This window comes from Psychromonas sp., assembly GCF_047632955.1.
In the GTDB taxonomy this organism is placed as follows: Bacteria; Pseudomonadota; Gammaproteobacteria; order Enterobacterales; family Psychromonadaceae; genus Psychromonas.
This window is the reverse complement of sequence record NZ_JBLIED010000013.1, coordinates 1-57,671: the sequence shown is the minus strand read 5'-3', so window position 1 is coordinate 57,671 and position 57,671 is coordinate 1. Positions and strand designations below refer to the sequence as shown.

56 protein-coding genes and 5 tRNA genes are annotated in these 57,671 nt (G+C 40.9%); 46 read left to right on the top strand and 15 right to left on the bottom strand.

Going from position 1 to position 57,671, the window contains the following annotated elements; translation table 11 throughout:
- Positions 1 to 177: 177 nt before the first annotated feature.
- From cynS to sfsA, 10 genes are all read left to right on the top strand, one after another.
- Positions 178 to 618 (top strand): cyanase, encoded by a 441-nt coding sequence (gene cynS / locus ACJAZP_RS10065; protein ID WP_415230607.1) that lies wholly within the window; start codon positions 178 to 180, stop codon positions 616 to 618.
- 131 nt (positions 619 to 749) lie between these two features.
- Positions 750 to 1,562, top strand: coding sequence for a formate/nitrite transporter family protein (locus ACJAZP_RS10060; RefSeq protein WP_415230606.1), 813 nt, complete (start codon positions 750 to 752; stop codon positions 1,560 to 1,562).
- Between the two features lie 151 nt (positions 1,563 to 1,713).
- Positions 1,714 to 3,423 (top strand): protein kinase domain-containing protein, encoded by a 1,710-nt coding sequence (locus ACJAZP_RS10055; protein ID WP_415230605.1) that lies wholly within the window; start codon positions 1,714 to 1,716, stop codon positions 3,421 to 3,423.
- An 87-nt stretch (positions 3,424 to 3,510) separates the two neighbouring features.
- Positions 3,511 to 3,810: a 4a-hydroxytetrahydrobiopterin dehydratase gene (locus ACJAZP_RS10050; protein ID WP_415230604.1), complete on the top strand. Its 300-nt coding sequence runs from the start codon at positions 3,511 to 3,513 to the stop codon at positions 3,808 to 3,810.
- 340 nt (positions 3,811 to 4,150) lie between these two features.
- On the top strand, positions 4,151 to 4,708 hold the full coding sequence (locus ACJAZP_RS10045) for an outer membrane beta-barrel protein (RefSeq protein ID WP_415230603.1): 558 nt from the start codon (positions 4,151 to 4,153) through the stop codon (positions 4,706 to 4,708).
- Positions 4,709 to 5,582: 874 nt separating this feature from the next.
- Positions 5,583 to 7,538, top strand: coding sequence for a cation:proton antiporter (locus ACJAZP_RS10040; protein ID WP_415230602.1), 1,956 nt, complete (start codon positions 5,583 to 5,585; stop codon positions 7,536 to 7,538).
- 436 nt (positions 7,539 to 7,974) lie between these two features.
- Positions 7,975 to 8,973 (top strand): DctP family TRAP transporter solute-binding subunit, encoded by a 999-nt coding sequence (locus ACJAZP_RS10035; RefSeq protein WP_415230601.1) that lies wholly within the window; start codon positions 7,975 to 7,977, stop codon positions 8,971 to 8,973.
- A 124-nt stretch (positions 8,974 to 9,097) separates the two neighbouring features.
- A complete protein-coding gene (locus tag ACJAZP_RS10030) occupies positions 9,098 to 9,721 on the top strand; it encodes a TRAP transporter small permease (RefSeq protein WP_415230600.1) in 624 nt (207 codons plus the stop codon).
- A gap of 2 nt (positions 9,722 to 9,723) precedes the next feature.
- Positions 9,724 to 11,097: a TRAP transporter large permease gene (locus ACJAZP_RS10025; RefSeq protein ID WP_415230599.1), complete on the top strand. Its 1,374-nt coding sequence runs from the start codon at positions 9,724 to 9,726 to the stop codon at positions 11,095 to 11,097.
- Positions 11,098 to 11,268: 171 nt separating this feature from the next.
- Positions 11,269 to 11,943 (top strand): DNA/RNA nuclease SfsA, encoded by a 675-nt coding sequence (sfsA, locus tag ACJAZP_RS10020; protein WP_415230598.1) that lies wholly within the window; start codon positions 11,269 to 11,271, stop codon positions 11,941 to 11,943.
- Positions 11,944 to 12,014: 71 nt separating this feature from the next.
- Here sfsA and ACJAZP_RS10015 read toward each other — a convergent pair whose 3' ends face one another.
- From ACJAZP_RS10015 to ACJAZP_RS09995, 5 genes are all read right to left on the bottom strand, one after another.
- Complete coding sequence (locus ACJAZP_RS10015) at positions 12,015 to 13,355, bottom strand: sigma-54-dependent transcriptional regulator (RefSeq protein ID WP_415230597.1); 1,341 nt, start codon at positions 13,353 to 13,355, stop codon at positions 12,015 to 12,017.
- 9 nt (positions 13,356 to 13,364) lie between these two features.
- A complete protein-coding gene (locus tag ACJAZP_RS10010; RefSeq protein WP_415230596.1) occupies positions 13,365 to 15,140 on the bottom strand; it encodes a sensor histidine kinase in 1,776 nt (591 codons plus the stop codon).
- A gap of 150 nt (positions 15,141 to 15,290) precedes the next feature.
- Positions 15,291 to 15,500, bottom strand: coding sequence for a GDCCVxC domain-containing (seleno)protein (locus ACJAZP_RS10005; protein ID WP_415230595.1), 210 nt, complete (start codon positions 15,498 to 15,500; stop codon positions 15,291 to 15,293).
- Between the two features lie 117 nt (positions 15,501 to 15,617).
- On the bottom strand, positions 15,618 to 15,986 hold the full coding sequence (locus ACJAZP_RS10000; RefSeq protein ID WP_415230594.1) for a DOPA 4,5-dioxygenase family protein: 369 nt from the start codon (positions 15,984 to 15,986) through the stop codon (positions 15,618 to 15,620).
- A 245-nt stretch (positions 15,987 to 16,231) separates the two neighbouring features.
- A complete protein-coding gene (locus ACJAZP_RS09995) occupies positions 16,232 to 17,140 on the bottom strand; it encodes a dienelactone hydrolase family protein (RefSeq protein WP_415230593.1) in 909 nt (302 codons plus the stop codon).
- A 507-nt stretch (positions 17,141 to 17,647) separates the two neighbouring features.
- On the opposite strand from ACJAZP_RS09995, the gene ACJAZP_RS09990 reads away from it, so the two are divergent.
- The 6 genes from ACJAZP_RS09990 to ACJAZP_RS09965 all read left to right on the top strand — a co-directional run bounded on the left by ACJAZP_RS09990 (position 17,648) and on the right by ACJAZP_RS09965 (position 23,081).
- Positions 17,648 to 18,025 (top strand): DUF3461 family protein, encoded by a 378-nt coding sequence (locus tag ACJAZP_RS09990; RefSeq protein WP_415230592.1) that lies wholly within the window; start codon positions 17,648 to 17,650, stop codon positions 18,023 to 18,025.
- Positions 18,026 to 18,486: 461 nt separating this feature from the next.
- A complete protein-coding gene (locus tag ACJAZP_RS09985) occupies positions 18,487 to 19,875 on the top strand; it encodes a PTS sugar transporter subunit IIC (RefSeq protein WP_415230591.1) in 1,389 nt (462 codons plus the stop codon).
- Between the two features lie 41 nt (positions 19,876 to 19,916).
- Positions 19,917 to 20,225 (top strand): PTS sugar transporter subunit IIB, encoded by a 309-nt coding sequence (locus tag ACJAZP_RS09980; protein WP_415230590.1) that lies wholly within the window; start codon positions 19,917 to 19,919, stop codon positions 20,223 to 20,225.
- 88 nt (positions 20,226 to 20,313) lie between these two features.
- A complete protein-coding gene (locus tag ACJAZP_RS09975) occupies positions 20,314 to 21,726 on the top strand; it encodes a GH1 family beta-glucosidase (RefSeq protein WP_415230589.1) in 1,413 nt (470 codons plus the stop codon).
- A gap of 39 nt (positions 21,727 to 21,765) precedes the next feature.
- Entirely contained in the window at positions 21,766 to 22,728 is a 963-nt protein-coding gene (locus tag ACJAZP_RS09970; RefSeq protein WP_415230588.1) for an ROK family protein, read from the top strand.
- A gap of 29 nt (positions 22,729 to 22,757) precedes the next feature.
- Entirely contained in the window at positions 22,758 to 23,081 is a 324-nt protein-coding gene (locus ACJAZP_RS09965) for a PTS lactose/cellobiose transporter subunit IIA (RefSeq protein ID WP_415230587.1), read from the top strand.
- A 121-nt stretch (positions 23,082 to 23,202) separates the two neighbouring features.
- Here ACJAZP_RS09965 and ACJAZP_RS09960 read toward each other — a convergent pair whose 3' ends face one another.
- Positions 23,203 to 24,204, bottom strand: a complete 1,002-nt coding sequence (locus ACJAZP_RS09960) for a LacI family DNA-binding transcriptional regulator (protein WP_415230586.1) — start codon at positions 24,202 to 24,204, stop codon at positions 23,203 to 23,205.
- Positions 24,205 to 24,557: 353 nt separating this feature from the next.
- Here ACJAZP_RS09960 and ruvC point away from each other — a divergent pair, with 353 nt between their 5' ends.
- The 23 genes from ruvC to ACJAZP_RS09845 all read left to right on the top strand — a co-directional run bounded on the left by ruvC (position 24,558) and on the right by ACJAZP_RS09845 (position 40,195).
- Positions 24,558 to 25,079: a crossover junction endodeoxyribonuclease RuvC gene (gene ruvC / locus ACJAZP_RS09955; RefSeq protein ID WP_415230585.1), complete on the top strand. Its 522-nt coding sequence runs from the start codon at positions 24,558 to 24,560 to the stop codon at positions 25,077 to 25,079.
- Between the two features lie 48 nt (positions 25,080 to 25,127).
- Positions 25,128 to 26,012, top strand: coding sequence for an EamA family transporter RarD (gene rarD / locus ACJAZP_RS09950; RefSeq protein WP_415230584.1), 885 nt, complete (start codon positions 25,128 to 25,130; stop codon positions 26,010 to 26,012).
- 97 nt (positions 26,013 to 26,109) lie between these two features.
- Positions 26,110 to 26,733 carry a Holliday junction branch migration protein RuvA gene (gene ruvA, locus ACJAZP_RS09945; RefSeq protein ID WP_415230583.1) on the top strand — a complete coding sequence of 208 codons (624 nt, stop codon included), beginning with the start codon at positions 26,110 to 26,112 and terminating at the stop codon, positions 26,731 to 26,733.
- A 25-nt stretch (positions 26,734 to 26,758) separates the two neighbouring features.
- A complete protein-coding gene (gene ruvB, locus ACJAZP_RS09940) occupies positions 26,759 to 27,763 on the top strand; it encodes a Holliday junction branch migration DNA helicase RuvB (protein WP_415230582.1) in 1,005 nt (334 codons plus the stop codon).
- A gap of 431 nt (positions 27,764 to 28,194) precedes the next feature.
- Complete coding sequence (gene cydP / locus ACJAZP_RS09935) at positions 28,195 to 28,362, top strand: cytochrome oxidase putative small subunit CydP (protein WP_415230581.1); 168 nt, start codon at positions 28,195 to 28,197, stop codon at positions 28,360 to 28,362.
- A gap of 75 nt (positions 28,363 to 28,437) precedes the next feature.
- Complete coding sequence (locus ACJAZP_RS09930) at positions 28,438 to 30,012, top strand: cytochrome ubiquinol oxidase subunit I (RefSeq protein WP_415230580.1); 1,575 nt, start codon at positions 28,438 to 28,440, stop codon at positions 30,010 to 30,012.
- Between the two features lie 9 nt (positions 30,013 to 30,021).
- Entirely contained in the window at positions 30,022 to 31,161 is a 1,140-nt protein-coding gene (cydB, locus tag ACJAZP_RS09925; protein WP_415230579.1) for a cytochrome d ubiquinol oxidase subunit II, read from the top strand.
- A gap of 21 nt (positions 31,162 to 31,182) precedes the next feature.
- A complete protein-coding gene (gene cydX / locus ACJAZP_RS09920) occupies positions 31,183 to 31,311 on the top strand; it encodes a cytochrome bd-I oxidase subunit CydX (RefSeq protein WP_415230578.1) in 129 nt (42 codons plus the stop codon).
- 280 nt (positions 31,312 to 31,591) lie between these two features.
- Positions 31,592 to 31,801: a cyd operon YbgE family protein gene (locus tag ACJAZP_RS09915; RefSeq protein ID WP_415230642.1), complete on the top strand. Its 210-nt coding sequence runs from the start codon at positions 31,592 to 31,594 to the stop codon at positions 31,799 to 31,801.
- A 183-nt stretch (positions 31,802 to 31,984) separates the two neighbouring features.
- Positions 31,985 to 32,383: a tol-pal system-associated acyl-CoA thioesterase gene (gene ybgC / locus ACJAZP_RS09910; RefSeq protein ID WP_415230577.1), complete on the top strand. Its 399-nt coding sequence runs from the start codon at positions 31,985 to 31,987 to the stop codon at positions 32,381 to 32,383.
- Positions 32,373 to 33,056: a protein TolQ gene (gene tolQ / locus ACJAZP_RS09905; RefSeq protein ID WP_415230576.1), complete on the top strand. Its 684-nt coding sequence runs from the start codon at positions 32,373 to 32,375 to the stop codon at positions 33,054 to 33,056. The genes ybgC and tolQ overlap by 11 nt, the downstream gene beginning before the upstream one ends.
- A gap of 8 nt (positions 33,057 to 33,064) precedes the next feature.
- On the top strand, positions 33,065 to 33,502 hold the full coding sequence (tolR, locus tag ACJAZP_RS09900; RefSeq protein WP_415230575.1) for a protein TolR: 438 nt from the start codon (positions 33,065 to 33,067) through the stop codon (positions 33,500 to 33,502).
- The gene (gene tolA / locus ACJAZP_RS09895) at positions 33,499 to 34,440 is read left to right on the top strand and encodes a cell envelope integrity protein TolA (RefSeq protein ID WP_415230574.1); all 942 of its coding nucleotides are present in this window, start codon (positions 33,499 to 33,501) and stop codon (positions 34,438 to 34,440) included. The genes tolR and tolA overlap by 4 nt, the downstream gene beginning before the upstream one ends.
- Positions 34,441 to 34,454: 14 nt before the next feature.
- Positions 34,455 to 35,768 carry a Tol-Pal system beta propeller repeat protein TolB gene (gene tolB / locus ACJAZP_RS09890; protein ID WP_415230573.1) on the top strand — a complete coding sequence of 438 codons (1,314 nt, stop codon included), beginning with the start codon at positions 34,455 to 34,457 and terminating at the stop codon, positions 35,766 to 35,768.
- Positions 35,769 to 35,796: 28 nt separating this feature from the next.
- Entirely contained in the window at positions 35,797 to 36,354 is a 558-nt protein-coding gene (gene pal / locus ACJAZP_RS09885; protein WP_415230572.1) for a peptidoglycan-associated lipoprotein Pal, read from the top strand.
- A 6-nt stretch (positions 36,355 to 36,360) separates the two neighbouring features.
- Positions 36,361 to 37,089, top strand: coding sequence for a tol-pal system protein YbgF (ybgF, locus tag ACJAZP_RS09880; protein ID WP_415230571.1), 729 nt, complete (start codon positions 36,361 to 36,363; stop codon positions 37,087 to 37,089).
- Between the two features lie 277 nt (positions 37,090 to 37,366).
- Positions 37,367 to 37,442: transfer RNA gene (locus ACJAZP_RS09875), tRNA-Lys, on the top strand.
- Between the two features lie 131 nt (positions 37,443 to 37,573).
- A tRNA-Lys gene (locus ACJAZP_RS09870) sits at positions 37,574 to 37,649 on the top strand.
- A gap of 130 nt (positions 37,650 to 37,779) precedes the next feature.
- A tRNA-Lys gene (locus ACJAZP_RS09865) sits at positions 37,780 to 37,855 on the top strand.
- 57 nt (positions 37,856 to 37,912) lie between these two features.
- Positions 37,913 to 37,988: transfer RNA gene (locus ACJAZP_RS09860), tRNA-Lys, on the top strand.
- A 159-nt stretch (positions 37,989 to 38,147) separates the two neighbouring features.
- A tRNA-Lys gene (locus tag ACJAZP_RS09855) sits at positions 38,148 to 38,223 on the top strand.
- A gap of 299 nt (positions 38,224 to 38,522) precedes the next feature.
- Positions 38,523 to 39,581 (top strand): quinolinate synthase NadA, encoded by a 1,059-nt coding sequence (nadA, locus tag ACJAZP_RS09850; RefSeq protein ID WP_415230570.1) that lies wholly within the window; start codon positions 38,523 to 38,525, stop codon positions 39,579 to 39,581.
- A 131-nt stretch (positions 39,582 to 39,712) separates the two neighbouring features.
- Positions 39,713 to 40,195: a DUF1456 family protein gene (locus ACJAZP_RS09845; RefSeq protein WP_415230569.1), complete on the top strand. Its 483-nt coding sequence runs from the start codon at positions 39,713 to 39,715 to the stop codon at positions 40,193 to 40,195.
- A gap of 151 nt (positions 40,196 to 40,346) precedes the next feature.
- Here ACJAZP_RS09845 and nth read toward each other — a convergent pair whose 3' ends face one another.
- From nth to rsxA, 7 genes are all read right to left on the bottom strand, one after another.
- On the bottom strand, positions 40,347 to 40,982 hold the full coding sequence (gene nth / locus ACJAZP_RS09840; RefSeq protein WP_415230568.1) for an endonuclease III: 636 nt from the start codon (positions 40,980 to 40,982) through the stop codon (positions 40,347 to 40,349).
- Entirely contained in the window at positions 40,982 to 41,599 is a 618-nt protein-coding gene (locus ACJAZP_RS09835) for an electron transport complex subunit E (RefSeq protein WP_415230641.1), read from the bottom strand. Before ACJAZP_RS09835 ends, nth begins: the two co-directional genes overlap by 1 nt.
- 71 nt (positions 41,600 to 41,670) lie before the next feature.
- Entirely contained in the window at positions 41,671 to 42,306 is a 636-nt protein-coding gene (rsxG, locus tag ACJAZP_RS09830; protein ID WP_415230567.1) for an electron transport complex subunit RsxG, read from the bottom strand.
- 89 nt (positions 42,307 to 42,395) lie between these two features.
- Positions 42,396 to 43,448, bottom strand: coding sequence for an electron transport complex subunit RsxD (gene rsxD / locus ACJAZP_RS09825; protein ID WP_415230566.1), 1,053 nt, complete (start codon positions 43,446 to 43,448; stop codon positions 42,396 to 42,398).
- Between the two features lie 5 nt (positions 43,449 to 43,453).
- Positions 43,454 to 46,021 (bottom strand): electron transport complex subunit RsxC, encoded by a 2,568-nt coding sequence (rsxC, locus tag ACJAZP_RS09820; protein WP_415230565.1) that lies wholly within the window; start codon positions 46,019 to 46,021, stop codon positions 43,454 to 43,456.
- A 4-nt stretch (positions 46,022 to 46,025) separates the two neighbouring features.
- Positions 46,026 to 46,583, bottom strand: a complete 558-nt coding sequence (gene rsxB, locus ACJAZP_RS09815; RefSeq protein WP_415230564.1) for an electron transport complex subunit RsxB — start codon at positions 46,581 to 46,583, stop codon at positions 46,026 to 46,028.
- 15 nt (positions 46,584 to 46,598) lie between these two features.
- Positions 46,599 to 47,177 (bottom strand): electron transport complex subunit RsxA, encoded by a 579-nt coding sequence (gene rsxA / locus ACJAZP_RS09810; RefSeq protein WP_415230563.1) that lies wholly within the window; start codon positions 47,175 to 47,177, stop codon positions 46,599 to 46,601.
- A 334-nt stretch (positions 47,178 to 47,511) separates the two neighbouring features.
- Between rsxA and nrdD the strand changes: the two genes are divergently transcribed.
- The 4 genes from nrdD to clpA all read left to right on the top strand — a co-directional run bounded on the left by nrdD (position 47,512) and on the right by clpA (position 53,217).
- Positions 47,512 to 49,629: an anaerobic ribonucleoside-triphosphate reductase gene (nrdD, locus tag ACJAZP_RS09805; protein ID WP_415230562.1), complete on the top strand. Its 2,118-nt coding sequence runs from the start codon at positions 47,512 to 47,514 to the stop codon at positions 49,627 to 49,629.
- Between the two features lie 76 nt (positions 49,630 to 49,705).
- A complete protein-coding gene (gene nrdG, locus ACJAZP_RS09800) occupies positions 49,706 to 50,167 on the top strand; it encodes an anaerobic ribonucleoside-triphosphate reductase-activating protein (RefSeq protein ID WP_415230561.1) in 462 nt (153 codons plus the stop codon).
- Between the two features lie 388 nt (positions 50,168 to 50,555).
- Positions 50,556 to 50,882: an ATP-dependent Clp protease adapter ClpS gene (gene clpS, locus ACJAZP_RS09795; protein WP_415230560.1), complete on the top strand. Its 327-nt coding sequence runs from the start codon at positions 50,556 to 50,558 to the stop codon at positions 50,880 to 50,882.
- 76 nt (positions 50,883 to 50,958) lie between these two features.
- Positions 50,959 to 53,217 (top strand): ATP-dependent Clp protease ATP-binding subunit ClpA, encoded by a 2,259-nt coding sequence (gene clpA, locus ACJAZP_RS09790; RefSeq protein ID WP_415230559.1) that lies wholly within the window; start codon positions 50,959 to 50,961, stop codon positions 53,215 to 53,217.
- A 90-nt stretch (positions 53,218 to 53,307) separates the two neighbouring features.
- On the opposite strand, the gene infA is transcribed toward clpA, so the two are convergent.
- Together infA and ACJAZP_RS09780 are read right to left on the bottom strand one after the other, a co-directional pair.
- Positions 53,308 to 53,526: a translation initiation factor IF-1 gene (gene infA / locus ACJAZP_RS09785; RefSeq protein ID WP_011769155.1), complete on the bottom strand. Its 219-nt coding sequence runs from the start codon at positions 53,524 to 53,526 to the stop codon at positions 53,308 to 53,310.
- A 201-nt stretch (positions 53,527 to 53,727) separates the two neighbouring features.
- A complete protein-coding gene (locus tag ACJAZP_RS09780) occupies positions 53,728 to 54,447 on the bottom strand; it encodes an arginyltransferase (protein WP_415230558.1) in 720 nt (239 codons plus the stop codon).
- Positions 54,448 to 54,587: 140 nt separating this feature from the next.
- Between ACJAZP_RS09780 and ACJAZP_RS09775 the strand changes: the two genes are divergently transcribed.
- From ACJAZP_RS09775 to ACJAZP_RS09765, 3 genes are all read left to right on the top strand, one after another.
- Complete coding sequence (locus tag ACJAZP_RS09775; RefSeq protein WP_415230557.1) at positions 54,588 to 54,899, top strand: BolA family protein; 312 nt, start codon at positions 54,588 to 54,590, stop codon at positions 54,897 to 54,899.
- Positions 54,900 to 55,174: 275 nt separating this feature from the next.
- Positions 55,175 to 56,515, top strand: coding sequence for a Na(+)-translocating NADH-quinone reductase subunit A (locus ACJAZP_RS09770; protein WP_415230556.1), 1,341 nt, complete (start codon positions 55,175 to 55,177; stop codon positions 56,513 to 56,515).
- 2 nt (positions 56,516 to 56,517) lie between these two features.
- Positions 56,518 to 57,671: NADH:ubiquinone reductase (Na(+)-transporting) subunit B (locus tag ACJAZP_RS09765; protein WP_415230555.1), on the top strand; the 1,154-nt coding region annotated here is incomplete at its 3' end.

The window sequence follows — 57,671 nt, the reverse complement described above, 5'->3', positions numbered from 1 at the left end:
ATCTTGGTGCTAACCTAAATCCCCCCAAAAAAAATAAAAAACCTAATGTGTTGATAATAAATAAATTAAAAGTATGGCATCATTTTTGCTTAGTACTTGATGTGTTAATTAATTGTTAGCTATATGTTGATTTTGTTGCATGCATATTCACTATTAATCATTATTAGGGATGCTTTTATGAAGAAAATAGACGTAACTGAACTTATTTTTGCCAGCAAAAAAGACAATGAGTTATCTTGGCAGACAATTGCAGATGCAGCTGGAATGTCAGTGGTCTGGACAACCTCAGCCTGCTTAGGGATGAACAGTTGTCCCTTAGAAGTAGCCGATAAACTTGTTGAATTTTTAGGCTTACCGGCAGAAGCCAAATCAGTACTAATGGAATATCCCACTAAAGAGTGGGATAAATCAGTACCGCAAGATCCATTAGTTTATCGATTATACGAAGTGGTTGGTGTCTACGGCGATACTCTAAAAGAAGTGATTCAAGAAAAATTCGGTGACGGTATTATGAGTGCTATCGATTTTTCCATGGACGTTGCGAAGGAAGAAAACCCCAAAGGTGACCGCGTTATTTTAACCCTGAATGGTAAGTTTTTACCCTATAAAGCCTGGTAAGTTTTTACTGTTAATCGCCTTTTTAACAGATTGGTATTTAACAATTTTGTAAACAAGTAAAAGTCAGCTGTTGCCTGTGTTATTGAAATACACATTATTAAATAATTTAATATTAAAAAGTGAGAACTTAAATGTCTTATATTGAACCAAGTGAATTTGTTACCAAAATGGTTGATTCTGGAGAGCAAAAAATATACATGTCTACTAAAGACACCCTTATTCGCGGATTTATGGCGGGCGCTATTTTAGGTTTAGCCGCCATTTTTGCAATAACGGTGGCAACAAAAACAGGCAGCCCAATATTAGGAGCCTGTCTTTTCCCCGTTGGTTTTATTATGTTGTATTTAATGAAGTTTGACTTACTAACCGGTGTGTTTACGCTTGCGCCACTGGCGTTATTTGATAAACGCCCGGGGGTTACCTTTGGTGGTGTGATGCGCAATTGGGGTTTAGTCTTTATCGGTAACTTTGCCGGCGCATTAACAACTGCTTTTTTAATGTCTTTTATTTTAACCTACGGTTATTCAACCGACGGTGGTGCTATCGCTACTAAAGTGAGCAGTATTGGTGAATCAAGAACCTTGGGTTATCAAGCACATGGTATCGGTGGTTGGGTAACTATCTTTATTCGCGGTATGTTGTGTAACTGGATGGTTTCAATGGGTGTGGTCGGTGCAATGATTTCAACCTCAGCGGGGGCTAAAATGGCTGCAATGTGGATGCCCGTTATGTTGTTCTTCTTCATGGGATTTGAGCATTCAATTGTAAATATGTTTTTATTCCCGTTTTCTATGATTATGGGCGGCGACTTTACCGTGACTGATTACCTGTTATGGAACGAAGTACCTACTGTTCTTGGTAACTTGGCAGGTGGTTTATTACTTGTTGGTTTACCCTTGTATTACACTCATGTTAAAACATCCCCAGAACGTAAACTTGTTTAATTGAAACCTTTAATTAACACCTTTAAAACGCCAAAGTGATAATACTTTGGCGTTTTTTATAAATATTGGTGGTGAAATTATCCACACAAAGAGGATCAAAATATTTACCATCAGACTCACAAAAAAATGCCCCATCGATAGGATGTGAATAATGAGCCAAGCGTTAAGCGTTAGTATTGGGCAAGCCACTGACAAAGGTGTGAAAGAAATTAACCAGGACGCTATTGGTCATTTAATTCCTCAGGAGCCATTATTAAGCACCAAGGGCATTGTTTTAGCAATGGCAGATGGTATTAGCTCAAGTAGAGTGAGCCAAATAGCCAGCACTACGGCCGTTGCCAGTTTTCTCGAAGATTATTATTGCACTTCTGATGCCTGGGCAGTTAAAACCTCAGCCCAAAAAGTAATTAAGTCGATTAATTATTGGTTGTATGCGCAAACCCGCAACAGCCCCTACCGTTTTGAAAGAGATAAAGGCTATGTGGCTACTTTTAGCGCATTAGTTTTAAAATCTAATACTGCCCATTTATTTCATTCCGGTGATACCCGCATTTTCCGAGTTTTAGGTAATCAATTAGAGCAATTAACTAAAGATCACCGCCGGGTTGTTTCCTCGGAGGTAAATTATTTAACGCGCGCCTTAGGCATTGATCCAATATTAGAGATTGACTACCACAGTGAACCCATTGAAAAAAATGATGTATTTCTTATTGCGACCGACGGTGTGTATGAATTTATTAGTCACAAGCAGATATTAGGCTGTATTGCTGACTCAGAAACCTTAGATATTGCGGCTCAACAGATCATCACACAAGCAATTTCCGCAGGAAGTGATGACAACCTCAGTATTCAAATTGTGCGTATTGAAAATCTACCAAACTATCAACTAAGTGAAGTACAGCAGCATCTTACTCTGCTACCTCTCCCTCCTAGATTAATGCCGAGAATGCAATTTGATGGTTATGAAATACTGCGTGAAATATATATCAGCAGCCGTAGCCATGTTTTTTTAGCGCTGGACAGTGAAAGCCGGCAAACCGTGGTGATTAAAACGCCTTCAACGGAATTACGTAATAATAGGCAATACCTTGAAAACTTTATGCTGGAAGAGTGGATAGCTAAACGCCTTAATAATGCCCATGTCGCTAAAGCGTTAGAGCCACCACGCAAGCGCCATTTTTTATATTTGGTGAGCGAATATATTGACGGTATTACACTAAATCAATGGATGATTGATAACCCGAAACCGACCATTAACCAAGTTAGAGCTATTGTCGAACAAACGGCAAAAGGATTGCAGGCATTTCACCGACAAGAGATGGTCCATCAAGACTTACGACCCAATAATATTATGATTGATAGCAACAACATTGTTAAAATTATTGATTTTGGATCAACCTTTATTGCCGGTGTAACTGACATCAAAAATGAACAAGCGGTGCGTGGCACTATGCGCTACTCAGCGCCGGAATATTTTTTAGGAGAAGTTGGCAGTCCGCGTTCGGATATATACGCATTAGCCGTTGTTACCTACCAAATGTTATCGGGGCGTTTTCCATATCATGCTGAAATAGCACAGGTTAGAAGCCTTTCTGCGCAGCGTCGTTTAGTTTATAAAAGTTTAATTAATGATGATATCGAATTTCCAATTTGGATTGATGACACACTCCGTAAAGCATTAAACGTTGAACCGCTAAAACGTTACGCAGAGTTGTCAGAATTTGTACATGATCTACACCATCCCAATAAAGCTTTTATATCTCGTACCAGCCGGCCGTTAATAGAGCGTGATCCGGTTATGTTCTGGCAGGGGGTTAGTTTTATTTTACTGTTAATCATTGTTATTCAATTGGTCCTATAATCTTTTAAGCGATTATAAATGGTTGTGTCGCAGGTTAATGGTCGCAGCCCTGAAATTATTAACCGAGTTTTGCAAAGGAGAAGGTAAATGATTGTTGAAAAATTGAGCGCTAGTGAGTTGTTGATTGAGCTTGAAAAACTCAATCGTGATTTAGACGTGGCTTGGAAAATTGAGGATCAAAAATTAAGTAAAACCTTTAAGTTTAAAAACTTTATGCAGGCATTTGCGTTTATGACCCAAAGTGCACTTTATGCTGAAAAGAAAAATCATCATCCCGAATGGTTTAATATCTATAATAAAGTTGTTATTCAGTTAACCACTCATGATGTCGCGGGAATAAGCTTTAAAGATTTTGATTTGGCAAAAAAAATGGAATCATTTATCTAGCATTTTTTAACAAAATATTACTAAGGTCGGCTGTTATCAGGCGCTGCTGATTTATAGCCACTCAACCTTCTCCTGCTGTAAACAAAGTTTAGTTGTACAGCTTTTTGCCCAGCCTTTTGCTATCTCGACATGCTAATTATACAAGCACACCCAACTCGATCATAACGTTTATGCTGACTTAATCTGGCCTTGCTTGATGATAAGTATATCTATAACGGCACTTTTTTATTTCCTTGATATTTAAATATTTACTTCGTTTTTGATGCACATTCATTGTGTTTTTCAAAGTCGTAATGTATTGTTTAAACAATTTTTTGACATTATACAAAAGGGATTTTTAATGAAAAAAGTAATACTTGGAATGTCGTTACTGATTGCTTTAGCGCCTATGACTTCTATTGCTGCAACGACAGCGGCTTTCTCTGAAAATGATTTTGCCGGAGCTCGAATTGGGCTTGGATATTCACAAACATCACTAAAAGTTAAATCTGATGGCGGGATGACGGCTGATTCTGATGGCCAGGGCATAAAAATAGAATTAGGTTATGATTTTAACCGTGTTATTGGGCTCGAGACTTCATATGAAACGGTTAATAATAGTTTTGAAAATCTAATTAGTGATCATGATATTGGAGGCTCAACAATTAAAGTTGGTACGGATATTGGTTATGCTTTTTTTAGTGAAAACGTTTTTTTTAAACCTTATGGCAAGCTTGGATTTGTATCAGTTTCAGATGATGAATTTGACGAAAGTTCTGTATTTGCTGGCTTAGGGCTTCGTTATCAATATAAACATATATATGCAAATATAAGCGTGGACTCTTTTTTTCTGGATCGCGACGGTTATGACTATAACCGGTTTATACAAACTGGAGTGATCGTTGGTTATAAATTTTAACCATAGGAATTATGATCCAAGCAGTGTGTTGACTTTGTAAGTATGAATGGTACTTCATAAAGCTATATCTGCATGATTAAATTGACTTAATACATTAAAATTTAGAAAAAGCAGCCAGAAAAAATTGTATATTAGACTCACCATAAACCAATACGATAGACCCTGACTGCATCATTTTTTAATAGCCAACCTCTGCAGATACATTAAAAGATACCCCTCATTTTTATGCTTCGGATTTTCTGTATATATTAAAATCTGATCATACAGTATCAATTATTGAACATAATATTTGTGCCTATAAAAGTCGGATTTTTACACCAATGGTCACTCGTATAGTGATTATTAAACAGACGCTAAATTTTGACCATTAATGGAATTAGAGTAAGCTTTAACGATTTTAATTTGGCAAAATGGAATCATTTAGATAGCATTTTTTAACCGAATATTACAATGTCGAGGGTTATCAGGAGTTGCTGCTTTATAACCATTCAACCTTCACCTGCCGGCGAGTATTCCATTATTATTCGATTTTTTCACTGCGGCATGATATTAATAATTAATTTATATTTTTATTTATATCTTAAGTAATCTGCGCTTGCTATCTCTTTTTACATCCTCTATAACTTATCAATCATCAATTAATTATCAATAAATTAGACGTGTTTTGCTGGGCTCTGCAGTGCTATTTTACGACCTTAGATAAAGGTTAAAAAGCATTGTTATCTTGTTGGTAAAATGTGATCGATGTTTAACTTTAGTGTTTTTTGTTTTTTTTAGAGATATAGTGAGTGCTCAGAAAACAAGCTAAATAATGTAGTTGCGTGTCAACTTAGGAAGTTACCTTTTTATATTTAAAGGATGTTAGGGGAAATTTATGGTTGACAAAATTACAGCGATGCTCGGCTTGGTGGGCGTTTTATCTCTACTTTGTCAGTGGATTGGTTGGAAAACCCGATTACCAGCCATACTGCCTCTGCTGATCTGCGGTTTGCTCATTGGACCGGGATTAGGGATTCTCAACCCCGATCAAATATTTGGCGAACTGCTCTTCCCTATTATTTCTTTAGGAGTGGCTATTATTCTTTTTGAAGGGGCTTTAACGCTTAATTTTAAAGAGATTAAAAATCACGGTCGAATGGTGACGAACCTGGTGTCGATCGGTACCGTTATCACCTGGGGATGTATTGCCAGCGCAACACATTTTCTTCTCGAATTTGAATGGTCGATGGCGATTCTGTTTGGCGCATTGGTGGTGGTCACCGGCCCGACCGTGATAGTCCCTATGTTACGCAGTATTAAACCGAAAACGGAATTAGCCAGCATTTTACGTTGGGAGGGCATTATCATTGATCCCATTGGCGCACTGCTTGCTGTTTTGGTTTTTGAATATATTTCATTCTCCTCTGATCCGACGGTGCATATACTGTCAGCCTTGGGCACAACCTTAGTCATTGGCCTGGGTTTGGGTCTGAGCAGTGGTTATTATGTGGGACACCTTTTAAGAAACAATTTGTTGCCTCATTATTTAAAAAATGCCGCTGTTATAACCATTATGCTGGGTGTGTTTGTCAGTGCTAATCTGCTTCAGGAAGAGTCTGGCTTACTGACCGTCACTGTAATGGGCATTTTACTGGCAAATATGCGCGGTGTTGGCGTTTCCGATATTCTGGAATTCAAAGAAACATTAACGGTATTAGTAATTTCTGTCTTATTCATTCTACTCGCCGCACGTGTAGATTCTCAGGCGCTACTGAGTTTAGGCTGGCAGGGCATTGCCCTTTTATTGGTGGTGATGTTTATTGCCCGTCCCTTAAGTGTCTGGTGCTGCGGAATAGGTACATCATTAACTAAGCAGGATAAATGGTTTTTAAGTTGGATGGCGCCGCGCGGCATTGTCGCTGCAGCGGTATCATCCTTGTTTGCCATCAAACTGGAAAAACTCGGTGTCGAAGGATCCGAGTTAATTGTCCCTTTGGTGTTTCTCATTATTATCGGCACCGTTGTCATTCAAAGTTTGACTGCTGCGCCCTGGGCAAAATTTTTACGCGTCACCAAGGGAAAATCACAGGGATTGCTTATTTTTGGCGCCTCCCGTTTTTCGAGAGAATTAGCCACGGTTTTAATATCAAATAATGTCAGAGTGCTGCTCGCTGATAATAACTGGGATAATATCAGACTCGCCCGAATGGAGAATATTCCTGTCTATTACGGTAACCCGGCCTCGGGACACGCGCTTAATTTTCTAGATATGACCGGAATAGGGCGCTTATTAGTATTATCTCCCTACACTCAGCTTAATCCCCTGGTGACTTTCCATTATCAGGATTTATTGGGTAAAGAAAAAGTATATGGGTTACATAATGGCGATGAAAAGAAACCCAGGCACCAATTGTCAGAAACATATCAACAAAGGTTATGTTTATTTAGTGAAACCGTTTCCTACGCTAAATTGGCAAGTTTGATATCCCAGGGTGCTGTGATTAAAAGTACCAATCTGACCGATAATTTCAATTTTACCGATTTCCGCAGCTGTTATGGTGATTCTGCACTGCCACTGGTGTACATACAAAATAAAAAAGTGTTCATTTATACAGGATTAGAGTCAATACCGAGCAGTAGCATCCAATTGATTAGTTTGTTGCCCGTAGCAGCTCAAGAGCTTGCTAAACAACTTCCTGAAAAACTGAAGCTGGCGTTACAAAAACCGCGAGAGCAGGAATCTTTAACCGATCAAAACCTTAATAGTGATAAAAATCCGAATAATTATCAAAAAATAAAAACCTTGATAAAAAATACCATTAGTCACAAGGACAATACAAAAAAAACTTAATCTCTGATTTGCAGTGCCTATGATCATTGCGCAAAATAAATGATCATAGGCAAATAGCTGGCGACTGCGAATGAAAACAACCCCGTTTTTTATCTTAACAACTCAGGCGAAGAAACTGTTCACAGTAGATAACCCTTTTAAACCCCCATTCCAGATTTAATTCCCCGATTAAAAATAAATTGGCATTAGTCCACCCATAAGATGATCTTAACTGGGTGGATTCCCACCCAATTTTACTCCCCGCAAACAGATTTAAAGTTAATGACTTGTAAGCAGGTTGTTTGGTTGTACGCCTCCTGTAACATTAAATTAACATTGGCACGTTAGTTGCTACATATAAAATGTAAAATGTAAAATGTAGTTCAACCGACGCCTTGTGTAATTAATAGACAAGGCGACAGATAAAACAACTAAAACTGCCGTACAGGAGTACAACATGTTAAATAAATTAATGACCCTTTCCCTTGGCACCGTTGCCGTACTTGCAAGCTTTAATGCAACAGCAAGTTGCGAGCCTGGTGAAATAGTGATCAAATTCAGCCATGTAACCAATGCGACCAGCCACCCGAAGGGGATCGCCGCCTCTTTATTAGCCGACCGAGTGAATAAAGAGATGGATGGCAAAGCCTGTATGGAAGTTTTTCCTAATACCACCCTTTATAATGATGACCAGGCGCTGGAAGCACTTTTGAACGGTGACCTGCAGCTTGCTGCTCCTTCTTTATCCAAGTTTGAAAAAATAACTAAAAAATTCCGTCTCTTTGATCTGCCGTTTTTATTTGATGATGTGGCCGCCGTAGACCGCTTTCAAAATTCCGCGTCCGGTGACGCTTTAAAAGATTCGATGGTCCGCCGAGGCATAAAAGGATTGGCATTTTGGCACAATGGCATGAAACAGATGTCAGCGAGTAAACCGCTGCTACTGCCGAGTGATGCCGAGGGCCTTAAGTTCCGAGTACAAGCTTCCGATGTGCTTGTTGCTCAATTTGAACAACTTGGCGCTAACCCTCAAAAAATGTCTTTTAGTGAAGTTTATGGCGGTCTGCAAACAAAAGTTATCGATGGTCAGGAAAATACTTGGTCAAATACCTACGGTAAAAAATTCTTCGAAGTACAAGACGGCGTCACTGAAACCAATCACGGTATTCTCGATTACCTAGTGGTGACCTCTGATAAATGGTGGAAATCTTTACCAACAGAAGTCAGTGCTCAGTTAAGCACCATACTTTCTGAAGTGACTCAAACCAGAAATGGTGAATCCATGAGAGTTAATGAAGAAAACAAACAAAAAATCATTGATGCGGGCGGCGTGGTACGCACTTTAACCGCGGAGCAACGTCAAGCCTGGGTTGTTGCACTTAAACCGGTGTGGAAAAAATTCGAAAAAGATATCGGTAGCGATCTGCTTGATGCTGCAATAGCGTCAAATAAATAACACTATCACCCATCCATTTGCCTATACGCAGGTCCGTATTTGCAAATGGAGTGGGCGAGTTAAGCAGTACTTTCTAACACCTAACACCTAATACCTACTAACTAATAAGTTCGGAGCGTGGCAAATGAAAAGTGGATTTTTTACTCGATTAGGGGAAATAACTGACTATCTGGAAGAGACCTTAATTGCGCTCTTTTTAGGTTTGATGACTTTATTAACCTTTGCCAACGTCGTTTTCCGATATGTATTAAACGATAATATTTTATGGGCATTGGAGCTGACCGTGTTTATGTTTGCCTGGATGGTGCTGGTCGGTGCCTCTTACCTGGTGAAAAAACATTTTCATATCGGCGTTGATGTGGTCATTAATCTTGCGCCTGCAGGGCTTAAAAAAGTCTTTGCATTAATCGCCGTCTGTTCATGCCTGGCGTTTTCAATTTTATTATTCATTGGTTCTTGGGACTACTGGCTTCCCTTTATAACGGACCAAGCCTGGTATGAAACCCAGGACATTCCGATGCCGGACTTCTTACAATTTTTGGCTATCTGGTTCAATGAAGGAGAGCAATATGAAAAGTTACCGCGTTTTATTCCCTATTTTGCGCTGCCGCTGGGTATGGCAATGATGACCTATCGATTTCTGCAGATTGCCTGGCTGGTTGCCACCAATAAAATAGATAAGATGATTGCAAGTCATGAAGCCGAAGAAGATTTAGATTCGTTACATCATTCGAAGAAGGGAGAATAATTATGGCTATGTTATACCTTTTTCTAATGGTTATTGTGTTTATGACGGTCGGTGTGCCTATTGCGGTGTCTCTGGGTCTGTCGAGCATTATCTTTTTATTAATACATTCTGATGCGTCGCTTGCATCGGTCGCGCAAACACTGTTTAACGCTTTTGCCGGACATTATACTTTATTAGCTATTCCTTTCTTTATATTAGCGTCCAGTTTTATGGCCACGGGTGGCGTCGCTAAGCGGATTATCCGTTTTGCCATCGCCATAGTGGGATCACTTCGCGGTGGTCTGGCAATGGCCTCGGTGGTTGCCTGCATGATGTTTGCGGCACTGTCCGGATCGTCTCCGGCAACTGTCGTGGCGATTGGCGGCATCGTGATTGCCGGCATGGTCAAAAATGGTTACAGCAAAGATTTTGCGGCGGGTGTTATCTGTAATGCCGGCACCCTGGGGATTCTTATTCCGCCTTCCATCGTGATGGTTGTCTATGCGGCGGCGACCGATGTTTCAGTCGGCAGAATGTTTCTAGGTGGCGTAATACCGGGTTTACTGGCCGGCTTGATGCTGATGGTTGCTATCTATATTTATGCGCGGGTTAAGAATATTCCGGCGCAACCTTTTGTCGGCTGGAAAGAGGTTTTTGATTCGGCCAAAGATGCGGGTTGGGGATTGCTGCTGATTGTGATTATTCTTGGCGGGATTTATGGCGGTATCTTTACGCCGACCGAGGCCGCTGCCGTGGCAGCAGTTTATGCCTTTTTTATCTCTAATTTTATCTATAAAGACATGGGACCTTTATCCGCTAAAGAGCCTGCGGAGAAACGCGCTCAACCCTACTGGCGTAAAGCATCACATGCACTGTGTCACGAAGATACCCGTAAAACCCTCTACGAAGCGGGTAAACTCACTATTATGCTGATGTTTATCATTGCCAATGCCCTGATTTTAAAACACGTTTTAACGGAAGAGCAGATTCCGCAAATGATCACCGCAACAATGCTCGATGCCGGTCTCGGGCCGATCACTTTCCTCATTGCGGTTAACGTCATTCTATTAATCGGAGGCCAATTTATGGAGCCCTCCGGCCTGCTTATTATCGTTGCGCCGCTGGTCTTTCCAATCGCCACGTCATTGGGAATTGATCCTATTCACCTCGGTATTATGATGGTAGTGAATATGGAAATAGGCATGATAACCCCGCCCGTGGGGCTGAATCTGTTTGTCACCGCAGGTGTCGCGCAGATGTCCATGATGAGAGTCGTCAAAGCCTCGTTACCGCTGGTCGGCGTGATGTTCCTGTTCTTGATGATAGTCACCTACGTACCCTGGGTTTCAACCTGGTTACCCACACTGATGATGGGACCTGAAATTATTACCAAATAACAGCATCCATTTTTGATTTGTTATAAAAAACCGATAAATACAGCTATTTATCGGTTTTTTAGTTTCTTAAACTTGATGGTTAATTTATCCTGCTTAACCGTGACTCATTTCATTAGTTCATTTGCCGGAGCTTGGCGACTTAAAATTCAATCAATAGGGCAAGTTTAAAATATGTTTAACAATTTACAAAAAGCGACACTGATCAAACGTTATAAGCGTTTTCTGGCTGATATTGAGTTACATAATGGAGAAGTTTTGACTATTTACTGCCCCAATACCGGTGCGATGACCGGCTGTGCAGAACCGGGCGATGAGGTTTGGTACAGCACCTCAACTAATCTCAAACGTAAATATAAATACACCTGGGAGCTCACTTTTAGCAAAGATGAACACTGGATATGCGTGAATACGGCAAGGGCTAATCAGTTGGTTAGTGAGGCGCTGCATAAGGGCGAAATTGAAGCGTTGTCGGGTTATAGCACCATTAAAGCTGAAGTGAAGTATGGCGCTGAAAATAGCCGCATCGATTTTCTTTTGAGCGATGAAAATAAAGCCGATTGTTATGTTGAGGTGAAAAGTTGTACTTTGCTTGAACAGCCGACGCTTGAAGGCAAAGGTTTTTTCCCCGATGCAGTCACCACGCGCGGTCAAAAACACCTGCGCGAGTTAATCGAAATGAAAGAGCAGGGTTTTCGCAGTGTATTACTCTTTGCTGTACTGCATAGTGGTATTAAATCGGTACAGGCAGCGGCGCACATTGATTCGAAATATGCGCAATTATTCGAGCAGGCTAAAAAAGCCGGCGTCGAAGTCTGTTGTTATTACCCTGAATTACCCCTGTCTTGAAAATTAACTCAAGCATAATCGGGTAAATGATACTCGATTATAAGCGGAGTAAAATGACCGCCTAGTGCCAGTTAAGGCCGTTCCGGTTCTTTATAATTTTGTTTTTCCAGATCGTGTTTCTGCATTTTATCGTAAAGGGTTTTTCGCGCCAAATTAAGTGTGGCCATGGTTTCTTTAATGCTACCGCCGGTGACACTTAACGCTTGCTCTATTAACGCTTTTTCAAATGCTTCTACCTGAGCTGATAAACTCAGTCCGCTATCGACAACGTCATTATCGTTATTTAATCCGGTTAATGATCCAAGCAAAATAAAACGTTCGGCGGCATTTCTAAGCTCGCGCACATTTCCCGGCCAGTCGTGTGCTAACAATGCCTGCAGTGCATTTGCGGGAAGAGCGGGAGCAGCTTTACCGTAGCGCGCCGCCGCGACTAATAAAAAGTGATGAAAGAGTGTCGGAATATCCTCTTTGCGCTGTTTTAAAGCCGGCAGATCAAGGGTGACTACATTTAACCGGTAATACAAATCTTGTCTGAAATCAGGGGCCGTTTTTAAATCTATTTTGGTGGCGGCAATAATGCGGATATCCAGCTTAATGGCCTTGTTTGAGCCAATGCGTTCCAAACTGCGTTCCTGCAGTACTCTTAACAAACGTATTTGCGCCTGCATCGGCATCGACTCTATTTCATCGAGAAACAGCGTCCCTCCCTGCGCATATTCAAACTTTCCGATGCGCTGGCTATCGGCACCGGTAAATGCGCCTTTTTCATGGCCGTAAAGTTCACTTTCAATGAGGTTTTCCGGTATTGCGCCGCAATTGACCGCGACAAAGTTTTTTGCGTTGCGTTGACTCTGTTCATGCAGGGAGCGCGCGACTAATTCTTTACCTGTACCGGTTTCGCCAAATAATAAAATATCTGCCTGACTGTCGGCAACGCGACTTATCATCTGCCTGAGTAAAATAATACAGGGAGTATTGCCGATAATGCGCGGGCCGAGCGTATCTTTACTCTGCAGTGCTTTCTTTAGCGCACGGTTCTCCAGGGTAAGCTGGCGTTTTTCAATGGCTTTACGGGTAGTTTCAATTAACCTGTCCGATGAAAATGGTTTTTCGATAAAATCATAAGCACCGGAGCGAATCGCCTGCACCGCCATTGAAATATCACCATGTCCGGTGATAAGAATAACCGGCAAGTCAGGATCCCATTGGTGCAGCGTAGTTAATAATTGTTGACCCGATAAACCCGGCAAACGGATATCAGTTATCACAACCACCGGAAGGGTGGTTTTCATGGCGAGTAACGCCGACTCAGCGTCGCTAAAAAAGCGCGTTTCAATCTCTGCTAATTCAAAGGTTTGTTCACTTGCGCTGCGTAAATCATATTCATCATCAATAAAAAAAACCGGACTCATAACTGCTCCTTAATGCTGTAATGGCAGGCTGATACAAAATTTGGCACCCTGATCCCGCCTGTTTTCAGCCCAAATTTCACCGTGCATGTTTTTTATGATCTGCTGGGAAATTGACAACCCTAAACCAAGACCGGATTCTTTAGTGGTAAAGAAGGGTTCGAATAATAGCGTTAAATCGCTTTGTTTAATACCGGTACCAATATCGAGCACTTCAACCCGCGCCTGCTGATCGTCAACCGTCAAGGTTATTGTAATGTGTTTTTCCTGACACTCTTCCATTGCCTGAATGGCATTGGAAAGCAGATTAACCACAATTTGTTCGAGCTGGATCGGCTCAGCTTTGACCTGAACCGGTTTGTCGGGCAGGTCCATCTCTAATAAAACCTGGCTTGCCTTAAGTTGTGGTTTGACCAATTCGTAGGATGCCAATAATACCGGCTGTAAGGAGATCATTGAAAGCTCCCCGTCGGATTTTCGAGCAAATGCTTTAAGCTGAGAACTGATTTTTGCCATTCGGTCGGTGAGATAGGTGATGCGTGTTAAGTTGTTGGAGACTTTGTCTTTTTTCCCAAGATCAAGAAATGTTACGGCATTTTCAGCATAACTGCGAATGGCTGCCAGGGGGTTATTTAATTCGTGACTGATGCTCGCGGAAAGTTGCCCTAACACGGCTAATTTGGCCGACTGGATCAACTCTTTCTGAGTATCCCGCAGTGCCCGTTCAGCTTTGCGCCTTTCATCTATTTCCGCGTGTAATGCGGAGGTGCGGTGCATCACCTGAAATTCCAGTTGCTGTTTAGCCTTGGCCTGTAATAACACTTGCTCCTTGTATCTGCTTTGTTTTTGACCTATCAGAATATGAACGAGATAAAGCAGTAGGTAGAACAATGAAACAAACACAATAAGCATGGTGATATTAATCAGCAGGGAAGTTGTCGGTGTCAGTACTCGGACTTGCCAATCTACATTTTTTAGAGTTTGGCTGAGAGATAAATAACGTTTTCCCGCTTGCGCGTCAGCATTTAAACGCAGTAGTGCAGGACTTTTATCCAAGGAACCCGTAAAGGATAATGATTTGATTTCATTGGAGAGATAGCGGCGACTATTTAAAATTTCATTTTTTAGCGTCTCTGAAAGCGGCGCCATACTGTGGAATAACCAAGCGGTTTCACTGGAAATAAAGATAATATGATTTTTATCAGTCACTATAAAATGCTGCTCTTTGCCGGACCAGGCTTTTTCTATTGAAGAAAGATCCATTTTTATGACCACTACACCTAAAATTTCAGCCGCGTATTTTACCGGATAAGAAAAGTAATAACCGCGTTGACCGGAAGTTAAGCCGAGTGCAAAATAGTGTCCGCGCTGATCATTCATCGCCTGTTGAAAGTACGGACGAAAAGCAAAATTATGGCCAATAAAAGAGGTGCTTTTTGACCAATTACTGGCCGCAATTGTTTTCCCGTTAGCATCGAGAAGATAAGTGTCCGAAGCGCCGATAATGTTATTAATCGACTGCAGATGGTGGTTGGTGATGTTTTGTTGAGCAGAGTTATTGGCGACTTTTAAGCTATCAATCAATATCCCTTGTCGGGATAATAGTTGTGGGATATAAGCAAAGCGTTCAAGTTGATTTTCCAGGTGACCACTGAAACGTTCAAGCTGCTGCTGGTTAGCTTCGACCAGACGTCCGTAGCTAAATTGCCATAACCAATTAGCGGACAGAGCAAGGGTTAAAAAATAGAAGAAAATAAGCAGCAGTGTGATTCGCCGATGATGACTCATTATTTTCTCCTGAAATTATCTATTATCTAGTAACTAATTGTTTTTATATTAATATTTATATTCTTTGCCAGATGACTCACAAAATTAGGCGCGGGATATTAGCTGCAAAGGCAAAACAATGAAACGTCTGAAAGATTTATAATCTGGCGGTTACAAACAGCAATCCCCGGCCTGTTGCGGTGGGCATTTAAGCGTGCCAAAGGAGCAAAAAACACAGCAGTCTCCCGCAAGAGGTTTGATAAGTGAGTGGCATGACGTGCATTGATAATAATACAGACAGGCGTCGATCGGCATGCTTTCCTGTTTTTCAAAGCCGCATTCCGGGCAGGTGATTTTAGATATTAAAATAATTTTCTGCATGATAACTCTCCTAACGTTCGATCATACGCAATATGCTGTGCGCTTAAGCTCGAAACATAGCGAGATTAAGTTTAATACTCTCTCCTAACCAGTAAGCAGGGCGCTAATGCTGTGCGCTTAAGCTCGAAACATAGCGAGATTAAGTTTAACACTCTCTCCTAACCAATAAGCATATTCAGTGTGGTCTCTAAGATTATCCCCGGTATTTGCATGCACGAAAATGGTCAGTCCATTGCGCTGCGCATCCAGCCAAGGAATGAATTTATCAAAATCCCGATCGTTAAATGATATTTGGCAGCTCCACATAGGGTGGGGGCCGACAGCCTTTTGATGAATTCTACCAACCTTAAGATTAAATAATTCACCCGCTTGCTGGCACAGGCTAGTTGCAAAGGTCAATGTTTGCTGGTCAAAATAGATGTGGGCATGGTAATGCTGGTGGATATTGACCGGGCGTTTAATTTCAGTGATGTTAGTCCCTTCCATTTTATTTTCCTGTCTAAGGGGCGCTGTAGCTGACAAGTAATATCACGTCCATTATTTTGTGACCAGTTGAAGTTGTTCAAAATCCATTTGAGCTCAGCCAGTGTCTTGTTTTTATGCGTTTTTCTGAGTTGAAATAGGGGGCTTTAAATAATGTATTTGCTGTTAACCCTGAATCTATATTGTGAGGTGAAATACCACCTCACAAAATAACAGCTAGGCTTGTTTATCTGGCTTAATAAATGCTTTCAGGCAAGGTGTTTATTAAAAAAATCAATGCTGCGTTTCCAGGCAAGCTCGGCATTTTCCGCGTCATAGCGGGCTGTAGAATCATTGTGAAAACCATGATTCATTTTTGGATACATGTGCATGACGTAATCAATGTTATGCGCTTTTAAATCCTGCTCATATTCAGGCCAGGTTGCATTGACTCTTTTGTCCAGTTCGGCAAGCTGAATCATTAAAGGTCCTTTAATGTTTGCGCGTAACTCTTTAGCTGCCGGGGTACCGTAAAAGGATACGGATGCAGCCAGCTTATCGGGAACAGTTGCAGCCAGCATATTGACAATATAACCGCCAAAGCAGAAACCGACAGACCCTAGCTTTCCATTTCCAGAAGGGTGCGATTTTATAAACAGCGCCGCAGCGATAAAATCTTTTTCTACTTTTACCTTATCCATGGAGCTCTGCATCTGTTTGCCTTCCTCATCATTGCCCGGATAACCGCCTAATGTATGCAGTATATCGGGAGCAAATGCAATGAAGCCAGCTTTGGCCAGGCGGCGCGCCACATCTTTGATGTAGGGGTTAAGCCCTCTATTTTCATGGATAACCAAAACCACCGGCGCTTTCTCTGTTAACCCGACGGGTGTCGCTAGATAACCACGTCCTTCTCCATTACCTTCGGGGGAAGGGAAACTGAGGTATTCGGCTTTTATATCCGGATCATTGAAAGAAACCTGCTCGGCAAGGGCATAGTTCGGTATTAATGCTGATGTCAGCATGGTCATTGAAACACCGGCTACAACCAGGGTGGATAGTTTCTTCATGAATGTCCGTCTGTCCATCAATCCATGGGCATATTCGTCATACCAATCGAAGGCTTCCTGCGGTATGGGGTGTGTTTTATGTATTTCAGGGATTTTGGGTGTTAGCATAATGACCTCATTAGTGGATGTGCCGGAGCAACGAGTGTGTTTCTTACCATCAGGTTTTGTGAGAATTCAAGTTTTTAACTTGTTTATTCATGGTATGCGAAGTTACCAGAAAAGAGTTTATGACTGAAATTAAAATAAGTCGAATCAATAGAGGTTTTATTGCACAATGAGAGGAAGAACAATGGCTGGAAGCCTTTATTTCAGGGTGGTAGTTAAGGTTTTCAGAATGACCGCTTTAACTGTTTATTATCAGTTAAAAAAGCGTCGCTCAGTATATTATCTGAATTTATAAGCAATAGAAAAAAACACACAATATATCAAGAAGTTAATTTTTTATGGAAAGAATGTAAGCAAGGTCTAATAGTTTAGAGTTAGTGCATTGAAAACTTTTAGAAGAGCTATTAAAACTGTAATGTTATATTAATGTTATATTAATGCTATTGAATAACGTCTTGTTCCGCTTAATCGGTCTTGCATAAGCTCATCACTCATTCTCAAGGAATTATTATGTACTCAAACTTAAAAAACATTGGCGTTGTCAATTATGAAAATATCGACAAATATACGCTTCGCCAAGAAGGTGATAATGATATTCTCAAAATATATTTCCGTAAGGCCTCGCGTCAATTTCTCGCCAAAAGTCTTAAGTTTAAATTTCCAAGGCAGAGAAAAAAAATAAGCGCTGAGCATGGCAGTAACGGATTCAGAAATGTCTCTGAAATTAATAGCACCCTGCGTTATGTTCTCAAAGAGCTTGACTCTCTTACGGAACATGTAAAAGAAGAAAAAGAGATAAAGGTGCAGATATTGGATGATTTAAAACACCTGGAATCTGTTGTCTCAAGTAAAATAAAAGAAATTGAACGCAAATTAGAAAAAATGTAATTAATTGCTGGCAATTAAATAAGGGAGCATTAGATATGCTCCCTTTCGTTCGTATAGCCCTTCAGTTTGAACATAATAAAATCAATATTTTCATCATCTTAGACTTTCTCCCATAACCCTGCTCAAATCTTTATCTTGCCGTCATTTTCCTGCAGAGCAAAAAAGTAACTCTTTAAAAAAGCGGTTAATAATCCAATATCTTATTTTAACTATCTGATTAATATAAATAAATTTTATTGATTTCTTGAGAGGGGCCTTATCGTATTAACTCGAAAAATTCCCTTTTTTCAAAGTCCATTTTTTATAAAAAGCTCTTACAAAAACCTAGGGTAAATATATTGTGATCCATTTCGCATTAATCACCAGTTTTTGTGTAACCGGTTTCGGAAACCGGTTACAGTCCGCTCATCAAAACTATTTTCTAACAATTAAATATTTTAAAAGCTAACTAGAGGTGTTAAATGAGTACGCAAACTACGGATAAAAAAGCTGCTTTAATGGATAAGCTGGATGCTGTTCTGGGCAAGGTATTAAAAGTCGTCAATTCAAAATCGATTGTCGCTATAAAAGAAGGGTTTATGCTGACCATGCCCTTAACTATTATCGGCTCCGTCTTTCTGCTGCTGGCATTTATACCCATTGACGGTTATGGCGAATTTATGGCCGGTATTTTTGGTGCCGAATGGGCGACACCCTTATTTCAAGTCGTCGGGGCAACATTTGACATTCTCGCCATGGTTGGCGCCTTTGGTATTGCTTATACCTATGTTAAACATGAAGGCCATGTCGGTACCAACGCCGGCGTCTTAGCGATTGTTTCCCTGCTAATTGTCAATAACGCTTTTGTCATGGCGCCAGATGGAATCGCGCATATCGGCGGGGTAATACCTAAAGAGTACCTCGGTGGTAAAGGTATGATTGCCGCTATTATTATCGGTTTAGTGGTGGGTAAAATTTATTCGCTGGCGCTTAATCGAAACTGGGTTATTAAATTGCCCGATGCGGTGCCTGAAGGTGTGTCAAATGCATTTAAATCGTTAATTCCCGGTTTTATTATTATCACATTAGCCTTTCTGACCTTTATCTTTTTCAAAAGTGGTTTCGATCAGACCTTTATCGAAACTATTTACACTATTTTACAAACGCCGTTACAAAATATGTCTGACTCATTCTGGGGCGCCCTGAGTATTGCACTGTTAATTTCTCTGCTTTGGTGGTGTGGTGTTCACGGACCGGTCGTCGTGATGGGTATTATGGGCCCGATTGTTACCGCCAATGCTCTTCATAATCAGAGACTTATTAATGACGGTATAACGCTCGTTGCAGGTGAAAATGCAAAAATAGTAACCAACCAGTTTGTCGATCAATTCCTGACCGTTGGTGGTTCAGGTCTGACATTTGGCCTGGTTTGCTGCATGGTATTATTCGCACGCTCTGCTCAGATGAAACAGCTGGGACGATTATCCTTTGTACCGGGTCTGTTTAATATTAATGAACCGGTTATTTTTGCAACCCCTATTGTCTTTAACCCTATTATGTTTATTCCCTTTGTCGTTGCACCGCTACTTTCTGTTTGTATGGTGTATAGCTCAATCAGCATGGGTCTTGTTGGTCCGTTCTCGGCGATTCAGGTTCCGTGGACAACCCCTATGATCTTAAGTGGATTTATTATCGGCGGATGGCCTGCCGCTATCTTACAAGTTTGTGTTTTCTGCATGACCCTTTGTGTGTACTTCCCATTCTTTAAATATCAGGACAAGTTAGCCGCTAACGAGGAACATCAGGAAAGACAAAATTCACAAAAACATGCTCAGCAAGATGAGCCGGACTTACAGCCAGTTACTGTCTGATTCAAGAAAAAACAATAACTTCACAAAAATAGAGAGAAATAATGATGAAAAAGATTTTATTACTGTGTTCCGCCGGAATGTCAACTTCGATGGTTGTTAAAAAAATGCGTGAAAGTGCTGAAAAAAAAGGCATAGAAGTACATATTGAGGCGCAGCCTGTAGAAGCCTTTCATGATAATTTAGAGGAATACGATCTGTTTCTTTTAGGGCCGCAAATTCGCTTTAAAAAAAATGAGTTACAGAAAATAGCTGACCCTGTTAACAAAAAAGTAGAAGTTATCAATATGGCGGACTACGGTATGATGAAGGGTGAAAAAATCCTTGAAGAGGCATTAAAACTTCTCGCTTAAATAAATAAGTGGCCATCGAGCTGTTTGATGGTCATTTAAATACTCATTAAAAACATTCAATTAAATAATATTTTCACGGGGTTAAAAAATGAAATTTGCAAATGATTTCTTGTTCGGTGCTGCGACTGCTTCTTATCAGGTCGAAGGTGCATGGGATCAAGATGGTAAAGGTCCAACTAACTGGGATGAGTTTAGCAAAATCCCAGGGAAAACTTTTCAAGGTACAAATGGCGATGTTGCGGTTGATCATTACAATCGTTATAAAGAAGACGTTAAATTAATGGCAGAAATGGGGCTGGAGTCATACCGTTTTTCTATTTCATGGGCGCGTATCTTACCTAACGGCAGGGGCGAAATAAACCAGAAAGGCATTGATTTTTATAACAACCTGATAGATGAGTGCTTAAAGTACGGGATCGTTCCGTTTGTCACTCTTTACCACTGGGATTTACCTTTAGCACTTGAAAAAGAGGGCGCCTGGTTAAATAAAAACACCGTTGATGCTTATGTTGAATACGCCAAAATCTGTTTTAATGCATTTGGTGATCGTGTAAAAAACTTCATTACTTTTAATGAAACGGTTGTCTTCGCTTCATTAGGTTATTTATCGGGTGCACACCCACCGGGCATTCAAAACAATCCTAAAAAATATTTCCAGGTCACACATAATGTATTTTATGCGCACGCTAAGACGATTATTGAATATAAAAAACTAAATCAGTACGGTGAAATTGGTTTAAGTCATGTATTTGCTCCCGCTTTTGCTGTTGATGATTCAGAAGAAAATAACTTTGCTGCAATGCATGCTAACCAATTTAATATGAATTGGTTTTACGATCCTATTCTCAAAGGGAAATACCCTGAATATGTGGTGCAGCAACTGGAAAAAACGGGTCTGTTACCTGATTGGACCGCCGATGAGTTACTGCTTATTGAACAAGCTGCGCCTTTAAATGATTTTATGGGGTTAAATTATTACCAACCGATGCGGGTTGAAAAAATGGAGGGGGCGGTTGAGCACGTCATCACTTTGGATAATTCAACGGGCAGACCGGGTAATCCAAGTTTTGATCAGGTTTATAAAACCGTTAAAATGGATGATAAAAAATACACTAAATGGGATTGGGAAATTTCCCCTGAAGGTTTTGTTGCCGGCCTTGAAATGCTCAAGGATAATTACGGACAAATTAAACTTTATATTACGGAAAACGGTTTAGGTGATGAAGATCCGATCATTGAAGGTGAAGTGTGTGATATCGCGCGGATCAACTTTATTAACGATCATCTGAAAGCCGTCAAAGAAGCGATTAGCCGCGGAGTCCATATTAAAGGTTATTACGCCTGGTCTGCGATTGATTTATTAAGCTGGTTGAACGGTTATAAAAAACAGTATGGTTTCATCTATGTGGATCACCAAAAGGGTCTTGAACGTAAGAAAAAAGCGTCATTTCATTGGTTTAAAAATATTATCGCAACCCGAGGTGAAAACTTGGAAGGTTAATTCATTTAGTTAAAAAACTTAGCATATAAAAGGAACAGCATGAAACATTATTTGGCTTTTGATATTGGTGGCACAACCATTAAGTTCGGAGTATTAGATCAGAATGCTAATATTTTAGCAAAGGATAAAATGACAACTGAACTCAGCGGGAGTTCTATTATTGCAAATCTGATAAAGATTAAAGAAAAATATTCAGCACTTTATGATTTACAGGGTGCCGCTTTTTCTATGCCTGGTTTTGTCGATGTAGAGACCGGGTATTTGAAAACGGGGGGGGCGATTATGGATTTTTACGGCATAAACTTTAAAGAAATAATGACCGAAAAATTAGCTTTACCCGTTGAACTGGAAAATGATGCCAACTGCGTCGCTCTGGCGGAAAAATGGATGGGCACTGCTCAAGATACTGCTAATTTTATCTGTATCACTATTGGTACGGGAATCGGCGGGGCTGTTTTTATCAATAATCAAATGGTCAGAGGCCATGGTTATATGGCCGGTGAATTTGGTTATATGCTGATCAATAATATCTTTGAATCGGAGCATTTGAATAATGCCACAATGAGTCAGACAGCTTCTGTAAAAGAAGGCTTAAGAGATGCTTATGTTAAAGCTAAAGCTAAAGCTAAGGCTAAAGATAACTTGTCGGTAGAAGATATCTCGGGTGAAGCTGTTTATCAGTTCGCTGATGAAGGGGATGCGGTTGCTAAAAAGGTGATTGACAGGTTTTATCAAAGCATCGCGATGGGCTTATATAATTTAACCTTTATTTTAAATCCGGAAAAAATAATTATCGGCGGGGCAATCAGTCAACGGGATGAAATATTTTCCAAAATAGAGGAAAAATTTCAGCGGATACTCGATGCTCAAGGGCCATTAAAAAAATTCAAAGTTGCTGATCTCGTTAGCATTGAACAATGTAAGTTTAATAATGATTCCGGATTAATAGGTGCCGTTTACCATTTTTTAAACATGACTCAAAGTCCAGCAATAATTAAATAAATAATCAAAAACTATTTAAGGCAAATAAAATGATCTCAGGTGAAGAATTAGAAAGTACAGTAATGGAACTTATTATTAATGCGGGCGAATCAAAATCTTGTGCGATGGAAGCTCTGCATAACGCGAAAGCCGGTAAATGGGATGAAGTGGATTCGTTATTAGCTGCATCCGCTGAAGCATCCAAGCGTGCGCATAAAGTGCAAACTGCATTGATTGGTTTAGATGAAGGTGAGGGTAAGGTACCGGTAAATCTTATTATGGTTCATGCTCAGGATCATATTATGACGGCGATGCTAGCCAAAGAGATGATCGAGGAGATGATTAATATTCATCGTATTATTCAGGGTAAATAAAGCACTCTTCTTAATCGCCACTGTGAAATGATTGTTTATCTTACAGTGGCGTCTTATTCTTACTCACCACAGAAAGCCTTAAGCCTTCGCTAATATATCAAGGTTTAACAGGATTGGATGATCAGATATAACGGATTGAATCGCGAACAATCAATTTACCTCGAAACTCTTTAGTTCCCCCCTCGACCTCTTTGCCACAAGCAAGATCCAGCGCCATTTTAATTGCCGTGCTGGTCATTTCTGTAATAGGTAGTTCGACGGTTGATAAGGTTGGGGTTATATAAGAACCTATTGGGTCATTATCGATACCGAAAATAGACACATCTTCAGGGATTTTTAGTCCTGCTTCAGTCAGTGCTTTGATCGCGCCAATGGCCATATCATCATTACAAGCAAAGATCGCCGTAAATGACACGCCTGAGCGCAATAGTTTTTTACACGCGTCATAACCGCTGACAATTAAATTATGCCCTTCTAGAATCAAATCTTTATTTTCCGGGATATTGCGCTGTGCTAGCGCATCCTGATAACCTTTTAAACGCAGTACACCTGACGAGGCGTTGAGCGGGGAAGTAATACAGGCAATCTGCTTGTGATTCATATCCAGTAATTGGTTTACCGCAAGTCTGGCGGCATGCTCCTGATCAAAACAAACCGCGGGGTATGATTGCACACCTAGGTGGCGGTTAATCACCACTATCGGTATCTGAATTCGTTTTTTAATATCGATAAAATCCTGCTCTGACAGATAACGGCTGTATAAAACGATGACATCACAGCGGCGGTCCACCAACGATTCAATTGCTTCAATTTCACGTTTAGGATCATTATGTCCGTCAGTCACAAACAGCTGTTTACCCGCCTGATCAGCAAGTTTTGCCGCCTGACTGAGCAGTTCACCGAAATAATCACCATCAAAAACAGACAGTATTAAACCAATACTGTTTGAACTATTATTGGCTAATGCCCGCGCTAAACTGTTCGGTTTAAAGTGCAGCTGCTCCATTGCATCAAAAACGGCTTTGCGTGTTGATTCTTTAACATGACCTTTGTTGTTAATTACTCTGGAAACGGTCGCCTTTGATACACCCGCTAATTTACCCACGTCACTGATAGTCGACATAATTTTAACTGCCTGTTGAGGTTGTTGGTTAATCATCATAAAAAGGGTACTGCAACGGTTAAGTTGAATGCAGACACTAAAGGGGCATTATAGAGTAATAAGCAAGCATGGCGAATGCTTTTATGTAACCGCTTTCATATTTTAGGGGTAAAGAAAACATGAAAGCAGCCTGAGATTCTTCTAACCTTTTCTATAAACAGAAGAATAAAAATTGTTTTATGATTTTTCTTTGCTCTATTTCACGGCACAGCGTACAGTAATCGATTTTTTCTATTCATATATAACCATCTCCTTGATTCGCATTTTCAAGCCGTTTAGTTATATCTTTTGCGATCTTCTTTTAAGGTTTTGCCGTGAGTATTATTCTTGGTATAGATCCCGGTTCCCGAATTACCGGCTATGGTGTTATTCAGCAAAAAGGCAGTAAATGTATTTATATTGCCAGTGGTTGCATTCGCACTAAAGGCGATATGCTAGCGCCCAAACTGGATATGATTTTTAACGGTATCAGCGAAATTATTAAACAATATCAACCCACTGAGTTTGGTATTGAACAAGTCTTTATGGCAAAAAATCCGGATTCTGCATTAAAACTCGGGCAGGCTCGTGGCGCTGCTATTGTTGCCGCTACTCAGGCGGATTTATATGTTTGTGAATATTCAGCCCGGCAGATTAAGCAGGCGGTTTCTGGCAGTGGCGCGGCATCAAAAGAACAAGTCCAACAGATGGTGATGCAGATTTTAAATCTTTCGGGCAGACCTCAGGCCGATGCTGCCGATGGTTTGGCGGTTGCAATATGCCATGCTCATACCGCCCAGACGCTGGTTGCAATGTCCGGGCAGGTTGCTAAAACCGTTCGTGGCAGGTTCCGCTAACTTATTTTTAACACGCTTTATTATCCCCAATTCGACTCAGAGGTAACAATGAAAGATCTTTCTCAAACGCAGCTTGGTATTGTCTATGCGCTTGGAGCTTATCTACTGTGGGGAATTGCCCCTATCTATTTTAAGTATCTTGAGTTTATTCCCGTATATGAAGTATTAGCGCATCGAGTGATCTGGTCGGTGGTGTTTATCGCCATTGTTATCACTTTTATGGGAGCCTGGAGAAAAGCGCTGGTTGTTCTTAAAACACCCAAAAATATTTTATTTTTAACCTGCACAAGTTTATTAATTACGGTTAATTGGAGCATTTTTATTTGGGCAATAAATGATGGACGTATGCTAGAGGCAAGTTTAGGTTATTTTATTAACCCGCTCATTAATGTCCTTTTAGGGCTGATTTTCTTAAATGAATCCTTAAGCAGAGTCAAATGGATTGCGGTTTCATTAGCACTGCTTGGAGTGCTGATTCAGGTTGTACAAGTCGGCAGCTTACCCTGGGTTTCTTTAGTGCTGCCCATTACTTTTGGGTTTTATGGTTTATTACGTAAAAAAATTAAAATTGAAGCACTGATCGGCTTGTTTTTTGAAACCTTATTAGTGTTACCCGTGGCATTATATTACCTGTTTTTTGTCGCTCAGGGGCAAAACGCGAACATGCTTAATAATAATTGGTCGTTAAATCTTTGTTTAATGTTTGCCGGTCTTGTGACTGCGACGCCGCTTATTTTTTTTGCACAGGCAGCATTACGTTTAAAACTGTCAACTCTGGGGTTTTTTCAATATCTTGCCCCCTCAATGATGTTTCTGATGGCAGTGTTTATCTATGGTGAAGTATTAAGTTTGGCGAGGGTCATTACTTTTATCTTTATCTGGGCGGGCATCTTGTTATTTGCTGGTGAGAATAAACTTAAAAAATGGTTATGAGTCTTGTTTGTTAAAGCACGGACCAAAAAATAACACTGGATATTTACTCAGTTGTTTTTTATGCTTGTCGCATTATATTATTAACTGAGAATTTGAGATGATTGGACGATTACGTGGTGTTTTAATAGAAAAGCAGCCTCCGGAAGTGTTAATTGAAGTGTCTGGCGTAGGCTACGAAGTACAATTGCCGATGAGCTCTTTTTATGCTTTGCCCGATGCAGGAGAAGAAGCGATTATTTATACGCATTTTGTGGTACGTGAAGATGCACAGCTCTTATACGGTTTTGCTGATAAACATGAACGTGCGATGTTTCGTGAATTAATTAAAGTCAACGGTGTGGGTCCAAAGTTAGCACTGGCTATTTTATCGGGTATGTCTGCCAATCAATTTGTGCAGTGTATTCATAATGATGCCGTCACTACCTTAGTTAAATTGCCGGGTGTTGGTAAAAAAACCGCTGAGCGTTTGGTGGTTGAAATGAAAGATCGGCTGAAAAACTGGACGGGTGCCGATTTATTAACACCGGAATCAGATAAAATGGTTTTTGATAACGAATTTTCAAATAGCGCAGCTCACGGTAACGCAAAAGATGAAGCGATTAGTGCGCTGGTTAGTTTAGGGTACAAACCGGTCTTGGCGGAAAAGGTCATTCAACAGGTTTATCAGGAAGGCATGGACTGTGAAGCTTTGATCCGCAGTTCATTAAAAAGTATGCTCTAAATGATAATAATAAGCGGGTATAAAAATGATAGATGAAGATCGCCTGATTACCGGCACGCAAAAGATTGATGAAAATTTTATTGATCGGGCGATCCGTCCCAAATTTCTGGCCGATTACGAAGGCCAGCCGCAAGTTAATAAGCAGATGGAAATTTTTATTGAGGCCGCGCGTCAGCGTAATGAAGCACTGGATCACCTACTTATTTTTGGTCCGCCCGGATTGGGTAAAACAACCTTATCGCATATCGTTGCCAATGAACTTGAAGTTAATATTAAAACCACCTCGGGACCTATCCTTGAAAAGGCCGGTGATTTAGCTGCATTGTTAACCAATCTTGAAGAAAATGATGTTCTATTTATCGATGAAATACACCGATTAAGCCCGCTGGTGGAAGAGATTTTATATCCGGCAATGGAAGATTACCAACTGGATATTATGATTGGGGAGGGCCCCGCTGCACGCTCCATTAAACTAGATCTGCCGGCATTTACTCTAATCGGCGCGACCACGCGAGCAGGATCCTTAACTTCGCCTTTGCGTGACCGTTTTGGTATTGTCCAGCGTCTTGAATATTACGACCTTAAGTCACTGACGCGGATTGTGTTACGCAGTGCCGGACATTTTAAGCTCGATATGAATGAGGCCGGTGCTATTGAGATTGCACGGCGCTCACGCGGTACACCACGTATCGCCAATCGTTTATTACGCAGAGTGCGCGATTATGCTCAGGTCAAAAAAGCCAATGTTATCGATGAAGGGGTTGCGAAATTAGCCCTGGATCTGCTCGAAGTTGATAATGAAGGCTTTGATTACATGGACAGAAAGTTGTTGATGGCGATTTTAGATACCTTTATGGGCGGTCCGGTCGGCTTGGACAATTTAGCGGCTGCCATTGGCGAAGAGAAAGAAACTATAGAAGATGTATTGGAGCCCTACCTTATTCAGCAGGGGTTTTTACAGCGCACGCCTCGTGGGCGTATTGCCACCAACAGAACCTACTTGCACTTTGGCTTTGATAAACCCAAATAGCGAAAGACCAAAAATATAAGAGCCATTAATACAGGATTTAGTGCCTTTAAAGGGTAAGGTTTGTAATATTATATCAATTTCGCTTATTAGAAAGTCAGCGTTCATTGTTGTTTCTGGGCAAAACGCTGAATCTGCATCTCTTTGTGGTTTGTATCCAATACAGCATAAAATCCTCAGACTTGATCCCTTTAGTTAGTAGCACTTTGAAAGAAAAAATTAGACATTTTAATAAAGAGTGAGGAACCCTTTATTAATAATTAAAGCTTGATCTAAATCAAGGAACTGAGTATAAATAACGCATTATTGATCTGTAACTCATTGATGTTAAAGTATTGTTAAATTTAACAGTGAGATCGCTGTAATCTTTGCTGTGGTTAACACTTCATTAACATTGAACTGGAGTTTGCCTATTTTATCGTTCGGATGTGAACATGATTAAAAAAATTTTACCGCAACAGGGCATTTTTTCAATTCCATTAATCCGTGAAATAACAGTGGTTTTAATTATTAAACTTATTGTTATTTTGACTATTAAGTACTTCTATTTTTCAGATCCTATTGTGCTTAATGACGCCCGTCGGTTTGGTGAAATAACCTAGCAAGAATTAGCGCAGCAGAACAACTACGATAATAACAATAAAAATAACAATTAATGATTTACTTAGGAGAAAGAGATGGATGACATAGTTGATTTATCGCGGTTGCAATTTGCAATGACCGCCTTGTATCACTTTTTATTTATACCGCTAACACTCGGGTTAGCGTGGTTATTGCTGATTATGGAATCGTTATACGTAATGACCGGCAAACAAGTTTACAAAGATATGACCAAATTTTGGGGAAAACTCTTTGGTATTAACTTTGCGCTTGGTGTGACCACGGGTTTAACCATGGAGTTCCAGTTTGGTACTAACTGGGCTTATTATTCGCATTATGTCGGTGATGTATTTGGCGCGCCCTTGGCCATTGAAGGCATGATGGCTTTCTTTTTAGAATCCACCTTTGTCGGTTTATTCTTTTTCGGATGGGAGCGACTGAGTAAATTACAGCATCTGGGGGCTACTTTTTTGGTGGCATTCGGTTCAAGTATGTCGGCGCTATGGATTTTAATCGCCAATGGCTGGATGCAGAATCCGGTAGGTGCTGAGTTTAACTACACGACTATGCGAATGGAGATGACCAGTTTTGCAGACTTAGTTTTTAATCCGGTCGCACAGGTCAAATTTGTGCATACCGTGGCTTCCGGTTATGTCACCGGAGCCATGTTTGTATTGGCTATTAGCTCATATTATTTACTGAAAGGACGTGATCTGGCCTTTGCTAAACGCTCTTTTGCTATTGCCGCCGCTTTTGGTACTGCCGGTATTTTATCAACCATCATATTAGGTGATGAAAGTGGTTATGAGATAGGTGATATACAGAAAGTAAAACTGGCTGCGATTGAGTCCGAATGGAAAACCGAACCCGCTCCCGCTGCTTTTACACTGTTTGGTATCCCTAATCAGGAAGAGCAGCGTACTGACTATGCTCTTAAAATCCCCTATGCCTTAGGTATTATTGCGACACGCTCCATTGATGAGGAGGTTATTGGATTAAAAGAATTAATGGCCAATCATGAGAAGCGTATTCGCAATGGAATGATTGCTTACGCCCTGTTGACGGATCTGCGCAACGGAGATAAATCCGCTGAAAAAACAGCCGCTTTTGAAGCTGTGAAAGTGGATTTAGGTTACGGGCTATTGCTAAAAAAATATGCGCCAAATGTTGTTGATGCTACTGAAGAGCAAATTCAGATGACCGTTGATTACAGTATTCCCGGCGTTGCGCCAGTGTTTTTTTCCTTTAGAATCATGGTCGCTTGTGGTGTGTTAATGTTATTTATCTTCTTATTTGCATTTTACCAATCCGCGCGTAACCGCATCGGGCAAAATAAATTATTCCATAAAATTGTTCTTTATAGCCTGCCGTTACCCTGGATAGCCATGGAAGCCGGGTGGATAGTTGCCGAGTATGGTCGTCAGCCCTGGGCAATTGCTGAAATACTGCCAACGCATATGGGCACTTCGAGCGTTTCAAGCGAGCAGCTTCTCTTTAGTATTATTTCGATTGCCTCATTCTATACCGTATTACTGGTGATTGAGATGTTCTTAATGTTCCGTTTTGCACGTATAGGGCCAAGCAGCCTGAAAACAGGAAAATATCATTTCGAGCAGTTAGCTGATCTCGCACAAACCAACAAACAAGGATAGGAGATTCTTATGTTTGATTACGAAACATTAAAATTATTATGGTGGGTATTGATAGGTGTTTTACTGATTGGTTTTGTTATTACCGATGGTTTTGATATGGGGGTTGGTGCGCTGGTTCCTTTTATCGGTAAAACAGATCAGGAACGCCGTATCATGATCAATAGTATTGCACCGCATTGGGAAGGCAATCAGGTGTGGTTAGTACTGGCAGCCGGGGCTATCTTTGCTGCCTGGCCGACTGTTTACGCAACTGCATTTTCGGGTTTTTATGTGGCCATGATGCTGACCTTATTTGCTTTGTTTTTCCGTCCGGTAGGCTTTGATTACCGCAGTAAAATCAGTGATCCGCGTTGGAGAGGCAGTTGGGACTGGGGGATTTTCATCGGTAGCGCTGTACCGCCGATCATTTTCGGTGTCGCTTTTGGTAATTTACTGCAGGGCGTCCCCTTTGTTTTTGATGAATACTTACGTTCAACTTATCTGGGCAGTTTCTTTGTTCTGTTAAACCCTTTTGCATTGTTAACCGGGGTATTCTCATTAACTTTATTTATTTTACAGGGCGCAACTTGGCTGCAGATGAAAACTGAAGGCATTGTGCAGCAACGAGCACGTTTGGTTTCTTTGTATTGTGCACCAATTACCATCCTGTTATTTGCATTGGCCGGGGTTTGGGTCGCTTACGGTATTGATGGTTATGTGATCACCTCATTAATGGACTTAAATGGGCCAGCTAACCCGTTACTAAAATCTGCGCAGTTACAACCAGGTGCCTGGCTTGCGAACTATGACAAATATCCGCTGACCATGATTGCACCACTCATTGGTTTATCATGTCCAATATTGGTCTGGATTGCCAGTAAACTTAATCGTAATGCTTTTGCTTTTTTCTTTAGTAGTGTTACTCAAGTGGGCGTATTAATGACTTTTGCCGTTAGTACCTTCCCCTTTATTATGCCATCAAGTATTGAGCCCAATTTCAGCTTAACGATTTGGGATGCAGTATCGAGTGAGATGACGCTTAATATTATGACCATTGCCGGCGCTATTTTCTTACCAATTATTTTAATTTATACCTCTTGGTGTTATTTCAAAATGTTTGGTCGAATTGGCAAAGAACATATGGAAAATAATAAAAGTTCAGCATATTAATAATTATAAGAAGGGTTTTTTATGTGGTATTTCGCGTGGATTTTAGGGGTTTTATTAGCTTGCGCATTAGGCATTATCAATGGTCTGTGGTGCGAGCAAGTTGAAGCAAACGAGAAGGCGGACAGTGTTGATGAAGATCTTCACTCTTAATTATTAACCATGGATTATGGTACAGACAAGTTGAAAAAAATGAGAAGGCGGGCGGTTTCGATGAAGATCTGCCCTCTTAATTATTAACCATGGATTGTAGTACAGACAAGTTGAAAAAAATGAGAAGGCGGGCGGTTTCGATGAAGATCTACCCTCTTAATTATTAACCATGGATTGTGGTACAGACAAGTTGTAACAAATGAGAAGGCGGGCGGTTTCGATGAAGATCTGCCCTCTTAATTATTATATTATTATATTACACCGTCCATTTTAGTTTTTAATAACGCGGGTTTTTTCGCTTTTACTCGCGCTGTTTTTAAATGGATTACTGCTTATATATCCTAGTCACATAGCCGTCAGTTCAGCTCAACAGGATCATGGCTATTTAACCATACTGATGCTGGCATTAAGTGCTGCATTTGTTCATGGAATAGGCTTTTGTCGTCGTTACTGGTTATGGGAAATAGTTTTCAATCGGTACTTTTCCTAGGGGGTATTGTTAACCTTCCTATGGAATACGTTAGTGTAATGAGATAATCCTAAAACAAAAAAAGAGGCAATCACTGCCTCTTTTTTTATGACCAATTAACTAAAATATCTGCCATAATTCGACAAAATGTGGTATTTGTAGTAGCTTGAACTTTTATTCTTTTTTATGGAAAATTGTGTGTTCATGTCAACCTTAGCAGTAAGAATATATTATGAAGACACCGATGCCGGTGGCATCGTTTATTACGCAAATTATCTGAAGTTTTTTGAGCGTGGGCGCACTGAATTTTTACGTGAGCTGGGCATCGAACAAGATACTTTATTAGAAAAAAATATTGCATTTGTAGTGCGTAAAGTGGATATGGACTGTCTTAAACCTGCCCGTTTTAATGCGTTATTGAATGTGAAAACACAAATAATTTATCACAAAAAAGCCAGTATAAGGTTTAAACAAGAAGTTTTTCAAGAAAACGGAGAACTTTTATGCCAAGCTGGCACTCTAATCGCCTGTGTTAATTTACAGAAAATGAAACCCGCAGCTATTCCGGCTGAAATTATTGAGGTAATCGCCAGTGCATGCTGATATGTCTTTTTTAAGTCTGTTTATACAAGCTAGTTGGCTTGTTAAATTTGTATTAATTCTTTTGCTTGGAATGTCAGTTTATTCCTGGACATTGATTTTTTCTCGAACAAAAAACCTTAAGGCGTCACAAAAAGCCCTGAAAATTTTTGAAGAACGTTTCTGGTCAGGTCATGATTTAAGCCGTTTATACAAAGAGTCGGCTGCTCGCAGTGAAAAAATTACCGGGGGTGAAAAAATATTTCATGGCGGTTTTAAAGAGTTTTCACGTTTACACCGGATGCCGGGACGCAGTGTCGACAGTACCACTGAAGGTGCTCACCGCATCATGCGGGTAACTTTATCTAGAGAAATTGATGAGTTGGAAACAGGGCTGCCTGTTCTGGCGACAATCGGATCGATCAGTCCCTATATTGGCTTGTTTGGTACGGTTTGGGGGATAATGAATTCCTTTATTGCATTAGGTCAAGTGCAGCAAGCGACCCTGGCGATGGTGGCTCCGGGTATTGCTGAAGCGTTAATCGCAACAGCCATGGGACTATTTGCCGCGATTCCTGCTGTTATGGCGTATAACCGTTTTTCAACACAAGTTGGAAAATTAGAAACGGCATATATTAATTTAATGGAAGAATTTACCTCTATTTTACACCGTCAATCAATGACAGAAAGTGACTAGGGAAAGTTATGCAACAATATTCATATCGAAGTCCCAAAAGACGCCGCGTTATTGCTGAAATTAATGTGGTTCCTTATATTGACGTTATGTTGGTTTTATTAATTATTTTTATGGTGACCGCTCCCCTTGTAACACAGGGAGTTAAAGTTGATTTGCCGCAGGCAGCTGCCGAGGCCTTAGCGGCAGACAGTAAACCGCCAATGATAGCTTCCATCGATAAAGAGGGGCGCTATTATTTAAGTGTTGGCGACAGTATTGATTCGCCGCTTGATGGTGAGCAGATGACCGCTTTAGTCAGCGCACAATTGGCAGCGGATCCTAATGCTCAATTTGTCGTTAAAGGTGATGGCGAGGTTAACTACAAGAGCGTTATAGACCTAATGGTTTTATTGCAGTCTGCCGGTGTACCTTCCCTTGGCCTGATGACCGAGCCGGAAGAAGAATGAAAGATAGATCAACATTAATAGCCTTTATCACTGCACTTCTGCTGCATATTATCGTCGGCTCTGTATTGCTCATGAATGTGAATTTTTCTATCCTTAAAACCCAGCCTAAAAATGAAGTGCCCATTATCAATGCCACCGTGATTAATCAAAAGTTGTTTGATGATTTGGCACAACGTAAGAGTGAAAAAATACAGGCTGAAAAAAAGAAAGTAGAAGAAGAAAAACAGCGCATTCAGCAAGAAAAGAAAAAAGCTGAAGATCTGCGCAAGAAGAAAGAGACCAAACGCATTGAGGCGGAAAAAGCTGATACTCTGCGCAAGAAAAAAGCCGCTGAACGGATCGTCGCAGAAAAAGCGCTGGCCGCGAAACAGTTAAAAGCCAAGCAGGATGCCGAAAAAGCCAAAAAAGTAGCAGATGAGAAGCTTAAAAAACAGCAGGCGGAGAATGCTCGAAAACAAGCTGAAGAGCAACGCAAAAAAATAGAAGCCCAAAAAGCAGAAGCTCAAAGAGTTGAAGCTCAAAAAGTAGCTGCTGAAAAAGCGGCTGCAGAGGCTAAAGTTAAGGCCCAACAAGAAAAAGAACGCTTACGCAAAGCTGAACTTGATAAGCAGATGGATGCGCAATTTGAAGATACATTTTCAAATGCCCAAAGCTCTCGGCAATTATCCGAAATCGCTCGCTACACGGCGCTTATACGCGATAAAATAGGGCGAAACTGGCAGACTGAGCCTAGTATGAAAGGGAAAAGTTGTACCCTGGCAATTCGTACAACCGCCGATGGTCTAGTGATTAGCGTGACGCGAAGCAGCGGTGATCTTAAACTTTGTGAGTCAGCTAAGCGTGCCGCGTTAAAAGCAAACACATTACCGATACCCAAAGATCCGGATATTGCTGCCCAGTTCCGTGATTTTGATATTACTGTAGAACCTGACCTTTAAGGAAACCCAGCCCTATGCTGTTACGTTTATTTTTGTCCATTTCAATCATTATATTTTCGGCCCAGGCTTCTGCCCGCTTAGAAATTTTAATTACCGAAGGGGTTAATACTGCCAGACCGATCGCTGTTATTCCATTTAAGTGGTTAGGTGATGGCGAAAAACCGGGGGATTTTGCAGCTATTATCGCCGCAGATTTACAACGCAGTGGTCAATTTAGTCCGCTTCCTGTGGGTGAAATGCCAAATACTCCGTCAACGAGCCGCGCGCTTAATTATGCTCAGTGGCATAAAATGGGGATTGAAGCGTTACTGATGGGGGAAGTCGCTCCTGCTACCGAAGCCGGCAAATACATTGTTACCTATGAACTGGTAGATGTGGTCACGGGAAATGCAAATGTTGCCGACTATAGCCCTATTTTAGAAAGCCGCCGTGGCACCGTCAGTAAAACCCAATTACGGCGCTTTGCCCATCGTATTAGTGATGTTGTTTATGAAAAATTAACCGGTGAAAAGGGCGCATTTTTAACCAGGATTGCCTATATTGCAGTAGATCGTAAAAGCAGCCATCCTTATCAATTACGTATTTCTGATTATGACGGTTATGATGAAAAGTTAATACTACGTTCAAAACAGCCGATCATGACACCAAGCTGGTCTCCGGACGGCAGAAAATTAGCCTATGTTAGTTTTGAAAAACGCCGTTCACAAATCTATATACAAGATTTATATAGCCAAAAACGTGAATTAATGACCTCCTTTCCAAAAATAAACGGCTCACCCAGCTGGTCTCCCGACGGCAAATATTTAGCCTTAGTCTTGTCAAAAGATGGACAACCTGAGATCTATACCTTAGACACTCAAAGTAAAGCGCTGCGCAGAATTACCAATAATCGCGCCATAGATACCGAACCCAGCTGGTCACCAGACGGAAAAAGTTTAATCTTTACTTCTGCACGTGGTGGTCAGCCGCAAATTTATCAAATTGACCTCGAATCGAAGGTGACAAAACGTCTGACCTGGGATGGTGATCTTAATTTAGGTGGCACAATCACCCCCGATGGTGCTAGTCTAGTGCTCGTTAGCCGCCATGGTGGTAATTATAAAATAGCTGCACAAGACCTTGCCTCTGGCGAGTTAAGAACGTTAACTAAAACCAATTTAGATGAATCACCAAGCGTTGCGCCCAACGGTAGTATGATAATTTACAGTACCGTTTATAAAGGCAGTCAAGGCTTGGCGTTAGTCTCCATGGATGGTCGTTTTAAAGCGAATATTCCAGCACAAAGTGGAGAGGTTAAATCACCTGCATGGTCTCCATTTTTAAAGTAAGTTAATTAACAATTATAAAGGAAACAAAATGAACCTAAGTATGATTTCAAAAAGTTTATTAATTGCACTGCCAATGTTAGCTTTGAGTGCGTGTAGCTCAAACAGTGATACCGATTCAGCAGCCATGGAAGCGAATAAAGCGGCAATGGAACAAGCTGCAATGGAACAGGCTGCGGCAGAAAATAATATTGAAACAGACGGAATTCAAGCGATAGAGCTGACCGAAGAAGAGTTAATGGCTAAGCAATACTCAGATGCTATCTTGCAAAAAATCATTCAGTTTGATTTTGATAACTCCATGATTAAACCAGAGTTTACTTCTATTTTGGATGCACATGCTAAATACTTAGTCAATAACCCTGAACAAAAAGTGACTATCGAAGGGCATACAGATGAAAAAGGAACACCTGAGTACAATATCGCATTAGGCGAACGTCGTGCCATGTCAGTTTCTGTTTACCTGGAAAATATGGGTGTTTCAGCAGGTCAAATTAGCGTTGTAAGCTACGGTGAAGAAAAACCGCTTAACTTTGGACACGCTGAAGCTTCTTGGACGGATAACCGTCGCGCAGAATTGGTTTATTAATAACAGATGAAAAAAATTAATCTTCAAGGGGCCATTCTTTTGGCCACTTTTTGTTCAGCCTCCGCTTTTGCTGCTGCTCCCGTCAGTGACGTGACAGCCACGGAAGGGGCGAGTAGCGTTGACAAACAATTAGAAAAGTTTACGCGTTTATTAGAATCGCGTAATAGAATGCAAATGCGCATGCAAAACCAATTGACTCAACTGTCTCAAGAGTTGCGAGAAATTAAGGGGAGCATGGAACTGTTTGATCATAAAATCAGTGCGATTGAAAATCGCCAACGAGATTTATACCAACTGGTTGAACAATCTAAGACTGACTCAGGCTCGACTGCCGCGGGCAATACCGCAACAGCCGTTTCTGCAGGTGAACAGACTGCCTATCAAACTGCTGTGGATCTGGTCTTAGTTAATAAGGATTATAATCAGGCAATTACCGCTTTTGAGGCATTTGTTATTGATTATCCTCAATCTGAATATCTTGCAAATTCCCATTATTGGTTAGGGCAACTGTTATATCAGCAGAAAAAACGCAAAGAAGCTCGAATAGCTTTCCTGACGGTTAGCGAAAAATTTCCCGAGTCGGGTAAACGTGCGGATTCCTTGTTTAAAATAGGTATTATTGATGAGTATTTGGGGGAGCTAACTTCGGCAAAAGACTTTTATCAAAAATTGTTAAAAGAATATCCTAATTCATCGGCGGCAGGGCTCGCACAAAAACGCTTAGATGCGCTATAAATTCGATTCTGCTTTAATAATATAACAAGTTGTAATCTCTGCTTTTTGTATTTTGTTTACTTTGTCGGCAAACAGGAAAAAAACAAGCGTTTTTTGTTGCGATATTCATAATTTTGTATAGTATACGCCGCAGTTGAGAGAGAGTGATGTGATTCAGTTCATGTTTCTATTTTTTCAATTATAACGAAATATTTTATTTGTTCGTTAGTTTGGTCTTTGCCACATGAATTGTTGTTACGTGAATTGTAGACCAAATAGTAACACCGAAAATTTATTCGGGCCGTTAGCTCAGCTGGTAGAGCAGTGGACTTTTAATCCATTTGTCGAAGGTTCAAATCCTTCACGGCCCACCAAAGTTTGAACAGTTAGATTGAACTATATTCTGACCGTTAGCTAAGTTGGTTGAATGTGAATTTTAATCCCCTTTAGTTGATAAGAGTCGAAGTGCAACCTTCGATTAGTAAGTAAGACCGAAAAATAATTCGGGCCGTTAGCTCAGCTGGTAGAGCAGTGGACTTTTAATCCATTTGTCGAAGGTTCAAATCCTTCACGGCCCACCAAATTTTAAACAGTTAGATTAAACTATATTCTGACCGTTAGCTAAGTTGGTTGAAATCTGAATTTTAATCCATTTTAGTTGAAAAGAGTCGAAGTACACCTTCGATAACAAGTAAGACCGAAAATTTATTCGGGCCGTTAGCTCAGCTGGTAGAGCAGTGGACTTTTAATCCATTTGTCGAAGGTTCAAATCCTTCACGGCCCACCAAATTTTAAATAGTCGAAGTGCAACCTTCGATTAACAAGTAAGACCGAAGATTTATTCGGGCCGTTAGCTCAGCTGGTAGAGCAGTGGACTTTTAATCCATTTGTCGAAGGTTCAAATCCTTCACGGCCCACCAAATTTTAAATAGTCGAAGTACAACCTTCGATTAACAAGTAAGACCGAAAAATAATTCTGACCGTTAGCTAAGTTGGTTGAAATGTAAATTTTAATCCCCTTTAGTTGATAAGAATCGAAGTGCAACCTTCGATTAGTAAGTAAGACCGAAGATTTATTCGGGCCGTTAGCTCAGCTGGTAGAGCAGTGGACTTTTAATCCATTTGTCGAAGGTTCAAATCCTTCACGGCCCACCATTTTTACCACCTCCCTATAAAAAAATCCCATACGTTCTATTAATTAAAAAACATCTATTATTGTCATCTGTCTTTGATTACTACACTTAATTAATTCCACTGCTTAGACAAGCGATTAGGCGTCGGAAAAATGCATCAAAGTAAGACAGTTATTGCAGTCACTGTTGTTCTATTAACAAATATCCTATGCAGCTACAAGCGGCTACAGTTAACAACATTGCTATGATCATTTTTTATTATCACTTTTATTGCTGTTCGCGGTATAATTACTGACATTTTTTAATATCTAAGAGACTATGATGAGCAAATACTCTCCAATTGCGGGTTCAGACTATCCTTTCCCAGCCAAACCAGCTGTTCTTTCGGAACCTGAAAAGGTTAATTATAAAGCTAAAATTAAAACCTTATTAAAAGAAAAAAATGCGGTTTTAATTGCGCACTATTATACCGCTCCCGAAATTCAGGCGTTAGCAGAAGAAACCGGCGGTTATGTTTCTGATTCATTAGATATGGCGCGTTTTGGTCGCGATAATCCGGCCACCACACTGGTCGTTGCCGGTGTTCGTTTTATGGGCGAAACCGCTAAGATTTTGACCCCGAACAAACAGGTGCTAATGCCTGAATTAGAAGCTACCTGCTCGTTAGACCTGGGTTGCCCGATTGAGTCCTTCAGTGACTTTTGCGATCAACACCCCGACCGAACTGTGGTTGTGTATGCAAACACTTCAGCAGCCGTTAAAGCGCGTGCTGATTGGGTCGTGACTTCAAGTATTGCATTAGAAATTGTCGAGCATCTGGATAGCCAGAATAAAAAAATCATCTGGGCCCCGGACAGGCATTTAGGCGGTTACATTCAGCGTGAAACGGGTGCTGATATGCTGATGTGGCAAGGTGACTGTATTGTTCACGATGAATTTAAAGCCAGTGCACTTCGAGACATGAAAGCAGTTTATCCCGACGCTGCTGTCTTAGTGCATCCGGAGTCGCCTGAGAGTGTGGTTAAACTAGCGGATGCGGTAGGCTCAACAAGTCAGTTGATAAAAGCGGCGCAAACGCTACCCAACAAGCGGTTGATAGTGGCGACGGATACCGGTATTTTCTATAAAATGCAGCAGGCCTGCCCGGATAAAGAATTCATGGCAGCGCCCACGGCCGGAGACGGAGCGACCTGCCGCAGTTGTGCACATTGTCCCTGGATGGCAATGAATGGTCTTAAAGCTGTATACAACGCTCTGAATGATGCAACGGGTCATGAAATTGATGTTGATGAAAAGGTTGCTCAAGGAGCATTAGTTTCTTTAAACAGAATGATGAACTTTGCAGCAGAGGCGCAGTTAAAAGTAAAAGGTAATGCCTAGTTCTATATAGTCCTATAAGGTTATTGTACTTAAATTAATACGCTTTCTTTTTCTATGATAATTCTAAATTGGCATATTTTCGCTGTTTGCGTATAGTGTGCCTTCTAAAAACCAAAAACTATTGAGAAATTATGATCACAAATGATGTTTTACGACGTGTACGTTATGCGTTTAAACTGAACGATAAAAAAATGCTAGAAATTTTTGCCTCGGTTGATAATGCAATTGACGAAAAATACTTACACAGCATCATAGCTAAAGAAGGTGAAGAAAATTTTGTTTTATGCCGCGATAGTTTACTATCACTTTTTTTAGATGGTCTTATCAATGAAAAACGCGGTAAAAAAGAAGGCTCTAAGCCAGTTATCTTGCCGGCAAAATCAATTTTGCCTAACAACGATATTTTAAGAAAGCTGCGTATCGCATTGAACTATAAAGATGGAGATATGTTGAAGATGTTAGATCTAGCCGAATTCCCTATTTCTAAAAGTGAGTTGTCAGCGTTATTTAGAAAACAGGATCACCGTAACTATAAGTTATGTGGTGATCAACTGTTAAGATACTTCTTAAACGGTATTACCATCCATCTACGAGGTGAAAAGGGCGAAGAGTAATCGCTTTCTAATCTTAAAGACTAAAAAACCGAGCACTGGCTCGGTTTTTTTATACTCGAAATATCGAAGCTAGAAGCTCGCATTTCGCATCTCGCGCTGTTTGCGGTGCATAGAATTCACCCTACCGATACCATCAGAGCAATTCCATTATTTAATCTTCTGTTTTGTCTTTAAATTCACATAAGTCTTCAATCAAGCAGGAACCACAGCGGGGTTTGCGGGCAACGCAGGTATAACGGCCGTGTAAAATAAGCCAATGGTGTACATCAAGCTTAAATTCGGCGGGTATCACTTTAAGTAATTTCTTTTCGACTTCCTCTACATTTTTGCCCGAGGCCAATTTAGTGCGGTTAGAAACGCGGAAAATATGCGTATCTACCGCTATTGTCGGCCAGCCAAAGGCCGTATTCAATACCACATTAGCGGTTTTACGTCCGACACCGGGCAAGTCTTCTAAGGCTTCTCTATTTTCAGGCACGTCACTGTTATGGAGTGTTATTAAGCGCTCACAGGTTTTGATCACGTTGGCGGCTTTGCTGTTAAATAAACCAATGGTTTTAATGTAGTGCTTTAAACCTTCAACGCCCAAGGCTGCGATTGCCTTTGGCGTATTGGCAACGGGATAAAGCCGGTCGGTTGCTTTGTTAACACTGACGTCGGTTGCTTGCGCGGAGAGAATAACCGCAATTAATAACTCAAAGGGAGAGCTGTAATTCAGCTCCGTTTGTGGTTTTGGATTTTCAGCCCGCAGACGCATTAATATTTCACGGCGTTTAAACTTATTCATTATTTTTTGATCCGCTGATCAGCAAAGTTCTTAATCGCGATGATTAATCCCATAATGATAAAAGCACCCGGCGGCAGCGCTGCCAGTAAAAAGCTTGTATCAGCCTGGTAAAGCGTGATGGTTAATACCTTAGCCCCGTCTCCTAACATGGTTTCTATTCCGGAAAATAATGTTCCCTGAGCTAATATTTCTCGGCTGGCGCCTAAAATAATTAAGACAATGCAAAATCCTAAACCCATCATCAGACCATCAAATGCGGAATGTTTAATGTTGTTTTTTGATGCAAAGGCCTCTGCCCGTCCAATAATGATACAGTTAGTGACGATCAGGGGGATAAAAATACCTAAAGAAAGGTAAAGCTCATAGGTAAAGGCATTCATCAGTAATTGAATGCAGCTGACCAGTGAGGCGATGATCATAACAAAAATAGGGATCCGGATGGCTTGTGGTACATGATGACGGATTAACGAGATCAATGAATTTGAGGCGATTAAAACAAACATCGAGGCCAAACCAAGTCCGAGCGCATTGGTTACCGTATTGGTGACCGCCAACAACGGGCATAAGCCTAACAACTGTACTATCCCCGGGTTATTTTTCCATAAACCCTGAAGCATTAATTCCTTATAAATGGGATCGGCAGTCGCGCTATTTGCTATACCGTCGGCAATTTCCTGAGTTTGTTCATTCATAAACTTTCTCCACAAGTTGCTTCATGTTTGAAGAGTGTTTTTTTGTTTTTTTGAAAATAAATTAACGCATCTTTTACGGCAAAAACAACAGCACGAGGCGTAATGGTTGCCCCGGTAAAGGCATCAAAATCGCCGCCATTTTTTTTCACTTCCCAACGTGATTCCTGTGACTCTTCATAAGACTTATCATTAAAGGAGTAAATCCAGTCCGATTTATTGGTTTGAATTCTATCGCCCAAGCCCGGGGTTTCAGAATGATGAAGTACTCGGACACCGGCAATGCGCGCATCTGCGTAAATACCAACGACCAGATTTATTCTGCCCGCATAACCCCTCATGGTGGATGTTTTTAACATTAATGCGACAGGACGATTGTCTTTTTTCGCAATAAACGCATGCTGCGGCTCTGCACTGCCTAATAAGTTTTTATCGGTGACCATAAAACAGCTAGCAACAATATCGTTATCATATAAATCAGCCGGAATAAGTTGGTTTAGAGTTCTCAGCAATGCCTTTTGCTCCTGCTGAGCAATGATAGGTTGCGTAAATTCGTTAACAATGGCGATACTGCCGGTACAAACGACAGCAAAGGCGGCCAGTAAATAGGCATTGCGACTGATCGTTGAAAACATATTAAACTCTCTCCCCAGATACTATTGCTTGTCCATCATCATTAATTTTATCGATACCATTATTTTTATTTTTAAGCATATAAAACATCTTAGCGACCTCCCCCATAAACCTTAGGCTGGGTATAATAATCAATCAGAGGAACGCACATATTGCCGAGCAGAACAGCAAATGCAACGGCGTCAGGGTAACCCCCCACGTTGCGAATAATAACCACGATGAAAGCGATTAATAACGCGAATAAAATCCGTCCTTTAACCGTTGTCGCGGCGCTAACGGGATCGCTTAATATAAAAAAGGCACCTAACATTGTTGCCCCGGAAAAAAGGTGAAAGAGCGGCGGCGCGTTAAGATCCGGACTGTAGGCAAAAGCAATAAAAGAGAAAATGCCGATACCCGCTAAGAAACTAAGCGGAATATGCCAATGAATAACACGTTTAAATAATAAAATTAATCCACCCGCTAAAAAAGCGCCGTTAATCCAATAAATTTGCTGCCAGGAAGAGGCTTTAAATTGCAGGCTATTGAACATTTCGCTGATCGTAAATCCATTATGCAGGGCATCACGTGCAGTGTTAAGCGGCGTGGCCATAGACAAACCGTCAATGCTGACACTCAGTTGCTCAACCGAATATCCGTCCAGAGTAGAGCCTGTGAATATTGCATTTATCTGATCCATCAGGGTCAGAGAAAAGGGTTGCAGAGACTGTACCGGTAACCACGAGGTCATCTGTACCGGAAAGGAAATTAACAGCAAAACATAAGCCGCCATGGCGGGGTTGAAAATATTTTGTCCAAGACCGCCGTATAATTGCTTCACAAATATGATAGCAAAAACAGTACCAATCACCACAATCCACCATGGCGCGAGAGGGGGGATGGAAATCGCAATAAGGATCCCTGTCAGTAAAGCACTGCTATCTTTTAGGGTATTAAAAATAGGACGCTTTCTTAATTTTAAAATAAAAGCTTCACTTGCCAATGCGCTCAGACAGGCCAGAGATATTTGTATTAAGTTTGCATAACCAAAAAAATAACTTTGTAAAAGCACTCCTGGCACTAAGCATAAAATCACCAAAAGCATCACCTGGGTTGTTGTTCTAGGCTGTTTTTGATGGGGGGAGCTTGCATTCTTGTAGGCCATTTCCATTAATCCTTGTGCGCTGTTTTTTGTGCTTTTGCTTTAGCAATTACGGCGGCTATTTTTGCTTTTCGGTGATCCGCTTGCAGAGAGCTTTGGTCGTCGGTAGTCTCGTGGGGCGTGCTAGATTGCGTGCTAGATTGCGTGCTAGATTGCGTGTCTGTTGCATTCGAATTCTGTTTATCTAACTGCGCCTGCTCTTTGCGCCGTTTACGCTCTTTTATTACCTCGCAATTATTCGGCAGCTGATCAGTTGTTTGGCGGGTACTCTCTGCAGCCTGTTTTTTAGCCTTGGCGCGGGCAATAGCAGCCGCTACCGCATCTTTTTTATGATCGGTTGTTTCGCTTTCTGATTCTGGCGCCGCTTGTGCTTCAGCCTGTTTTTTAGCCTTGGCGCGGGCAATAGCAGCCGCTACCGCATCTTTTTTATGATCGGTTGTTTCGCTTTCTGATTCTGGCGTCGCTTGTGCTGCAGCCAGTTTTTTGGCCTTGGCGCGAGCAATAGCAGCCGCTACTGCATCTTTTTTATGATCGGTTGTATTACTTTCATTTTCTAATTCTGGCGTCGCTTGTGCTGCAGCCAGTTTTTTGGCATTGGCGCGGGCAATAGCAGCCGCTACCGCATCTTTTTTGTTATCTGCAGGTTTACTTTCATTTTCACTTTCAGGTTCTTGCGTTGCTTGTGCTGCAGCCTGTTTTTTAGCTTTGGCGCGAGCAATAGCAGCCGCTACTGCATCTTTTTTATGATCGGTTGTATTACTTTCATTTTCTAATTCTGGCGTCGCTTGTGCTGCAGCCAGTTTTTTGGCCTTGGCGCGAGCAATAGCAGCCGCTACCGCATCTTTTTTGTTATCTGCAGGTTTACTTTCATTTTCACTTTCAGGTTCTTGCGTTGCTTGTGCTGCAGCCTGTTTTTTAGCTTTGGCGCGGGCAATGGCAGCCGCTACTGCATCTTTTTTGTTATCGGCGGGTTTACTTTCATTTTCGGGTTCTTTTGCTGTGTCGGCTAAGCGCTGTTTTTTAGCTTTAGCGCGTTCAAGTGCGGCTGTAATTAAGTCCTGTCCGCCATTGTTTTCTTTTGACTGTTTGCGTTTTTCTGCTGCTGCCTGATGCTTGGCCTGACGTTCTAATTTTGCTTGTTCTAATCGGGCGGCTCTATTTTCATGACGAACGCGTGCTATTTCCGCTTTTTGAGCTTCCTGCTGCGCATTTCTAATTTCAGCTTTTGCCACTCGATAATATTCAACCAGTGGAATATTGCTTGGGCACACAAAGGCGCAGGCGCCACATTCAATACAGGACGGAAGGTTATATTCTTCTAATTTTTGATGATCCTGACTTTTGGAATACCATAAAAGTTGCTGCGGTAATAATACCGCAGGGCAAACCTCTGAACACTCTCCACAACGGATGCAGGGCATTTCTGCGGGCGGCTCCGGCATTTCTTTAGCCGTTGGCACCAGAATACAGTTACAGGTTTTAGTTACCGGAATATCGGTATGGTTGATGGTAAACCCCATCATCGGACCGCCAATAAGCAGTTTTTTTAGATGATTTTCCTGCAGTCCGTACTGTTCCAGCAGGTAGTGAATGGGGGTGCCAATCCTGACACTGGCATTACCTTTGTTTTTAAAGGCATCGCCGGTTAAGGTGACAATGCGCGAGGTAAGAGGCTTACCGTTAATGATGGCCTCTTTGACCGCAAACACAGTACCGACATTGTGCATGACAATGCCCAGAGCCGTTGGATGTTGACCAAGGGGAATCTGTTGTCCGGTAATCATTTCAATTAACTGTTTTTCTCCCCCTGACGGGTAGCGGGTCGGGACAATGCTAACCTTTAAGTTTGCCTGCAACGATTCGGGCGCTTGCTTAATGGCGAGATTAATTGCGGCAATGGCTTGCGGTTTATTATCTTCAATGGCGAACACGGTTAATGTCGGTTTTAGAATATGCTGTAAGACTTCGATGCCGGTAATGATTTCATCGGCATGCTCCTGTATTAACCGGTCATCTGCGGTGATATAGGGCTCACATTCAATGGCATTGATGATTAATAGTTTAACCTTATGTGCATTGCTTAACTTCAAATGACTTGGAAATCCAGCTCCGCCCATTCCGACAATGCCTGACTGCTGCATTAAGTCGATCAGTGGCGCCGCTGGTTGAGTTTGATAATCCTGTGGTTTTATATAATCAATACTTCGGTCTAACCCATCGGTTTCAATAACGACGGATAATACCGGTAAGCCTGAAGGGTGGAGGTCGGTACGTTTCTCTATTGCGTAAACAACTCCTGAACTGCTGGCGTGCTGTACGACCATTGCCCCATAAACTTTGCTTAATGCCTGACCCTTTAGAACCGGATCTCCCACTTTAACTAATAATTCAGGAATGTAACCTTTGTGTTCAACGGAGAAGATCAAATACGGGGGAATACCCGCATCAGTAATGACAATTTGGTTAGTTTGCTGTTTGTTTTCTGCCGGATGAATACCACCGTGGAAAGACCACTGCTTTCCGGAGGAAACTTGTGCGAGTTGTTCGTCACTGAGAAGGTTTATTGATTTTGTCATTATATTACAGCTCAGTTGTGGTTTTTGTTGGTATACGGTTCAAGTCCCATTGCCAATTTTGGGTGGTTAACGCAATGGGATTCATATCAATACAATCGGTCGGGCAGGGGGCAACACAAAGCTCACAGCCGGTGCACTCATCGGTGATCACCGTATGCATTTGTCTTGTTGCACCTATAATGGCATCAACCGGGCAAGCCTGAATACATTTTGTACAACCGATACATTCATCTTCGCGAATAAAGGCAACTAATTTGGGTTTTTCCTCAGCTTCTACGTCTTTTGGTTCGACACCCATGCGTTCTGCCAGTTGGCGCATGACGGCGTCGCCCCCTGGAGGACATTTATTGATATCATCACCATTGGCAATAGCTTGTGCGTAGGGTTTACAACCCGGATAACCGCACTGACCGCACTGGGTTTGCGGTAAAATAGCATCCAGCTCTTCAACAATAGGATCCGTTTTTACTTTAAAGCGGATCGAAGAGTAACCTAATATAGCGCCAAAAATGACGCCTAAAACGGCAAAGGTTAAAATAGCGATGGTTATACTGATTATCATTTTATAATTATTCCGCTACTTAATAAGACCGGTGAAACCCATAAAGGCAAGAGACATTAATCCCGCGGTGATCATCGCGATTGATGCTCCTTTGAAGGGTAAGGGGATATCTGAAGCCGCTAAACGTTCACGCATTGAGGAAAAAACCACTAAGACTAATGAAAAACCAACCCCGGCACTAAATCCGTAAATGACGGACTCAACAAAATCATGATTTTCATTAATATTCAGTAATGCTAACCCTAAAATCGCGCAATTGGTGGTTATCAGCGGTAAAAAAATTCCTAACAATCGGTATAAAGTGGGGCTGGTTTTGTGCATTACCATTTCAGTAAACTGAACAACAACCGCAATCACCAGGATAAAACCGATGGTTTGCAAATAAACCAGATCTAAGGGGAATAAAATATATTTATTAACAATATATGAAGCGGCAGCCGTTAAGGTTAAAACAAAGGTTGTGGCAAATGACATGCCAACCGCCGTTTCTATTTTATTCGAAACGCCCATAAAGGGGCATAAGCCTAAAAATTTGACCAGTACAAAGTTATTAACTAACACAGTACCAACAAACAGTAAAAAATAATCGCTCATAAGAATTTAATTCCACTACCTTTGTAGGTGTATTTAGCGGGCTCTAACAGGCGAGTATGATAACAATAAAGGAGCAAAAAATCAGTGTAAAAATATAAACCTAAGGAAGTTTTTTACGCGCTGTCTGAATATTATTATCACGGCGTAGAATAATTTTCATAAAATGCAACTAACTGGCTATTTTATTCTGCTTTTACAAGCTATTTCATATTTACAGACACTTAATAAGCACCCTAATCTAAAATTGATTTATATCAATATGTACATATATGGTGTTATGTATAGTGCTCACCCACTAGATATTGTGTCTTCTCGTTTTTTTTGGAGTTCTTTTATGAAACCTGTTGTTATCAAGCGTGATGGTAGCCAAGCCCCCTTTAATGCTCTGCGCATCGCAGAAGCAATATTAAAAGCCTCTGGTGCGGCCCGCTGTAAAGGTGTCGACGCATTTGCAATTGCACAGGAGGTCAAAGACAAACTCAATGGCCTGGTGGAAGTTGATATTCATCATATTCAAGATGCAGTTGAAGAATGTTTAATGAAAAGCGGCCATACGGAACTGGCACGTATTTATATTGAATACCGTCATGATCGCGATCTTGCTCGTGAGCGAAAGAGCCATTTAAATAGCGAAATTTATGGTTTGATTGAACAGAGTAATGCTTCATTACTTAATGAAAATGCCAATAAAGACAGTAAAGTGATCCCTACGCAGCGCGACTTGTTAGCGGGAATAGTGGCTAAACATTATGCCAAATCCTATATGCTGCCCCGTGATGTGGTGCGCGCTCATGAAAAAGGCGAAATACATTATCACGATTTAGATTACGCCCCGTTTTTCCCTATGTTTAACTGTATGTTAATCGATATTAAAGGCATGTTTACTCAGGGATTCAAAATGGGTAATGCAGAAATTGAAGAGCCTAAATCAATCTCAACCGCAACGGCGGTAACGGCGCAAATTATTGCCCAGGTTGCCAGTCATATATACGGCGGCACCACTATTAACGGTATTGATACAATACTTGCGCCTTATGTCACTATCAGTTACAAAAAACATTTGAAAATAGCTGAGCAGTGGGGGATTGCCGATCCACAGGCTTATGCAACACAACAAACCGATAAAGAGTGTTTGGATGCATTCCAATCTCTTGAATATGAAGTTAATACCCTGCACACAGCCAATGGACAAACACCTTTTGTCACCTTTGGTTTTGGTTTAGGGACAAGCTGGGAAGCACGTTTAATTCAACAATCTATTTTAAAAATTCGTATTACAGGCTTAGGTAAAAATCATAAAACAGCTATTTTCCCAAAACTTGTTTTCGCCATTAAAGAGGGTGTTAATCATAAAGCGACGGATCCTAACTATGATATCAAACAGTTGGCGTTAGAGTGTTCAAGTAAACGTATGTATCCCGATATTTTAAATTACGATAAAGTTGTTGAAGTGACCGGGTCATTTAAAACGCCAATGGGTTGCCGCAGTTTCTTGAGTACTTATGAAGAAAATAATGAATTAATTCATGATGGTCGCAACAACCTAGGCGTAGTTAGTCTTAACTTACCCCGTATTGCTTTAGAATCAAAGGGCGACGAAAGTCACTTTTATAAATTATTAGATGCACGTTTAGCGATTGCCAAAAAGGCGCTGGATACACGGATAGAACGTTTATCTGATGTCAAAGCCAGTGTTGCGCCTATCTTATATATGGAAGGTGCCTGCGGTGTACGTTTAAAAGCGGATGATAGTGTGGCAGAGATCTTTAAAAATGGCCGCGCATCTATTTCATTGGGTTATGTCGGTTTACATGAAACCATTAATGCTCTGTATGGCAGTGAACAGCATCTCTTTGATGATCTGGAAAAACAGCAAAAAGCAGTGGCGATCATTCGTTATCTGAAAGAAGCAACACAACGCTGGACCGAAGAAACAGGCTATGGCTTCAGCTTATATTCAACACCATCGGAAAATTTATGTGATCGTTTTTGCCGTCTTGATGCAAAAGAGTTTGGGGTTTTACAGGGCGTGACAGAGAAGGGTTATTACACCAACAGCTTTCATTTAGACGTTGAAAAATCAGTTAATCCCTACGATAAAATTGACTTTGAGAAGCCTTATCCAGAGCTCGCAAACGGTGGTTTTATCTGCTACGGCGAATATCCTAATATGCAGCATAACCTTAAAGGGTTAGAAGATGTCTGGGATTACAGTTATGCACATGTCCCTTATTATGCGACCAACACACCGATTGACGAGTGTTATGAATGCGGTTTTACCGGCGAGTTTAATTGTACCAGTAAAGGCTTTGTCTGCCCGAGTTGTGGTAATTCTGATTCAGATAAGGTGGAAGTGATACGCCGTGTCTGTGGTTATTTAGGCAGCCCCGATGCAAGACCGTTTAATGAAGGTAAGCAGGAAGAGGTCAGACGTCGCGTTAAGCATTTATAGGGTTTTAATTGTCTGCAAAGCGTTATTTTAAAGAACAGCTCGTTCAACTGGAGCTGTTTTATCTGTAGGAGAAAAAATGAATTACAGTAAATATTACCCGTTAGATGTCTTAAATGGTGAAGGCACAAGATCTACGCTCTTTGTGTCCGGCTGTATTCACCAATGTAAAGGTTGTTATAATCAGGCGACCTGGTCACCCGATGCCGGAGCGTTATTTACAGATCAGCTGGCAGATCAGATTATTGCCGATCTTAATGACACGCGTATTAAAAAACAGGGATTAACTTTGTCGGGCGGCGACCCGCTTCATCCTGCCAATACGGAGACAGTATTAAAACTGATTCAACGGGTTAAATCTGAATGTGAGGGCAAAGATATTTGGATCTGGACGGGTTATTTACTGGAAGAGCTGAGCGTAGAGCAACGGCAAATCATTGCACTCACCGATGTCTTAATTGATGGTAAGTTTGAGCAGGTGTTGGCGGATCCCAGCCTGCAATGGCGTGGCAGTTCGAATCAGGTTGTTTATCAACTCTGAGCTAATGAAAGCATAAAAAAAGCGGCTACTGGTAAAACAGTCGCCGCTTTTTTTATGCTTTTATATTGGTTGTATTCATTTTCCTGCCGAATTGATATCACTAAAATTAAAAAAATTAATTATTTATTGAACATCTGCTGCATTTTTGAGTCTTATTTTTATTATTTTACGTAAAGGATAACGATAAGCTATTAGTGATATATATGAGCAAGATCCTCTATTATGAGTCACAGATGAATAAAAGCAGATACTATTTCAGCGCATGGTTGCATATTTCGACTCTCGGTTTGCACATTTATTAAGTAAAGATTAATCTAAGGTTCTCAATTGCCCTTTGGGCTGCTAACGAATTTTTTCGTAACTTTATTAAATAAGACTAGACTTAAAGATGAGTGAAAAAAAGACTCCAAAAACAGTTAATGAATCTAACACAATCGAAAAAATTGAAACAAAACTGATACCTCCTTCGATGTACAATGTGTTGTTACATAATGATGATTATACGCCGATGGACTTTGTTATTGATGTGCTGCAACGGTTTTTCCGATTAGATAATCAACAAGCCACCGAAGTGATGCTTAATGTTCATTATAAAGATGTTGGTATTTGTGGCACTTTTAGTGCAGAAATTGCAGAAACAAAAGTGATGCAGGTGATGAATTATGCAAGGCAAAACGAGCACCCGTTACGTTGCTCGATGGAAAAAGAATCTTAAGTGATAGGTATTATGAGTAGTTTTAAGTTGTTAATAAGACTTATAATTTTTTGTTATTAACTCCCAAGGGGCTTTTATGTTAGACAAAGCGTTGGAAAACAGTTTAGATTTGGCTTTTCGTATTGCCTTTGAAAAATCGCATGAATTTATGACCGTCGAGCATTTATTATTAGCGTTGTTAGAAAATGACGAAATAAAAGATTTATTTACCGCTTGCTCTGTTGATATTGTCTCTTTGCATTTGGAGATTATTGCGTTTTTAGAAAATAGTCCTGCGATACCTGAGGTACATACGCAAGAAATTGAAATTCAGCCGACAATCGCTTTTGAGCGTGTTCTGCAGCGGGCGATTTTTCATGTGCAATCTTCCGGCTCTACGGAAGTTTCAGCCGGCAGTGTATTAGTGGCTATTTTTAGCGAACAAGAATCTCAAGCTGTATATTTTTTAAAGAAAGCCCACCTTTCCCGTTTAGATGTTGTTAACTATCTGTCCCACGGAATCAGAAAACCGGCGGACGCTATTATTCCTTCTTTTTCGGCAGATGAGCACAATGAAACCGAAGCGGAAGATTCGGAAAGTATGCCCTATACCATTAATTTAAATAAACAAGTTGAAGCGGGGAGCATTGATCCGTTAATAGGCCGGGATAAAGAGCTTGAACGCTGTATACAAGTGTTATGCCGTCGCCGTAAAAATAACCCTTTATTGGTAGGAGAAGCAGGGGTTGGGAAAACCGCCATTGCAGAAGGACTTGCTTACCGCATAGTGCATGAAAATGTACCGGAAGTGATTGCCGATAATATTGTTTATTCGCTGGATATGGGCGCATTGCTCGCCGGTACAAAATACCGCGGAGAGTTTGAGTTGCGTTTTAAAACTGTATTAACACAACTTGAGTCTCAGGAAGGGGCTATTTTATTTATTGATGAAATTCATACTATTATTGGTGCGGGCGCCGCAACGGGCGGGCAACTTGATGCCGCAAACCTGTTAAAACCTTTGCTCAGTGGTGGCAAACTTCGCTGTATGGGCTCGACAACTTATAAAGAGTATGGGCAAGTTTTTGAAAAGGAACATGCATTATCACGTCGCTTCCAAAAAATTGATGTGGTAGAGCCGACTGTTCAAGAAACGGCGCAAATATTACTCGGATTAAGATCCCGTTACGAGAAACATCATCATATTCGCTATACCAATAAGGCGTTAATGGCCGCTGCAGAGCTCAGTGCTAAATATATTAATGATCGCCACCTTCCCGATAAGGCCATTGATGTGATCGATGAGGCAGGGGCGCAAATGCGCTTATTACCCGCGAGTAAACGTAAAAAAACCATTGGTGTACCTGAAATTGAAAGCGTCATTGCCAAAATTGCTCGAATCCCTGAAAAATCAGTTTCCAGTTCGGCAAAAGATCAATTAGCTAAATTACCAGAACGTTTAAAAATGACGGTGTTTGGTCAAAATGATGCTATTGATGTATTAACCGACGCCATTCATTTAAATCGCTCCGGATTATCCGATGAGTCAAAACCAATAGGTTCGTTTCTTTTTGCAGGTCCCACGGGTGTCGGCAAAACCGAAGTGACACAGCAACTTGCTAAGGCAATGGGCATCGAGCTTCTGCGTTTTGACATGTCAGAATACATGGAAAAGCACACGGTTTCCCGGCTGTTAGGGGCACCTCCTGGCTATGTTGGTTATGAACAGGCGGGGTTATTAACCGATGCGGTTGTTAAACACCCTTATGCTGTACTGCTGCTTGATGAAATAGAAAAAGCACACAGCGATATCTTCAATATATTATTACAAGTGATGGATCACGGGACCTTAACGGATACTAACGGTCGTAAAGCAGACTTTAGAAATATTATTTTAGTGATGACAACCAATGCAGGGGCGCGGGAAACCGCTAAGCAGAGTATCGGCTTTAAAGATCAAAAAGATTCACACAAAGCGACCGATGAAATAAATAAATTATTTTCCCCCGAATTTAGAAATCGTCTTGATAATGTTATTTGGTTTAACCATCTTGATATCAAGGTTATTTATCAAGTGGTGGATAAATTTATTGTGCAGTTACAAGCGCAGCTTGATAAAAAGCAGATTTCACTGGAAGTCAGCGATAGCGCCAGGAAATGGATAGCTGATCGTGGTTATGACAGGGCGATGGGTGCACGGCCAATGGGGCGTTTGATTCAGGAAAAATTGAAAAAACCACTGGCTAATGAGATTTTATTTGGTGAACTACAAAATGGAGGAAGTGTTACTGTTTCCTTAAATAAAGATGGGCAGGACATCAGTTTTAGTTATGCTAAAACTCTGACGCTGACATAATATTTACTGCAAAAAACAAAAAACCAGCTTAAAGCTGGTTTTTTTATGTTTTGCAGTAAATAAAAACCTGCTATTAAACAACGTAACCTATTAACGAGCACGGAATACAATGCGACCTTTAGATAAATCGTAAGGTGTAAGTTGAACTGTTACTTTATCGCCAGTCAGAATACGGATGTAGTTTTTACGCATTTTACCTGAGATATGTGCTGTAACAATATGTCCGTTTTCTAATTCAACACGGAACATTGTGTTAGGCAAGGTGTCTATAATCGTGCCTTGCATTTCAATACTATCTTCTTTTGCCATTGGCGATGGATCCTTTGTATTTTATATCGAGCTAATTTCAATCGGCGCATAATGCCAGAATTATGGGCTGTGGTAAAGGATTGTTGTTTGTTTATTAAGCCCATAGGGGTAAATATACACCCAAATTACTTGAATCTAAATCTGCATCTGTAAGTTATTTAGGTATAAGGAGTTATTGTCTGATAAAAGTCAGCGCATAGTTTAATTAAAATCAATCCAGTGTCTGCCGATAAAACGCTGATGAGGCCGAAACTGCGCTTTGTAATTCATCTTTTGGCATTCTTTTATGTAATAACCTAAATATAACCACTCAACATGATCTGCCTTGGCTAATTGTAATTGGCATAAAACCGCAAATTTCCCGAGGGAATGGGAGCGGTAGTCGGGGTCATAAAAGCAGTATAAAGCACTCCAGGCTTTCATATTTTCGGCACTGAGTAAATCAGTTACGCTCACTGCAATGAGTTTTTCCCTATCATATATTTCAATAAAAATAGAGCTACTCCAAGTTGAGCTTATAAACTCCTTGTACTGTTTCTTTGACGCCGGAAACATAGGCCCGTCGTAATGAACTTGATTAATGTAGTTCTGGTAGAGCTCATAATAACAATCTCTTAGCTGAGTGCTGATCTTGGTAGTAAAGGCGCTGTTTTTATTTAATAAGCGTTTTTGGCTACGTGATTTTTGGAAATTGAAGGTGTTTATTCGTAGCGACTGACAGGCCTCGCAGTGTCCGCAGTTTGGGCGATAAACTTGCTCACCGCTGCGCCTAAAGCCGTTGGCTAAAAGTGTCGGATAATAATATTGTGCATTATTTTGAGGATCAATCAACATAATCAGCTGCTCTTTTTGGTTAGCAAGATAAGAGCAGGGAAAAACTTTGGTGATCCCCATATTTAAAGAAATAGTTTTAGTGGACACGTCTTACCTGCAAAAAATTATGGGATTAAAATGGTGACTAAATGACCGTCTCTTTGTTATCGTTCTTACTATATACCTAAATTACTTTATGATGCATCTTGAAGTATCATGGGTATATACATCAAAAAAGGAGATTTAAGATGATGGTCCAAATAATAATTGAAAAAAAAATCAGAGACAATATAGGCTTGGAATTTTTGCAGGTGGTTAATGAAAGTGATCGTCATTCTGTACCGGCCAATTCTGAAACGCATTTTAAAGTGACTGTGGTGAGTCAAGAATTTGAAGGTATGCTTTTGATTGCTCGGCATCGTCTGATAAATGCGCTGTTAAAGGATGAATTAGCTGGCCCGGTGCATGCGCTTGCTTTACATACTATGACGCCCGCTCAGTGGGAAGCAAAAAAACAACTATCGCCAGATTCAGCAAACTGTTTAGGAGGAGGCAAATAGCCTATTAGTATTTAAGATAGCGCTAAATGATTATTTTTAATAATGTTAAAAAAAAACACTTTTATGTGAATTTTTTTTACAAAAAATTTGAACTTAGAGTGGCTAACCTCATCTTTTGATATGGCAAATGCCTACCCTCTAGTGATACTATATGCAGGAAATTTTTAGTCTTCGTGTTAAATGATTGTTATTTTTTAAAAAAATCATAAAACATGTCATGTTTTTATGCCGAAAGGCAATTAACATCCCATCCCTTATACATAGTGCAAGAGAATATGATTACTATAAAAAAAGGACTGGATCTCCCTATCGCCGGCACACCAGAACAAGTCATTCATGATGGTCCAAGCATCACTGAAATCGCAATTCTGGGTGAAGAATACGTAGGAATGCGTCCATTAATGGCAATTAAGGTCGGCGATACCGTCAAAAAAGGTCAAATTCTTTTTAGTGATAAAAAGAATTCCGGTGTGCATTTTACTTCTCCCGCATCCGGTACAGTTAAAGAAATTAATCGCGGGGCACAACGTGTTTTACAGTCGGTTGTTATTGCTATAAAAGGGCAAGAAAGTATCTCTTTCCCTAAATATGCAAGTGCACAACTTAAAAACATCGGACGTGTTGAGATCGTTAAGAATTTAATCGATTCAGGTGCATGGACGGCATTGCGTACGCGTCCTTTCAGTAAAATACCTGCAATTGATGCAGAGCCGGTTTCAATTTTTGTGACGGCCATGGATACTAATCCATTGGCGGCTAATGCCGAGTTAATTATTAATAGCAATAAGCAGGCTTTTACTGACGGCTTAGCATTGTTAGCACAATTAACCGCCGGTAAGGTTTATGTTTGTAAGGGTGAAACCATCCTGCCAAAATCTGAATTGGTAAATGTTGAAGAGAAGCTGTTTTCGGGTGTTCATCCGGCAGGTTTAGCAGGAACTCATATTCATTTTATTGATCCGGTGTCTGCTGTTAAACAGGTTTGGTCAATTAATTATCAGGATGTTATTGCATTCGGGATGTTATTTACCAGCGGTGAACTTTATACGGATAAAGTTATTTCACTGGCAGGCCCTGCGGTGAAAAATCCGCGTTTATTGCGCACCCATTATGGTGCTTCCATTAAGCAGCTCACTGCCAATGAATTAATTGATGACGAAGTGCGGGTGATCTCCGGTTCTGTTTTATGCGGTGTGACAGCAGCAGCTGCACATGCCTACCTCGGACGTTACCATAATCAAATCTCGGCTTTAGTTGAAGGTTACGAGAAAGAGTTATTTGGTTGGGGAGTGCCCGGTAGTAATAAACATTCCGTCTCTAATGTTTTTATCTCTGCGCTTAATAAGGCAAAATCGTTTGCTTTTACAACAACGACAGGCGGTAGTAAACGTGCAATGGTACCTATTGGTCAATATGAGCGGATCATGCCGCTGGATATTTTACCGACCATTTTACTGCGCGACTTAATCGTTGGTGATACTGACAGTGCTCAGTCATTAGGCTGTTTAGAGTTAGATGAAGAAGATTTAGCATTATGTACTTATGTTTGCCCCGGCAAATATGATTATGGTTCTGTGTTGCGTGCGAGCCTAAGCAAAATTGAGAAGGAAGGCTAATAATGAATCTGAAGCATATATTTGAACAAATGGAACCGCATTTTGAATCGGGGGGGCGTTATGCAAAATGGTATGCCCTGTACGAAGCGACAGCTACTTTTTTCTATACTCCCGGGCTTGTCACTAAAGGCATCACCCATGTGCGTGATGGCATTGATCTGAAACGTATTATGATCTTTGTCTGGTTAGCTACTTTCCCTGCTATGTTTTTTGGCATGTACAATACCGGTGCACAGGCAAATGCAGCTATCGTGGGTGGATTTTCTGCTTTTGATGATTGGCGTATTGCTATTTTGAATATGCTCGGGGTGACAATGGGCTCCGGTGCGGGTCTGTTTGATAACCTTCTCTTTGGTGCAATGTACTTTGTGCCCATTTATGCGGTCACCTTTTTGGTCGGTGGTTTCTGGGAAGTCCTGTTTGCAAGTGTGCGTAAACACGAAGTAAACGAAGGTTTCTTCGTTTCATCCGTCCTGTTTGCCTTGATTGTTCCTGCGACTATTCCTCTTTGGCAAGTGGCTTTAGGTATTACCTTTGGTGTTGTTGTAGCGAAAGAAATTTTTGGCGGGACGGGTCGTAACTTTATGAATCCCGCTCTGGCCGGCCGTGCTTTTCTATACTTTGCATACCCAACTAGCCTTTCCGGTGATGCGGTTTGGACGGCTGTTGATGGTTTCTCCGGGGCAACACCCTTAGGGATGGCAGCGCAGGGTGGTTTAGACGCAGTTGCACAATCAGGTATGTCCTGGATGAATGCTTTTCTGGGCAATATGCAGGGTAGTATCGGCGAAGTATCTACGCTGGCGATTTTAATCGGTGGGGCCTTTATTGTTATTACCGGCATTGCTTCATGGCGTATTATCGCCGGAGTGATGATCGGGATGATTGCTGTTTCAACAATGTTTAATTTTATTGGTAGTGATACTAATCCCATGTTCGCACTACCTTGGTACTGGCACCTTGTTCTGGGTGGTTTTGCCTTTGGTATGATCTTTATGGCAACGGATCCTGTTTCTGCATCCTTTACCGATAAAGGTAAATGGTTGTACGGCATATTGATAGGTTTGATGACAGTTTTAATTCGTGTCGTCAATCCAGCTTTCCCTGAAGGTATTATGCTGGCAATTTTATTCGCCAATTTATTTGCGCCACTATT

Bases quoted from the DNA above. Each gene is read 5' to 3' on its own strand.
- cynS (WP_415230607.1), top strand. From the start codon at position 178: ATGAAGAAAATAGACGTAACTGAACTTATTTTTGCCAGCAAAAAAGAC.
- ACJAZP_RS10060 (WP_415230606.1), top strand. From the start codon at position 750: ATGTCTTATATTGAACCAAGTGAATTTGTTACCAAAATGGTTGATTCT.
- ACJAZP_RS10055 (WP_415230605.1), top strand. From the start codon at position 1,714: ATGAGCCAAGCGTTAAGCGTTAGTATTGGGCAAGCCACTGACAAAGGT.
- ACJAZP_RS10050 (WP_415230604.1), top strand. From the start codon at position 3,511: ATGATTGTTGAAAAATTGAGCGCTAGTGAGTTGTTGATTGAGCTTGAA.
- ACJAZP_RS10045 (WP_415230603.1), top strand. From the start codon at position 4,151: ATGAAAAAAGTAATACTTGGAATGTCGTTACTGATTGCTTTAGCGCCT.
- ACJAZP_RS10040 (WP_415230602.1), top strand. From the start codon at position 5,583: ATGGTTGACAAAATTACAGCGATGCTCGGCTTGGTGGGCGTTTTATCT.
- ACJAZP_RS10035 (WP_415230601.1), top strand. From the start codon at position 7,975: ATGTTAAATAAATTAATGACCCTTTCCCTTGGCACCGTTGCCGTACTT.
- ACJAZP_RS10030 (WP_415230600.1), top strand. From the start codon at position 9,098: ATGAAAAGTGGATTTTTTACTCGATTAGGGGAAATAACTGACTATCTG.
- ACJAZP_RS10025 (WP_415230599.1), top strand. From the start codon at position 9,724: ATGGCTATGTTATACCTTTTTCTAATGGTTATTGTGTTTATGACGGTC.
- sfsA (WP_415230598.1), top strand. From the start codon at position 11,269: ATGTTTAACAATTTACAAAAAGCGACACTGATCAAACGTTATAAGCGT.
- ACJAZP_RS10015 (WP_415230597.1), bottom strand. From the start codon at position 13,355: ATGAGTCCGGTTTTTTTTATTGATGATGAATATGATTTACGCAGCGCA.
- ACJAZP_RS10010 (WP_415230596.1), bottom strand. From the start codon at position 15,140: ATGAGTCATCATCGGCGAATCACACTGCTGCTTATTTTCTTCTATTTT.
- ACJAZP_RS10005 (WP_415230595.1), bottom strand. From the start codon at position 15,500: ATGCAGAAAATTATTTTAATATCTAAAATCACCTGCCCGGAATGCGGC.
- ACJAZP_RS10000 (WP_415230594.1), bottom strand. From the start codon at position 15,986: ATGGAAGGGACTAACATCACTGAAATTAAACGCCCGGTCAATATCCAC.
- ACJAZP_RS09995 (WP_415230593.1), bottom strand. From the start codon at position 17,140: ATGCTAACACCCAAAATCCCTGAAATACATAAAACACACCCCATACCG.
- ACJAZP_RS09990 (WP_415230592.1), top strand. From the start codon at position 17,648: ATGTACTCAAACTTAAAAAACATTGGCGTTGTCAATTATGAAAATATC.
- ACJAZP_RS09985 (WP_415230591.1), top strand. From the start codon at position 18,487: ATGAGTACGCAAACTACGGATAAAAAAGCTGCTTTAATGGATAAGCTG.
- ACJAZP_RS09980 (WP_415230590.1), top strand. From the start codon at position 19,917: ATGATGAAAAAGATTTTATTACTGTGTTCCGCCGGAATGTCAACTTCG.
- ACJAZP_RS09975 (WP_415230589.1), top strand. From the start codon at position 20,314: ATGAAATTTGCAAATGATTTCTTGTTCGGTGCTGCGACTGCTTCTTAT.
- ACJAZP_RS09970 (WP_415230588.1), top strand. From the start codon at position 21,766: ATGAAACATTATTTGGCTTTTGATATTGGTGGCACAACCATTAAGTTC.
- ACJAZP_RS09965 (WP_415230587.1), top strand. From the start codon at position 22,758: ATGATCTCAGGTGAAGAATTAGAAAGTACAGTAATGGAACTTATTATT.
- ACJAZP_RS09960 (WP_415230586.1), bottom strand. From the start codon at position 24,204: ATGTCGACTATCAGTGACGTGGGTAAATTAGCGGGTGTATCAAAGGCG.
- rarD (WP_415230584.1), top strand. From the start codon at position 25,128: ATGAAAGATCTTTCTCAAACGCAGCTTGGTATTGTCTATGCGCTTGGA.
- ruvA (WP_415230583.1), top strand. From the start codon at position 26,110: ATGATTGGACGATTACGTGGTGTTTTAATAGAAAAGCAGCCTCCGGAA.
- ruvB (WP_415230582.1), top strand. From the start codon at position 26,759: ATGATAGATGAAGATCGCCTGATTACCGGCACGCAAAAGATTGATGAA.
- cydP (WP_415230581.1), top strand. From the start codon at position 28,195: ATGATTAAAAAAATTTTACCGCAACAGGGCATTTTTTCAATTCCATTA.
- ACJAZP_RS09930 (WP_415230580.1), top strand. From the start codon at position 28,438: ATGGATGACATAGTTGATTTATCGCGGTTGCAATTTGCAATGACCGCC.
- cydB (WP_415230579.1), top strand. From the start codon at position 30,022: ATGTTTGATTACGAAACATTAAAATTATTATGGTGGGTATTGATAGGT.
- cydX (WP_415230578.1), top strand. From the start codon at position 31,183: ATGTGGTATTTCGCGTGGATTTTAGGGGTTTTATTAGCTTGCGCATTA.
- ybgC (WP_415230577.1), top strand. From the start codon at position 31,985: ATGTCAACCTTAGCAGTAAGAATATATTATGAAGACACCGATGCCGGT.
- tolR (WP_415230575.1), top strand. From the start codon at position 33,065: ATGCAACAATATTCATATCGAAGTCCCAAAAGACGCCGCGTTATTGCT.
- tolA (WP_415230574.1), top strand. From the start codon at position 33,499: ATGAAAGATAGATCAACATTAATAGCCTTTATCACTGCACTTCTGCTG.
- tolB (WP_415230573.1), top strand. From the start codon at position 34,455: ATGCTGTTACGTTTATTTTTGTCCATTTCAATCATTATATTTTCGGCC.
- pal (WP_415230572.1), top strand. From the start codon at position 35,797: ATGAACCTAAGTATGATTTCAAAAAGTTTATTAATTGCACTGCCAATG.
- ybgF (WP_415230571.1), top strand. From the start codon at position 36,361: ATGAAAAAAATTAATCTTCAAGGGGCCATTCTTTTGGCCACTTTTTGT.
- nadA (WP_415230570.1), top strand. From the start codon at position 38,523: ATGAGCAAATACTCTCCAATTGCGGGTTCAGACTATCCTTTCCCAGCC.
- ACJAZP_RS09845 (WP_415230569.1), top strand. From the start codon at position 39,713: ATGATCACAAATGATGTTTTACGACGTGTACGTTATGCGTTTAAACTG.
- nth (WP_415230568.1), bottom strand. From the start codon at position 40,982: ATGAATAAGTTTAAACGCCGTGAAATATTAATGCGTCTGCGGGCTGAA.
- ACJAZP_RS09835 (WP_415230641.1), bottom strand. From the start codon at position 41,599: ATGCTTCAGGGTTTATGGAAAAATAACCCGGGGATAGTACAGTTGTTA.
- rsxG (WP_415230567.1), bottom strand. From the start codon at position 42,306: ATGTTTTCAACGATCAGTCGCAATGCCTATTTACTGGCCGCCTTTGCT.
- rsxD (WP_415230566.1), bottom strand. From the start codon at position 43,448: ATGGCCTACAAGAATGCAAGCTCCCCCCATCAAAAACAGCCTAGAACA.
- rsxC (WP_415230565.1), bottom strand. From the start codon at position 46,021: ATGACAAAATCAATAAACCTTCTCAGTGACGAACAACTCGCACAAGTT.
- rsxB (WP_415230564.1), bottom strand. From the start codon at position 46,583: ATGATAATCAGTATAACCATCGCTATTTTAACCTTTGCCGTTTTAGGC.
- rsxA (WP_415230563.1), bottom strand. From the start codon at position 47,177: ATGAGCGATTATTTTTTACTGTTTGTTGGTACTGTGTTAGTTAATAAC.
- nrdD (WP_415230562.1), top strand. From the start codon at position 47,512: ATGAAACCTGTTGTTATCAAGCGTGATGGTAGCCAAGCCCCCTTTAAT.
- nrdG (WP_415230561.1), top strand. From the start codon at position 49,706: ATGAATTACAGTAAATATTACCCGTTAGATGTCTTAAATGGTGAAGGC.
- clpS (WP_415230560.1), top strand. From the start codon at position 50,556: ATGAGTGAAAAAAAGACTCCAAAAACAGTTAATGAATCTAACACAATC.
- clpA (WP_415230559.1), top strand. From the start codon at position 50,959: ATGTTAGACAAAGCGTTGGAAAACAGTTTAGATTTGGCTTTTCGTATT.
- infA (WP_011769155.1), bottom strand. From the start codon at position 53,526: ATGGCAAAAGAAGATAGTATTGAAATGCAAGGCACGATTATAGACACC.
- ACJAZP_RS09775 (WP_415230557.1), top strand. From the start codon at position 54,588: ATGATGGTCCAAATAATAATTGAAAAAAAAATCAGAGACAATATAGGC.
- ACJAZP_RS09770 (WP_415230556.1), top strand. From the start codon at position 55,175: ATGATTACTATAAAAAAAGGACTGGATCTCCCTATCGCCGGCACACCA.